Source organism: Pseudomonas xanthosomatis (genome assembly GCF_019139835.1).
In the GTDB taxonomy this organism is placed as follows: domain Bacteria; phylum Pseudomonadota; class Gammaproteobacteria; order Pseudomonadales; family Pseudomonadaceae; genus Aquipseudomonas; species Aquipseudomonas fakonensis.
Window position 1 is genome coordinate 4,100,325 of the sequence record NZ_CP077075.1, and the last position, 57,671, is coordinate 4,157,995.

At 67.0% G+C, this 57,671-nt stretch carries 36 protein-coding genes, 2 pseudogenes and 1 riboswitch (2 of these 39 cut by a window edge); of the genes and pseudogenes, 17 read left to right on the forward strand and 21 right to left on the reverse strand.

Features of this window, described 5'->3' with window-relative positions; all coding sequences use genetic code 11:
- On the reverse strand, positions 1-1,656 hold the 5' portion of the coding sequence (locus KSS93_RS18125; protein ID WP_217885342.1) for a S8 family serine peptidase. The gene continues 264 nt to the left of window position 1, outside the view; 1,656 of the gene's 1,920 nt are visible here — the first part of the coding sequence; the start codon lies at positions 1,654-1,656; the stop codon falls past the left edge of the window.
- A gap of 130 nt (positions 1,657-1,786) precedes the next feature.
- On the opposite strand from KSS93_RS18125, the gene KSS93_RS18130 reads away from it, so the two are divergent.
- From KSS93_RS18130 to KSS93_RS18145, 4 genes are all read left to right on the forward strand, one after another.
- Positions 1,787-2,803 (forward strand): ABC transporter substrate-binding protein, encoded by a 1,017-nt coding sequence (locus KSS93_RS18130; protein ID WP_217885343.1) that lies wholly within the window; start codon positions 1,787-1,789, stop codon positions 2,801-2,803.
- A 61-nt stretch (positions 2,804-2,864) separates the two neighbouring features.
- A complete protein-coding gene (locus KSS93_RS18135; RefSeq protein WP_217885344.1) occupies positions 2,865-3,728 on the forward strand; it encodes a LysR family transcriptional regulator in 864 nt (287 codons plus the stop codon).
- A gap of 269 nt (positions 3,729-3,997) precedes the next feature.
- Positions 3,998-4,915 carry an AEC family transporter gene (locus KSS93_RS18140; protein ID WP_217885345.1) on the forward strand — a complete coding sequence of 306 codons (918 nt, stop codon included), beginning with the start codon at positions 3,998-4,000 and terminating at the stop codon, positions 4,913-4,915.
- Positions 4,916-4,963: 48 nt separating this feature from the next.
- Positions 4,964-5,575 (forward strand): cell wall hydrolase, encoded by a 612-nt coding sequence (locus KSS93_RS18145; RefSeq protein ID WP_217885346.1) that lies wholly within the window; start codon positions 4,964-4,966, stop codon positions 5,573-5,575.
- 142 nt (positions 5,576-5,717) lie between these two features.
- Here the strand turns inward: KSS93_RS18145 and mntP are convergent, their stop codons facing one another.
- Positions 5,718-6,284, reverse strand: coding sequence for a manganese efflux pump MntP (gene mntP, locus KSS93_RS18150; protein WP_217885347.1), 567 nt, complete (start codon positions 6,282-6,284; stop codon positions 5,718-5,720).
- A gap of 8 nt (positions 6,285-6,292) precedes the next feature.
- Positions 6,293-6,465: riboswitch (yybP-ykoY riboswitch) on the reverse strand.
- A gap of 626 nt (positions 6,466-7,091) precedes the next feature.
- Between mntP and KSS93_RS18155 the strand changes: the two genes are divergently transcribed.
- From KSS93_RS18155 to eco, 7 genes are all read left to right on the forward strand, one after another.
- The gene (locus tag KSS93_RS18155; RefSeq protein ID WP_217885348.1) at positions 7,092-8,147 is read left to right on the forward strand and encodes a 3-deoxy-7-phosphoheptulonate synthase; all 1,056 of its coding nucleotides are present in this window, start codon (positions 7,092-7,094) and stop codon (positions 8,145-8,147) included.
- Between the two features lie 81 nt (positions 8,148-8,228).
- A complete protein-coding gene (locus KSS93_RS18160; protein WP_217885349.1) occupies positions 8,229-8,510 on the forward strand; it encodes a peptidylprolyl isomerase in 282 nt (93 codons plus the stop codon).
- A gap of 13 nt (positions 8,511-8,523) precedes the next feature.
- Positions 8,524-10,449: an extracellular solute-binding protein gene (locus KSS93_RS18165; protein WP_217885350.1), complete on the forward strand. Its 1,926-nt coding sequence runs from the start codon at positions 8,524-8,526 to the stop codon at positions 10,447-10,449.
- Positions 10,446-11,504 (forward strand): microcin C ABC transporter permease YejB, encoded by a 1,059-nt coding sequence (locus tag KSS93_RS18170; protein WP_217885351.1) that lies wholly within the window; start codon positions 10,446-10,448, stop codon positions 11,502-11,504. Before KSS93_RS18165 ends, KSS93_RS18170 begins: the two co-directional genes overlap by 4 nt.
- Positions 11,504-12,520, forward strand: a complete 1,017-nt coding sequence (locus KSS93_RS18175; RefSeq protein ID WP_217885352.1) for an ABC transporter permease — start codon at positions 11,504-11,506, stop codon at positions 12,518-12,520. The genes KSS93_RS18170 and KSS93_RS18175 overlap by 1 nt, the downstream gene beginning before the upstream one ends.
- A 281-nt stretch (positions 12,521-12,801) precedes the next feature.
- The gene (gene hbdH / locus KSS93_RS18180) at positions 12,802-13,572 is read left to right on the forward strand and encodes a 3-hydroxybutyrate dehydrogenase (protein ID WP_217885353.1); all 771 of its coding nucleotides are present in this window, start codon (positions 12,802-12,804) and stop codon (positions 13,570-13,572) included.
- Positions 13,573-13,625: 53 nt separating this feature from the next.
- Positions 13,626-14,105 carry a serine protease inhibitor ecotin gene (eco, locus tag KSS93_RS18185; RefSeq protein WP_217885354.1) on the forward strand — a complete coding sequence of 160 codons (480 nt, stop codon included), beginning with the start codon at positions 13,626-13,628 and terminating at the stop codon, positions 14,103-14,105.
- A 138-nt stretch (positions 14,106-14,243) separates the two neighbouring features.
- On the opposite strand, the gene KSS93_RS18190 is transcribed toward eco, so the two are convergent.
- Genes KSS93_RS18190 through KSS93_RS18210 form a run of 5 tightly spaced genes read right to left on the reverse strand, consistent with a single transcriptional unit; the run spans position 14,244 to position 18,675 of the window.
- Positions 14,244-14,999: an ABC transporter permease gene (locus KSS93_RS18190; RefSeq protein WP_217885355.1), complete on the reverse strand. Its 756-nt coding sequence runs from the start codon at positions 14,997-14,999 to the stop codon at positions 14,244-14,246.
- Complete coding sequence (locus KSS93_RS18195) at positions 14,999-16,204, reverse strand: ABC transporter substrate-binding protein (protein ID WP_217885356.1); 1,206 nt, start codon at positions 16,202-16,204, stop codon at positions 14,999-15,001. Before KSS93_RS18195 ends, KSS93_RS18190 begins: the two co-directional genes overlap by 1 nt.
- Complete coding sequence (locus tag KSS93_RS18200) at positions 16,191-17,009, reverse strand: ABC transporter ATP-binding protein (protein WP_217885357.1); 819 nt, start codon at positions 17,007-17,009, stop codon at positions 16,191-16,193. The genes KSS93_RS18195 and KSS93_RS18200 overlap by 14 nt, the downstream gene beginning before the upstream one ends.
- Positions 17,006-18,070: an acyl-CoA dehydrogenase family protein gene (locus tag KSS93_RS18205; protein WP_217885358.1), complete on the reverse strand. Its 1,065-nt coding sequence runs from the start codon at positions 18,068-18,070 to the stop codon at positions 17,006-17,008. Before KSS93_RS18205 ends, KSS93_RS18200 begins: the two co-directional genes overlap by 4 nt.
- 44 nt (positions 18,071-18,114) lie before the next feature.
- Entirely contained in the window at positions 18,115-18,675 is a 561-nt protein-coding gene (locus KSS93_RS18210; protein ID WP_046855060.1) for a carboxymuconolactone decarboxylase family protein, read from the reverse strand.
- Between the two features lie 102 nt (positions 18,676-18,777).
- On the opposite strand from KSS93_RS18210, the gene KSS93_RS18215 reads away from it, so the two are divergent.
- Both KSS93_RS18215 and KSS93_RS18220 read left to right on the forward strand, forming a co-directional pair.
- Positions 18,778-19,752: an AraC family transcriptional regulator gene (locus KSS93_RS18215; protein ID WP_217885359.1), complete on the forward strand. Its 975-nt coding sequence runs from the start codon at positions 18,778-18,780 to the stop codon at positions 19,750-19,752.
- A 957-nt stretch (positions 19,753-20,709) separates the two neighbouring features.
- Positions 20,710-22,614, forward strand: coding sequence for a sigma-54-dependent Fis family transcriptional regulator (locus KSS93_RS18220; protein WP_217885360.1), 1,905 nt, complete (start codon positions 20,710-20,712; stop codon positions 22,612-22,614).
- A 368-nt stretch (positions 22,615-22,982) separates the two neighbouring features.
- On the opposite strand, the gene aldA is transcribed toward KSS93_RS18220, so the two are convergent.
- Positions 22,983-24,416 carry an aldehyde dehydrogenase gene (aldA, locus tag KSS93_RS18225; RefSeq protein WP_217885361.1) on the reverse strand — a complete coding sequence of 478 codons (1,434 nt, stop codon included), beginning with the start codon at positions 24,414-24,416 and terminating at the stop codon, positions 22,983-22,985.
- 7 nt (positions 24,417-24,423) lie between these two features.
- A complete protein-coding gene (locus tag KSS93_RS18230) occupies positions 24,424-26,601 on the reverse strand; it encodes a PQQ-dependent dehydrogenase, methanol/ethanol family (protein ID WP_217885362.1) in 2,178 nt (725 codons plus the stop codon).
- Positions 26,602-26,993: 392 nt separating this feature from the next.
- Here KSS93_RS18230 and KSS93_RS18235 point away from each other — a divergent pair, with 392 nt between their 5' ends.
- Both KSS93_RS18235 and KSS93_RS18240 read left to right on the forward strand, forming a co-directional pair.
- Entirely contained in the window at positions 26,994-28,004 is a 1,011-nt protein-coding gene (locus KSS93_RS18235) for an aldo/keto reductase (RefSeq protein WP_217885363.1), read from the forward strand.
- A gap of 198 nt (positions 28,005-28,202) precedes the next feature.
- Positions 28,203-29,300 (forward strand): alkene reductase, encoded by a 1,098-nt coding sequence (locus KSS93_RS18240; protein ID WP_217885364.1) that lies wholly within the window; start codon positions 28,203-28,205, stop codon positions 29,298-29,300.
- A gap of 72 nt (positions 29,301-29,372) precedes the next feature.
- Here KSS93_RS18240 and KSS93_RS18245 read toward each other — a convergent pair whose 3' ends face one another.
- The 10 genes and pseudogenes from KSS93_RS18245 to KSS93_RS18285 form a co-directional block, all read right to left on the reverse strand.
- Positions 29,373-30,350 (reverse strand): LLM class flavin-dependent oxidoreductase, encoded by a 978-nt coding sequence (locus KSS93_RS18245; RefSeq protein ID WP_217885365.1) that lies wholly within the window; start codon positions 30,348-30,350, stop codon positions 29,373-29,375.
- Positions 30,351-30,711: 361 nt separating this feature from the next.
- Complete coding sequence (locus KSS93_RS18250) at positions 30,712-31,623, reverse strand: LysR family transcriptional regulator (RefSeq protein WP_217885366.1); 912 nt, start codon at positions 31,621-31,623, stop codon at positions 30,712-30,714.
- A 59-nt stretch (positions 31,624-31,682) separates the two neighbouring features.
- On the reverse strand, positions 31,683-32,078 hold the full coding sequence (locus KSS93_RS18255; protein WP_217885367.1) for a hypothetical protein: 396 nt from the start codon (positions 32,076-32,078) through the stop codon (positions 31,683-31,685).
- A 10-nt stretch (positions 32,079-32,088) separates the two neighbouring features.
- Positions 32,089-32,790: a TraX family protein gene (locus KSS93_RS18260; protein WP_217885368.1), complete on the reverse strand. Its 702-nt coding sequence runs from the start codon at positions 32,788-32,790 to the stop codon at positions 32,089-32,091.
- 2 nt (positions 32,791-32,792) lie between these two features.
- Entirely contained in the window at positions 32,793-33,866 is a 1,074-nt protein-coding gene (locus KSS93_RS18265) for a metal-dependent hydrolase (RefSeq protein WP_217885369.1), read from the reverse strand.
- A gap of 177 nt (positions 33,867-34,043) precedes the next feature.
- Positions 34,044-34,267: pseudogene (locus KSS93_RS26550) on the reverse strand (AAA family ATPase); the annotation flags it as partial.
- 258 nt (positions 34,268-34,525) lie between these two features.
- Positions 34,526-36,904 (reverse strand): TonB-dependent siderophore receptor, encoded by a 2,379-nt coding sequence (locus KSS93_RS18270; RefSeq protein ID WP_217885370.1) that lies wholly within the window; start codon positions 36,902-36,904, stop codon positions 34,526-34,528.
- A 20-nt stretch (positions 36,905-36,924) separates the two neighbouring features.
- A complete protein-coding gene (gene fhuF / locus KSS93_RS18275; RefSeq protein ID WP_217885371.1) occupies positions 36,925-37,632 on the reverse strand; it encodes a siderophore-iron reductase FhuF in 708 nt (235 codons plus the stop codon).
- On the reverse strand, positions 37,629-39,296 hold the full coding sequence (locus KSS93_RS18280; protein WP_217885372.1) for a cyclic peptide export ABC transporter: 1,668 nt from the start codon (positions 39,294-39,296) through the stop codon (positions 37,629-37,631). Before KSS93_RS18280 ends, fhuF begins: the two co-directional genes overlap by 4 nt.
- Before the next feature lie 429 nt (positions 39,297-39,725).
- Complete coding sequence (locus KSS93_RS18285; protein ID WP_217885373.1) at positions 39,726-40,658, reverse strand: FecR family protein; 933 nt, start codon at positions 40,656-40,658, stop codon at positions 39,726-39,728.
- 251 nt (positions 40,659-40,909) lie between these two features.
- Between KSS93_RS18285 and KSS93_RS18290 the strand changes: the two genes are divergently transcribed.
- Positions 40,910-42,238, forward strand: a complete 1,329-nt coding sequence (locus tag KSS93_RS18290; protein ID WP_217885374.1) for a lysine N(6)-hydroxylase/L-ornithine N(5)-oxygenase family protein — start codon at positions 40,910-40,912, stop codon at positions 42,236-42,238.
- A pseudogene (locus tag KSS93_RS18295) lies at positions 42,232-42,852 on the forward strand (GNAT family N-acetyltransferase); the annotation flags it as partial. The gene KSS93_RS18290 and the pseudogene KSS93_RS18295, both read left to right, overlap by 7 nt.
- A 285-nt stretch (positions 42,853-43,137) precedes the next feature.
- On the opposite strand, the gene KSS93_RS18300 reads toward KSS93_RS18295, so the two are convergent.
- Together KSS93_RS18300 and KSS93_RS18305 are read right to left on the reverse strand one after the other, a co-directional pair.
- Entirely contained in the window at positions 43,138-44,085 is a 948-nt protein-coding gene (locus KSS93_RS18300) for an alpha/beta hydrolase (RefSeq protein WP_217885376.1), read from the reverse strand.
- A 32-nt stretch (positions 44,086-44,117) separates the two neighbouring features.
- Positions 44,118-57,671, reverse strand: partial view of a non-ribosomal peptide synthase/polyketide synthase gene (locus KSS93_RS18305; protein ID WP_217885377.1) — the 3' portion only. The gene runs 552 nt beyond the window's last position; 13,554 of the gene's 14,106 nt are visible here — the last part of the coding sequence; its start codon lies off the right edge, out of view; its stop codon occupies positions 44,118-44,120.

The following is a 57,671-nucleotide window of genomic DNA, read 5'->3' on the forward strand; positions in this document are numbered from 1 at the left end:
GCGATCATCCCCAGTTTTGTCCTGCAAGTCTCCACCCGATAACGTTGCCACGCTGTCGCCCCAGGCATTGAGCATGCGGTAACGGTAGGAGTAGTTGGAATACTGGTGGGGCTTGCCATCCCAAGAGTGACAGGCACCGACCAAAATGGCATCGGCATCGCCATGGTCGCTGAAGTACCGCCACCGCGCGAGGTCGACCCCGTGGTTCTGCACCGTGCCCTTGGAGCTGTCAGCCTGGGCCGTGCCGTTGGCAGCTGCCACCACCACCACTGCACCGCGCTTGCCGAGCTCGCTGATAACATCCCACCAGGCCCAGTCGTGCACGGCCGGCAGGAAGGTGCCCAGTACCTGCGGGTTGGCGGTCTGCCGGTTGATGCCAACGATGTCGCCCGGCAGTACCTGGCGCAAGAGGTCCTTGAGTACCTGGGACTCGCCGGTGCCGGCCTTGGCCCGGTTGTCGTAGAGAAACAGTTCGCTGTCATGGCTGATTCCGGTCATGCCAATGTCGTTCTTCACGGCCAGCAGAACGCCGGCCGACTTGGTGGCATGGCTGGGGTCGTCATTGGGTTTGTCGTGGACCAGAATCAGGTTGGGGTTGCCGCGCAAGTCCTCGTGGCCAGGGAACAAGCCACCGTCGGTGAAGTGCATGCGCCCCCCCTTTCCAGTCACTTGCTGTTGCCAGGCGGCTCTTACGTTCAAACCCTGCGAGCGGATGCCGGGCGGGTCCAGATAGGTTTGCAGCGCCTCGAAATCAGGCGTGGGCCTGGCGTTTTCTTCCGCGCTGTTACCCGCGCGCACGGCAGCGCCGGTCAGCAGCGTTGCCAGCACCCCGGCGACGCCCAGCAACAGCAGGTTGGGCCCATCGCTTGGGCCGATGAACTGCAGCGACCGTACATACTCCAGCGCGGCGAGGGTCTTGATCAGCGCGACGAAGGTGTCGTTGCTCATGCTTGCTGGTTGTTCGAGCGTGCAATACCGGCCAAGCACCGCCAACGCCGAATCCTCGCGCTCATTTGCAGCGAGCAAGGGTCGCAGTTCGAGCACCTGGCCCAGCAAAGGCCAGAGGCGCAGCAGCACCGAGTCGGAGCCGGGCTCAAGATCATCGAGCAAGCTTTGGTACCCGCCCTCGCTGAAACCTATTTGCAACAGCGGGTAACGCTCGCCGTCAGGCAAGGCCGGGAACGGCGCCAACAGCCGGCCATAGGGGTCGTCCGGCCCTTGCCCGGCATCAGGCACCGCGCGGCGATTTCGCGGGTTCGAAGACAGCGGCACCTTGTCCAGCACACTCCTGTCCAGCTCAGATTCCTCTACCTGCAGCACCAGGGGCTCGAAGTCGAAGAGCCCGGCCGCCCCGGTCTCTCGGCCCAAGGCAATGGCGTATTCATCGAGTAACACCACCTTGGGCCGGATAGCATAGTGCCCGGCGACTTCCCGGGTGACGAAACTGACCGGGCAGCCATGGTCGGCGAGCCTGCCACTGCTGGCATGCCCAAGCGCCGAGAGCCCTTGCAGCAGTACCGGGTCACCCGGCCCCAGGCGTTCGAGCTGGTAACGGATACGTGCCACCTTGTGCAGGTCGGGCCCGGTACAACGCACGTGGAATTTCCCGTCGAAACGGAAATTGCGGTAATAGATGAAACTCAAGGAGGGGGTCATGGCAAACACCAGTCAGTGAAAAGAGCAGATTGTTCGCGCAGCCCACGCCACCCGGCAGCCAGAAGCCCTTCCCACGGTCGCCCAAACTGCGTCGTCTACACTTGCCCCGACCGCAACCCGCGAGGCATCGATGAAGAAAACCCCTACCCTTCTGGCCGGGCTGCTGCTGGCCCTGGGCCTGGCCAGCGCCGACTCCGCCGCTGCGGCCGAACAACCGGCTCCCATCCATTTCGGCGCCATCACCTGGGAGAGCGGCGCGCTGACTACCGAAATCCTGCGGCTGATCGTCGAACATGGCTATGACCTGCCCACCGACACCCTGCCCGGCAGCACCGTGAGCATGGAGGTGGCGCTGGCGCGCAACGACCTGCAGGTGATCGCCGAAGAATGGGCCGGGCGCAGCCCCGCCTGGGTCAAGGCCGAGCAGGCCGGTGCAGTGTTCGCCTTGGGCGATACGGTGAAAAATGCCGAAGAAGGCTGGTGGGTGCCGGCCTACGTGATCAAGGGCGACCCTGCGCGCAAGCTGGCGCCATTGGCCCCGGACCTGCGCAGCGTCGACGACCTCAAGCGCCATGCCAAGCTGTTCGATGACCCCGAAGCGCCTGGCAAGGGGCGCTTTCTCAACAGCCCCAGCGGCTGGACCTCGGAAATCGTCAACACGCAAAAACTCAAGGCCTATGGCCTGGACGCGCTGTACAACAACTTCCGTACCGGCTCCGGCGCAGCCCTGGACGCCGAGATCGCTGCGCAGATCAAACGCGGCAAGCCGGTGCTGTTCTACTACTGGAGCCCTACCCCGCTGATGGGCCGCTACGACCTGGTGCGGCTTGAGGAACCTGCGTTCGACAACGCGGCCTGGGCGACCCTGACTGACCCTGCCAACCCCAACCCCAAAGGCAGCCGCTCGCTGCCGGCCAAGCTGTCGATCGGCGTGTCGAAGGCGTTTCGCGATGCCAACCCTGAGCTGGTGGCAGTATTCGAGCAGGTCGACCTGCCCATCGGCCTGTTGAACAAGACCTTGGCCCACATGGCCGAAACCCGTCAGGCACCCCGGCAGGCGGCGCAAGCCTTCCTGCGCGAGCACCCCGAGGTGTGGCAGGCCTGGCTACCGGCCGAGCGTGCCGCCAAGGTCAAGGCCGGCCTGTGAGCAACGCCGGCACTATTGGCGTATCGTGTCGGCCTGTGCCGCCCCTGCCTTCGGAGCCCCCGTGTCCCTCAAAGCCCTGCGTACCCTGGTGACCATCGCCCGCCACGGCACCTTCGCCCGCGCCGCCGACCTGCTCAGCCTCACCCCTTCTGCGGTGAGCCTGCACATCAAGACGCTGGAAGAAGAACTGCAGGTCAACCTGTTCGACCGCAGCCGCCGGCAAGTGGTGCTGACCGAAGCCGGCCAGCTGGCGGTGGCCCGTGCCGAAAGCATCCTGGCCGCCTATGACGAACTGGCCGATACCCTGACCAGCGGCCCGGCCCTGCGCGGTCGGCTGCGCATCGGCGCGATCCATACCGTGCTGGCCCGGCGCCTGCCGCGAGCGCTGGTATGGATCAAGGCGCACCACCCGCAGTTGCATGTGAGCGTGGTGTCGGGCATGTCGGCCGAGCTTGCCCGGCGTGTCGAGGATGGCGAACTGGACGCGGCCATCACCACCGAGCCGGTCAGCCCCTACCCGCAGAGCCTGCAGTACACGCCGTTGTTCGAGGACCGCTTCTGGGCCATCGCCAGCCCGGAACTGGCAGGCTTGAGCGTGCCGGAGCTACTGACCAGCCAGCCCTTCTTGCGTTTTGACAAGCGTGCCTGGGCCGGGCGGCAGATCGAACAGGAACTGCGCCGCCAGCGCCTGCAGGTCAGCGAGCAGATGGAGCTGGACAGCCAGGAAGCGCTGGCGCGCATGGCGGCCATGGGCCTGGGCGTGGCAGTCATCCCCATGAGCGACGAGGACCTTGAGCGCCTGCCGGCGGCTACCGTGCTGCCCTTTGGCGAACCGCAACTGACCCGGCGCATGGTGTTGCTGGAGCATGAAAAGAGCCAGCGCCGGCACCTGAGCGCAGTGCTGGGGACGGCGCTGGAGGCCTGATGGTTGGGCAATCTCTGTAGGAGCGGCCTTGTGTCGCGAAAGGGTTGCGCAGCGGCCCCAGGATCTCGGATTCATGCAAGATCGCCGGGGCCGCTATGCGGCGCTTTCGCGGCACAAGGCCGCTCCTGCAGGCATCGCGTCAAATTTGAAGGTTGAGCATGGCAGCGGGACCATGCAGTTTTCCTCAATATTCACTGCAGAAAACACCGTTTTTTCTGTAGGCCGCCCTTCGCTACCCTGTGCCGGTACCCGACCACGGACCGCCAACCATGCTCCACCTGCTGCTCACCACCCTTGTCCCGATCATCTTGCTCATCGCCCTGGGCACCTGGCTGCGGGTACGCGGGTTTCTTGCCGAAAGCTTCTGGGCCGGCGCCGAGCGCCTGAGCTACTACGTGCTGCTGCCCTCGTTGTTCCTGCACGGCCTGGCCACCGCCAACCTGGACGGCGTGCCGGTGCTGGGCATGGTCGGCGTGCTGATGCTCTCGACCCTGCTGGGCGCCCTGCTGCTGGTGCTTTACCAGGGGGCGGCCAGCTTTGACGGCGCCGACTTCACCTCGGTGTTCCAGGGCGGGGTGCGCTTCAACAACTACATCGGTGCCACCCTCGCCTCGGGCATTTATGGCAGCGCCGGTATTGCCCTGGCCGCGGTGGCCAATGCCTCCATCGTGCCTTTGGTGAACTTGCTGTGCGTGCTGGTATTCGCCCGTTTCAGCGCCCGCCACAGCTCACCGGCCACGGTACTGCGGGCGATCTTCGCCAACCCGCTGATCGTCGGTTGTGCCGGTGGCCTGCTGTTGCGGGCCACTGGCCTGGGCCTGCCGGCCGGGCTGGAGCCGACGGTCAAGGCCCTCGGCCAGGCGGCATTGCCCCTGGGGCTGCTGTGCGTGGGTGCGGCATTGGGTAGCGCACGCCTGGGGCAGCAGGTAAAGCCACTGGTGGCCGCCTCGCTGTTCAAGTTTCTGGTCATGCCGCTGACCACCTGGGGGCTGTGCCGGTTGCTGGGGCTGGGGGGCCAGGCTGCGGTGGTGGCGGTACTGTTCCAGGCCCTGCCGACTGCGTCGTCGTCCTATGTAATGGCTCGGCAGATGGGCGGCAACGCACCCTTGATGGCCACCATCATCGCCCTGCAAACCGTGGCCGCCGCCGTGACGCTACCGCTGGTGCTGAGCCTGACCCTGGGTTGAAGCGGTACGACTAGACTCACAGGCAGCCCACCTTGCGGATAACTGACCATGCGCCTTTCGATGATGCTGTCCGTCCTTGCCCTGAGCCTGCTCGCAGCCCCCCTCTTCGCGGCCGATAGTCCAAAGGCCGCAGTCGCCGAAGACAAGGCGCAGGTGCTGGAGGAAAAGGTCTTGCAAGATGCCCCGCCGCCCAAAAAAGCCGAAACCATCACCCCCACCGAGGTACAGGCCGTGGACCCGGCCGGCCAGGCGCCGATGGACGACAGCATCACGTGCCTGGCACGCACCATTTACTGGGAGGCCAAAGGTGCCGATGAAAAGGACATGAGTGCCGTGGCCAGCGTGGTACTCAACCGCCTGGGCCATGACGGTTTTCCCGACAGCATCTGCGCAGTGGTCAAGCAGGGAGTGGAAAGCAAGAGCTGCCAGTTCTCCTGGTGGTGTGACGGGCGCCCTGACCAGGTCGAGGAGCCGGAACGTTACGGGGTGGCCAAGGAAATCGCGCGCAAGGCACTCAACCAGCAGCTCAAGGACCCTACCGGAGGAGCCTTGTACTTTCATGATCGCAATGTGAAGCCGGATTGGGCCAAGGCTTACCGCAGAACGGCGCAGACCCGGCACTTTCTGTTCTACAAGCCCAATCAGGCATTGGCGCGCTGATTGGGCTTGGGGTTGAGAGTCATGTCTTTTAATGCCTGCGCCGGCCTCATGGCCCGCAAGCCGGCTCTCATAGAACTGCACATAACTCATTGATTTAGCAGGGCCCTGTGGGAGCGGGCTTGCCCGCGATAGGGCCTCAGGCTCAAACGGCGCTCAGGTGCTCATACAAAATGGTCGCACCCACCAGCATCAGCACCACACCACCCACGATCTCGGCACGCTTGCCGACAACCGAGCCCAGCGCGCGGCCGAGCATGGTGCCGATGGTGACCATGGTCATGGTGGCCAACCCGATGGCGGCAGCCGCCACCCAGATGTTCACATCGACAAAGGCCAGGCCAACCCCCACGGCAAGGGCGTCGATACTGGTGGCAAAGGCCGTCACGGCGAGGATCCAGAACGAATGCTGGCTTTGTTTTTCTTCTTCCTCGTCATCGGCCTTGAGGCCGGCATGGACCATGTGCGCGCCCAACGCCACCAGCAAGGTGAAGGCAATCCAGTGGTCCCACTGTTCGACATACTGGCTGGCCGCCTGGCCCAGCAACCAGCCGACCACTGGGGTGATGGCTTCGATAACGCCGAAGATCAGGCCGGTGCGCAGGGCTTCGAGCAGGCGTGGCTTGTGCAGGCTCGAGCCTTTGCCGATGGCGGCCGCGAAGGCATCGGTGGACATGGCGAAAGCGAGGAAGACAAGAGAGATGGGATTCAACGGTTCGGACTCCAGCCGGGCAACGAGTCAACGACAGCCACCTGCACGCCCGGCACGGGTACAGGAAGGTCGTTGGTCTCGCCAATCCGGGTGGACGCGCTGGCCATGGCAGGTTGCCAAATGTGTTGACCAGGGCACCTTCACAGGGTGTGAAGGCAGGCTACTCCCCAAAGAGTGGCGCGATGATACCAGTGCCCTGTGAAAAAAGTGTGAGTTTCAAAGCTTGGCCGCCTGCCGTGGAAGCGGAGCTTGCCCCGCGATGGGGGTATCACAAATCGCTCCGATAGCGAAAACCCATTGAATGCTCTCGCCCAGGTGCAGTAAGCTCGGGCTCATTCACTGGAGAGCAACATGCCGAAACACACCCGCAACCCCGCCATCAACACCGGTCGCCCTGCGCACCGCGTGCTGGCCGTTGCCGGTCGTAACGTCGTTGCACCCTTTTATTTTGGTTATTGGTTTAGCTGACAGGCGCCGATAACCCACCCGGCGCCCACTTTCGAGGGGCCGCCGAACACGAGAATACTCAAACCCCCGGTCGGCTCCCCGACCGGGGGTTTTGTTTTTCCGGCCCATCAATTTCAACGCTTCATCTTGAGGACAGATTCATGAACTACGCCACTTACGCCTACCCAAGCACCTATGCCTGGCGATTTAGCCAATCCCGTTCGGGCCAGCCTGCCGCCTCCGTTCGGTCGATTTTCGGTGGCAATGCCGCACAACAACTTAATTTGACGACCTGTCGAACACCTCGATAGGGCCGACCACGCGGGCCACAACCCGCCGTCCGCCCAGGGAAAACACGCCATGCAAGCCTCGAACCTCGCCCTGACCCAACCGCAAGCTGCCAACACCACCGTCAGCAAGCGCCTGCCCAGCCCGCACCTGCTCAAGCAGCAGATGCCGCTGCCCACCGAACTCGCCCAGCAAGTCCACGCCCAGCGCCAGGCCATCCGCGCCATCCTCGAAGGCCGCGACGAACGCCTGCTGGTGGTGGTCGGCCCATGCTCGATCCATGACCCACGCTCGGCCCTGGAATACGCCGACCGCCTGGCCGCCCTCAGCCGTGATGTCAGCGACAAGCTGCTGCTGGTGATGCGCGCCTACGTGGAAAAACCCCGCACCACGGTCGGCTGGAAAGGCCTGGCCTACGACCCGCACCTGGATGGCAGCGACGACATGCATTCGGGCATCGCCCTGTCCCGCGGGCTGATGCTGAGCATGATCGAGCGCGGCCTGCCGGTTGCCACCGAACTGCTGCAGCCCGTGGCTGCCGGCTACTTCGACGACCTGCTGGGCTGGGCCGCCATCGGCGCACGCACCACCGAGTCGCAGATCCACCGCGAAATGGTCAGCGGCCTGGAGCTGCCGGTGGGCTTCAAGAACGGCACCGACGGCGGCATCGGCATCGCCTGCGATGCCATGCGCAGCGCCGCCCACCCGCACCGCCACTTCGGCATGGACGCCCAGGGCTACCCGGCGATCATCGAAAGCCTGGGTAACCCGGACACCCACCTGGTACTGCGCGGTGGCCACAAGGGCCCCAACTACGACGCCCACAGCGTGGCCCAGGCGCGCCTGGGGCTGGCCAAGGCGGGGTTGGCGGCGCGGATCATGGTCGACTGCAGCCACGCCAACAGCGGCAAGGACCCGGCGCGCCAGCCTGCGGTGTTCGAGGATGTGCTGCAGCAGCGCCTGGCCGGTGACCGCTCGCTGGTGGGGGTGATGATCGAGGGGCACTTGTTCGAAGGCTGCCAGGCACTGGGCAAGGGCGCGCTGAAGTACGGCGTGTCGATCACCGATGGCTGCCTGGGCTGGGAGTCGACCGAGGCCATGCTGCGCGAGGCCGCCGCTCGCTTGTAGGAACAATGCGCAAGCCTTGCGAGACATGCCCCGGATAAGTGCGCTAGGCTTGCGTTTTTTTACCCCCAAGGAGTAGTCCCCATGGCCCGAGCCACCGCCCGCCACATCCTCGTCAGCAGCGAAGAGAAGTGCAACGAACTCAAAGCCCAGATTGAAGCCGGTGCCGACTTCGCCGAAGTGGCCAAGGCCAACTCCACCTGCCCGTCCAGCCGCCAGGGCGGTGACCTGGGCTCGTTCGGCCCGGGTCAGATGGTCAAAGAGTTCGACACCGTGGTGTTCAGCGCCCCGGTCAACACCGTGCAAGGCCCGGTGAAAACCCAGTTCGGCTACCACCTGCTGGAAGTGACCAGCCGTCAGGACTAAGTCATCGCAGCCGATGAAAATCCCTGTGGGAGCGGGCTTGCCCGCGAATGCGCCCGTACCGACGACACTGTCGCCTGAACGGACGCTTTCGCGGGCAAGCCCGCTCCCACAGTTCCTGTACGGCATCGCATTGCTGTGCATGGCGCCCAACGCCCATGCCGCCCCCAGCCACGCCCTCACCGTCTACGGCGAAGCCCCGCGCTACGGCGAACGCTTCCAGCACTTCGACTACGTCAACCCAGACGCCCCCAAGGGCGGCAGCCTGCGCCGCTCGGCCAACGACATTGGCCAGTTCGACCATATCCTGCCCTACATCGACAAAGGCACCGGCGTCAGCGAAGTCGACGGCCTGCTGTATGCCCCGCTGGCGGTGCGCTCGTTCGACGAGCCCTACACGGTTTATGGCTTGATCGCCCGCAGCCTGGAGCGCGGCCCCGACGACGCCTGGCTGCGTTTGGACATCGACCCGCGCGCCACCTTCGCCGACGGCAAGCCGGTGCGTGCAGAAGACGTGCGCTTTACCTTCGAGCTGCTGATGAGCAAAGGCAGCCTCAAGTACCGCACCCTGTTCGCCGATGTCAGCGGCGTCACCGTCGAAGGCCCGCGCCGGGTGCGCTTCGATTTTCGCAAACCCCACGGGCGCACCCTGCCCCTGGACCTGGCCACCCTGCCGGTGCTGCCCGAGCACGACTGGCAGCAACGCGACTTCGCCAACGGCGCCGGCTTCGACAAGCCGGTGGGCAGCGGCCCGTACCGCATCAGCCGCATCGACAACGGGCGCAGCATCACCTTCGAACGCGACCCGCAGTGGTGGGCCCGCGACCTGCCAGCAAGCCGCGGGCGCTACAACTTCCAGCGCGTGCGCATCGAGTACTTCGGCGACACCGAGGTGGCGCGCCAGGTGCTCAAGGGCGGCGGCTACGACTACAACCGCGAGTATTCGGCCACCGCCTACACCCTGGGCTACAACGGCGCGCAACTGGACGACGGGCGCCTGCAGCGCGCCCACCTGGGCCCGGCCAAGCCGCAGGTGGCCCAGGGTTTCGTGTTCAACCTCGACAAACCGCAGTTCAAGGACCGCCGGGTGCGCCAGGCGCTGGGCCTGCTGTGGGACTTCGAGTGGAGCAACCGGCAGATGATGCGCAATATGTACATCCGCCAGCAGAGCCTGTTTTCCAACACCCCGCTGGCCGCCCGTGCGCTGCCCGACGCCGAGGAGCTCAAACTGCTCGAGCCGCTGCGCGGCCAGGTACCTGACGAGGTCTTCGACCAGGTGTTCAGCGCACCAGTCACCGATGGCTCCGGGATCATCCGCAAACAGCAGTTGCAGGCCCTGCAATTGCTGCAGGCCGCAGGCTGGCACCCCGAGGGCGACCGCCTGGTGAACGCCGACGGCGAGCCGCTGAGCTTCACCTTCCTCAACGGCCAGGCCGGCATGGAGCGCCTGCTGCTGCCGTGGAAGCGCAACCTGGCGCAGATCGGCGTGGAGCTGAACATCCGCAACGTCGACCCGGCCCAGTACATCAACCGGGTGATGGCCCGCGACTACGACATGATCGTCACCGGCTACAGCGTCACCCTGTCGCCGGGCAGCGAGCAGTACAACTATTTTGGTTCGGCCGCCGCCCACGACCCCGGCTCGAACAACCTGATGGTGCTGCAGGACCCGGCGGTGGACCGGCTGCTCGACGGCCTGGTACGCGCCGCCACCCAGGCCGACATGCTGCGCCACGCCCATGCCCTGGACCGGGTGCTGCAATGGAACTACTACTGGATCCCCAACTACTACCCGCCGGGCAGCTCCACGGTGTGGTGGAACCGCTTCGGCCTGCCCAAGGTGCAGGCCGCCTATGACGAAGGCCTGGACACCTGGTGGGAGCTCAGCCCGACGCCGCTGAGCAACCGGCAGATGGACGCACTGAAGGGCCGCGCGCCATGACCACGTACATCCTGCGGCGCCTGCTGCTGATCATCCCCACCCTGCTGGCGATCCTGCTGGTCAACTTCGCCATCGTCCAGGCCGCCCCCGGCGGGCCGGTTGAGCAGGCGGTGGCGCGCCTGCAAGGTATCGGTGGCAGCGCCCCGGGCGCACGGGCCGAAGTGGTGCACGGCGAGTCTCGCGCCACCCGCGGGCTCGATCCCAAGCTGATCGACGAAATCAAGCGCCAGTACGGCTTCGACAAGTCCGCCCCCGAGCGCCTGTGGCTGATGCTCGGGCAGTACGCACGGCTGGACTTCGGCAACAGTTTCTTCCGTGGCGCCAAGGTCACCGACCTGATCCTCGACAAGCTGCCGGTCACCCTGTCGCTGGGCTTCTGGGCCACGCTGATCACCTACCTGGTGTCGATCCCGCTGGGCATCCGCAAGGCGGTACGCCACGGCAGCCGCTTCGATGCCTGGAGCAGCGCGCTGATCGTGGTCGGCTATGCCCTGCCCTCTTTCCTGTTCGCCCTGCTGCTGATCGTGCTGTTTGCCGGCGGCACCTCGCTGAACTGGTTCCCGGTGCGCGGGCTGGTGTCGGACGACTTCGACCAGCTCAGCCTGCTGGGTAAAATCGCGGACTACTTCTGGCACCTGGTGCTGCCGGTCGGCGCCCTGGTGATCGGCGGCTTCGCCACCTTGACGCTGTTGACCAAGAACGCCTTCCTCGACGAGATCACCCGCCAGTACGTGGTCACCGCCCGGGCCAAGGGCCTGAGCGAGCGCCGGGTGTTGTACGGGCATGTGCTGCGCAACGCCATGCTGCTGGTGGTGGCCGGTTTGCCCCAGGCGCTGATCACGGTGTTCTTCGCCGGCTCCCTGCTGATCGAGGTGATCTTCTCCCTCGACGGCCTGGGGCGCATGAGCTATGAGGCGGCGGTATCACGGGATTACCCGGTGGTATTCGGCACGCTGTTCATCTTCACCCTGGCCGGGCTGTTGATCCGCCTGGTCGGCGACTTGTGCTACACCGCGCTGGACCCGCGCATCGACTTCGACACGAGGGCGCACTGATGCTCTCGCCCATTGCCCGCCGGCGCCTGCAGCGCTTTCGCGACAACCGCCGCGGCTGGGTTTCGCTGTGGCTGTTCGCCGCCTTGCTGCTGCTGAGCCTGGGTGCGGAGCTGGTGGCCAACGACAAGCCGCTGCTGCTGTCGCACCAGGGCCAGCTGTACACCCCGGCACTCAAGCGCTACACCGAGCAGCAGTTCGGCGGGCAGCTGCCGTTTCAGCCCGACTACCGCAGCCAGTACGTGCGCCAGCTGATCGAGGGCCAGGGCGGCTGGATGCTGTTCGCGCCCATCCCGTTCAGCGCCGACACGCCCAACTACGATTTGCAGGTACCCACCCCCAGCCCGCCAAGCACGAGCAACTGGCTGGGCACTGACGATCAGGGCCGCGACGTGCTGGCGCGGGTGCTGTACGGCACCCGCACCTCGTTGCTGTTCGCCTTTGCCCTGACGGCGCTCAGTGTGCTCATCGGCCTGGCCGCCGGCGCCCTGCAGGGTTACCACGGCGGCTGGGTCGACCTGCTCGGCCAGCGCCTGCTGGAGGTGTGGTCGGGGCTGCCGGTGCTGTACCTTTTGATCATCCTGTCCGGCTTCGTCGAGCCGAGCTTCTGGTGGCTGCTGGGGATCATGGCGCTGTTCTCGTGGCTGACCCTGGTGGATGTGGTGCGCGCCGAGTTCTTGCGCGGGCGCAACCTGGAATACGTCAAGGCCGCCCGGGCGCTGGGGCTTACCGATGCGCAGGTGATGCTGCGGCACATTCTGCCCAACGCCATGAATGCCACGCTGACCTTCGTACCCTTCATGCTCACCGGCGCCATCACCACCCTGACGGCCCTGGACTTTCTCGGTTTCGGCATGCCGGCGGGCAGCGCCTCGCTGGGCGAACTGGTGACCCAGGGCAAGCAGCACCTGGAGGCGCCATGGCTGGGCTTTACTGCATTCTTTGCCCTGGCGCTGATCCTGTCGCTGCTGGTGTTCATCGGCGAGGCGCTGCGCGAGGCGTTCGACCCACGGCGCTGACGCCAGGGTTGGCCATTTTGTGGGAGCAACTGTCTTGTGCTGCCTGTACCGGCCTCATCGCCGGCAAGCCGGCTCCTACAGGTACAGCGTAGGCCTGAGGCTAATGCAATCCCTGTGGGAAGCGGCCTTGTGTCGCGATGGGCTGCGTAGCAGCCCCGACAATTTTGCATGAGGTCGAGATCCTGGGGCTGCCATGCAGCCCATCGCGACTCAAGGCCGCTTCCCACAGGAATCGCGCCGTTTTTTGCAAACTGCACCCCGACAAAACCAAGGAGAACCGCATGACGCTCACAGGCAAGACTGCACTGGTCACAGGCTCCACCAGCGGTATCGGCTTAGGCATTGCCCAGGTACTGGCCAAGGCCGGGGCGAACATCCTGCTCAACGGTTTCGGCGACCCCGCGCCTGCAATTGCCGCGATCAAACAGCATGGCGTGCAGGTAGCCCACCACCTGGCCGACCTGTCCGACGTGGCCCAGATCGAACAGATGTTCGCCGCCGCCGAACGCGCCTTCGGCCGCGTCGACATCCTCGTCAACAACGCCGGCATCCAGCATGTGGCACCGGTGGAGCAGTTCCCGACAGAGGCCTGGAACAAGATCATCGCCCTCAACCTGTCGGCGGTGTTCCACGCCAGCCGCCTGGTGTTGCCAGGCATGCGCGAACGCGGCTGGGGGCGCATCGTCAATATCGCCTCGGTGCATGGGCTGGTCGGCTCCACCGGCAAGGCCGCCTACGTGGCTGCCAAGCACGGCGTGGTGGGCCTGACCAAGGTGATCGGCCTGGAAACCGCCACCAGCAACGTCACCTGCAACGCCATCTGCCCCGGCTGGGTACTGACCCCGCTGGTGCAAAAACAGATCGACGACCGCGCAGCCTTGGGTGGCGATGCCCGCCAGGCGCAACACGACCTGCTGGCTGAAAAGCAGCCTTCGTTGGCCTTCGTCACCCCCGAACACCTGGGTGAGCTGGTATTGTTCCTGTGCAGCGAGGCTGGCAGCCAGGTCCGCGGCGCCGCCTGGAACGTCGATGGCGGCTGGCTCGCCCAGTGACGGGGAGCCGGGCCTGGCGCCGCCTCGCATTCGATCATCCGCAAGGAGGCCCTATGCGCCAAGCCCGTATCACCGCGATGCTCTCCCTCACCCTGGCCGCCGCCACACCGGCACTGGCGGCCAGCCTGAAAGACGTCGCCCCCTACCCCGACGCCGAAAAAGGCTTCAGCCGCCAGGTCATCCACCTGCCGGCCCAGGCTGACGAGTCGGCGTTCAAGCTTCAGATCCTCGCCGGCAAGACCCTGCAGGTGGACTGCAACCGCCAGCGCCTGGCCGGCAACCTCGAAGAACACACCCTGCAAGGCTGGGGCTACAGCTACTACCGCCTGGAAAAAGTCGGCGGCCCCGCCAGCACCCTGATGGCCTGCCCGGACGGCAAGAAGACCGACGCCTTCGTGCCGGTAGTGGGCGAGGGCTTCATGCTGCGCTACAACAGCAAGCTGCCGGTGGTGCTGTACGTGCCGCAGGACGTGCAGGTGCGCTACCGGGTGTGGTCGGCCTCGAACGACGTGCAAACGGCAAAAGTGGAGTAATCACAGGCCGCTGTGCTGCCTGCCGGGGATTACCCAGCCCTGCGGGCTGCGCAATCGCCCAGGGAACCAGCGTGGGAGCGGGCTTGCCGGCGATGAGGCCGGTTCAGGCAGCACAAGACAGTTGCTCCCACGGCAATCTCAGCCATGCACCCAGCGCCGGTGCAAGCCACGGGCCAGCGCATCGAGCATGAAGCCCAGCACGCCAATCAGCAGCACCATGGCCATCAGTTCGGAGTACGCCAGCCGGTCACGGGTATCGAGAATGAAATACCCCAGCCCCGCACTCACACCCAGCATCTCGCACGGCACCAGCACGATCCACAAAATGCCGATGGCCAGGCGCACGCCGGTCAGCACATGGCCGATCACCCCAGGCACTATCACCTTGCACAGCGTCTCCCAGCGGGTGGCGCTGAGGCTGCGGCTCAGTTGCAGCCAGCGCGGGTCGAGCTGGCGCACGCCGGCGGCGGTGTTGAGCAAGATCGGCCACAGCGCGGCAAAGGCCAGCAAGAAGTAGATCGGCTGGTCGCCGACCCCCATCAGCATCACCACCACCGGCATCCACGACAGCGGCGAGATCATCCGCAAAAACTGGAACGCCGGGGTGGTTGCCGCCTCCAGGTGCCGGTAGCTGCCCACCAGCAGGCCCAGCGGCACGCCGATCAGCAACGCCAGCAGCAGGCCGATGAGGATGCGCTTGAGGCTCACCCAGATATGCCCGTACACCTCGCCCTGGCCCAGCAGCTCCAGCAGGCTGTGTAACGTGGCCTGGGGCGAGAAGCGCGCCGACAAGCCATCGGCGGCACCGAACAGCTGCACCCCGGCCCACCACAGCAACAACAGCGCCGCCAGGCCCGCCAGGCCCAGGGCGCCATGCACGATGTGCCCACGCATCAGACCGCGAACTCCTCGCTGCGCTGGAAGTTTTCGGCAATGCCGAAGGTCGCCGGGCCGCCCACTGCGGCGATGGCGTTACGCACGAAGCGGTCATCCACCAGGTCGCGCGCCGCGTGCGCCGGGTCGAGGCTGGCAAGGAAGCCGCTTTCGCCCTCGATCAAGGTGTTCTTCAGGCGCTTGACCAGCTCCTCGGTGTAGCTGGGGAACGGGTAAGGCTGGAAGTCGATGCGCTTTTCATCCCACTGCTGGTGCTGGATGGCGCCGCTGGCGATATAGCCGGCGCGGTCTTCGGCGGCGGGCGCCAGCACCTTGGTGAGCACCGCCGGCTCATGCGGGGTGTACTTGTTGGGGCCGGCCTTGGACAGCAAGGCGGCCGCCTCGGCACGGTGCTCGCGGGTCCATTGCTGGGCCTTGACGATGGCGTTGACCACCTTTTGCGACCACTCAGGGCGGTTGTTCAGGTCGTGTTCGTGCATGAACACCACGCAGCAGGCATGGTTGCGCCAAACATCGCCGGTGAAGCGCTGTATGCGGCCAACCTTGAGGTTCTCGGCCAGGGCGTTGAACGGCTCGGCGACAATGTAGCCGGCGATGCGCTTGCTGGCCAGGGCCGGCGGCATGTCCGACGGCGGCAGCACCAGCAGGTTGACCTCGTTGGCCGCCAGTTGCGCGTTGGCAGGCTTGGACACAGCCTTCAGGCCGTTGTCGTTGAGCATCTGCTGCAGCACCACGTTATGGATCGAATACCAGAACGGAATGGCCACGGTCTTGCCGCCAAGCTGCTGCATGTCGGTGATGTCCGGGGCCACGGTCAGGCCCGAACCACCAACGTGGTTCCACGCCACTACCTTGGCCGGCACCTTGCTGCCATAGCGCGCCCACACGGTCATCGGCGACAGCAGGTGAATCACGTTGACCTGCCCGGAAATGAACGCCTCGATCACCTGGGCCCAGCTGCGCAGCAGCACCGGGCGCTCGGCCTTGATGCCCTCGGCCTCGAACAGGCCGTTGTTGTGGGCCACCAGCAGCGGCGTGGCGTCGGTGATCGGCAGGTAGCCGATGCGCACCGGCGCATCCGGCTCGGCGGCGGCGCGCGCCTGCAGGCTCGACAGCAGCGGCACGGCGCCGGCGGCGGTGAGCATGGCGCTCAGTTTCAGAAAGTCGCGACGGGACGTCGAAGAACAGCAGTCATCCATGCACATGGACAGCCTCCGAGGGCAAGGGGGTTGGGGTGGGTTCGGTGCGGCTTGCCCGCCGTAGGGTCTTGAGGATTTCGATACGCAGCGCGCCCAGTTCCTCGACCCGCTGCGCACGCGGCTGCGGCAGGTCGATGTGCCACTGGCCAAGGGTGCGCGCCGGGTGGTTGCCCAGTAGCAGCACGCGATCGGACAGCAGCAGGGCTTCGTCGATGTCGTGGGTGATCAGCACCGCAGCGGTGTTGTGGGTGGCGATCAATTGCAGCAGCAGTTGCTGCATGTCGGCGCGGGTCACCTCGTCCAGCGCACCGAACGGCTCGTCCAGCAGCAGCACTTCGGGCTGACGCGCCAGGCAGCGGGCCAGCGCGGTGCGCTGGGCCATGCCACCAGACAACTGCGCCGGGTACTGGTTGCGGGCGTGGGCCAAACCCACGGCAGCGATGGCGTGGTCGATACGCGCGCGCCGCTGGCTGGCGGCAAGCTTGGGCTGGCGGGCGAAGTCCAGGCCGAAGGCGACGTTCTTTTCAAGGCTGAGCCAGGGCAAAAGGCTCGGGTCCTGGAACGCCACCGCAAGGCGCGGGTGCGGGCCCTGCAGCGGCTCGCCGTGCAGCACCACCGAACCGCTACGGGGCTGCTGCAGGCCGGCCAGCACCCGCAGCAGGCTCGACTTGCCCACGCCGCTGGGGCCCAGGATGGTCACCACCTCGCCCGGCGCCAGGGCCAGGTCGAACTGTTCCAGCACAGCCTGCCAGCCGCCCTCGCGGGGGTAGCCCAGGCTGATGTCGCAGGCTTCGAGCAGCACTTCGGTCATGCCGCAGACGCCTGACGTTGCAGTTCGGCGCGCAATTGCACCAGGCTCGGGGTGACGATGGGCACGAAGGCCGATTCGCGCCAGCGGCGGGCAAAACCTTCGCCGTAGGCTGTGAGGTAGGCCTTGCCGCCACTGGCCTGCAGCTCCAGTTGCACGGCGTCGGCGGCGCTTTCAGCCAGGGTGATGCGCAGCTTGAACAGCGCCGCCGGCTGCTCGAGGAACCGGCCGTCACGCAGGCCCTGCTTGAGCTCGGCGATGGTGTTTTCCAGGCGCTCGGCCAGTACCTGGCGGGCCTCTTCAAGGAACGAGGCGCGGCCGTTCAAGTGCTCCTGCACTTCGTCCAGGGCGCGGCGGGCAAGGCCGATGGCCAAGCCGCACTGCAGGGCGAGGAACGCCGGGCGCACCTTGGGCAGGAACTCGCGGGCATTCTCGTGCAGCAGCCAGTCGCGGCCCAGCTCCACCTGGTGGAAGGCCAGCGCAGCGGTGTTGCTCGATTGCAGGCCCATCAGTTGCAGGTCGTCGGAGCGCTCAAGCCCTTGAGCGTCGGACGGGATGGCGAGCACGAACGGCGCGCCACCAGCATCGTCCTCAATGGCCGCAGCCACCACGAAGCCGCTTTTGCGCAGGTTGGTCACCCAGTGCAGGCGGCCTTCGAGGGTCCAGCCGGCATCGCCCGGGCGGCCACGCACTTGCAGGGCCTCGATGCCAGACAGGAACTTCATGGCGTTGGACAACCCCGTTGCGCCGGCCAGCTCGCCCTTGAGCAGGCTCGGGATCAGCCGCTCGCGCAGCGCCTGATTAGGGCTTTGCAGCAGGTATTCGATAAAGGCGCGCTGGCCCCAGCAAACGAACGCGGCAGCCAGTGAACGGCTGGCAATGGCGGCGATGGCCTCGACCGCGTCGCTGACCTCGCCCCCCGAGCCGCCCAGTTCGGCAGTTACGCCGACGCGCAGCAACTGCGATTCGGCGATATGTGCCAGCACCCGGTGCGGGTCGCACTGGCCCTGGTCGATGGCCTCGGCGTTGGCATCCAGCCATTGACAAAATGCGGTATCAAGCATGTCCCTACTCCTTTGAAACGCCGGACCCGCCGGCATCGGACGGTTTACGCCGAAGGCTGCCAACGGTACTTGCCGAGCTCGTCATTGAGCGGCGTCTGGGCGAACACATTAGCAAAGTTGCACAGGGTTGCGAGACTCACGCCAAGAATCACTTCCAGGGCGTTGCCTTCGCTGAAACCGGCCTCGCGAAACGCCTGGTAAGTGGCATCGCTGACGTTGCCGCGGGTGGCGATCACTTCGCGGGCGAAGGCGGCCAGGGTTTCGTAGCGGGCGTCGGGCAGCTCGCCACGGGCACGCAGGGCGTCGACCACCTCTTGCGGCAACTTGGCCTTGTTCAGCGCCACGGCGGTGTGGCCGGCCACGCAGAAGTCGCAGCCGTGCTGGGTGGCGGCGATCAACTGCACCACTTCGCGCTCGGCCAGGGTCAGTTCCGACTTGCCGTTCAAGGCCGAGACGGTGACGTAGGTTTCCAGTGCTGCCGGGGCGTTGGCCAGGATGCCGAGCAGGTTGGGGATGAAGCCCGAATTCTTCTGGGCGTTCTCAAGGAACGGACGTGCGGCTTCCGGAGCGGTCTGCAGGCTGTGTAGAGTAATGCGCGCGGACATGGAGCGGTCTCCTTTGATGTAGGTTGCTACAGTCTGTTGGTTATAAGAAGCAGCATCCATATTCATCAGTCGCCTTTCCTTGCTCCTGAGTCCTTGCATTAGATGATTTCATCCAGCCATCTCGTCGATTGGTTATTAGAAGGCCTGGAGCTCGACGCCAGCCTGTTTCACGTGGGCCGCTACTGCGGTGGTTGGCATGCCAGCACCCAGGGCATGGGCCGGGCCAGCTTCCATTTGGTGGTGCAGGGGCACTGCTGGCTGCATGTCGATGGCCACGCCGACCCTGTAAGGCTGGAGAGTGGCGATGCGGTGTTTCTGTTGCGTGACCTGGGCTACCGGTTGTCTGGCGCCGGTGACGCGCAAGATGCCTGCGCCCAGCCGCGCCGGGCCATGGCGCCGCTGGAGCTTGAGGCCGACGACGGTGTGGGGCTGGTGTGTGGCTTCTTCGACTTTCGCTCGGGGTTGTCGTCGCTGATCGTCGAGGGCTTGGCCGACTGGATCGTGCTGCGTGCCGAAGACCCGGCTGGCACTGCTGCCCGGGCGTTGTTCGGCTTGATTCTGGAGGAGTGCCGGCGCTTGCCGCAGCCTTCGCAAACGCTGCTTGAACGGCTTACGCACTTGTTGTTCCTGTATGTGCTGCGCCAGCAGGTGCACGGCGGGCAGTCCCTCGGCGGGCTGGTCGCCCTCGCCCGCCAGCCGGCCTTCGCCGGGCTACTGGAGCAGTTGATCGAAGCGCCGGGGCTGGCCTGGACGCTTCAGAGCATGGCGGCTTGCACGGGGCTTTCACGGTCGGCGTTCTTCAAGCGCTTCAGTGAATTGGCCGGGGAATCACCCGGGCAGGTGCTGCTGGCGTTGCGCATGCGCCATGGGTGTCAGTTGCTCAGGGCTGGGAGTACTGTTGAGCAGGTGGCGGTGCAGGTGGGGTATCAGTCGGTGGCGGCGTTTACCCGGGCGTTTGCCAAGGCGGTGGGGGTGCAGCCGGGGGCTTATCGGAAGGGGTTGGGGGTAGGGTTCGGGTTCGGGTTCGGGTTCGGGTTCGGGTTCGGGTTCGGGTTCGGGTTCGGGTTCGGGATTTGATGGTGATTGCTTTTGGAGATGTATGCACATTCATTGACGATGAGCGCTTTTCGTCACCTTTCCGCCCTTACGGCGGGTTACTTTGGTCGCGGCCAAAGTAACCAAAGCCGCCCTGCTCCCATCATCCGGCCCCCTACGCTGCGCTTCGGGGGTTCCCTCGCTCCGGGCTTGCTCCGGAGGTACGCGCCGACGGGCCGTCCCTGGCCCGATCGGCGCTCGACCGGCATCCATGCCGGTCGCCCTCCTACGCAATCCCTACGCTCGGCCTCCTGAAGTCGCGATTTGTGTTGCCTGAACTATTGCGCGCTTAGAAGCAAGATCAACAGCAAGATCAACAGCCAGATCAGGAGCCAGATCAAGAGCCAGATCAAGAGCCAGATCAAGAGCCAGATCAAGAGCCAGATCAAGAGCCAGATCAAGAGCAGAGATATTGGTTTAATTATTATTGATGTGTTGTTTGTTCGGGCCCTATCGCCGGCTTGCCGGCGATTGCAATCCTGAGTTCCCACAAATGCAACTAGCGGTTAGCTGCGCCAGCCCAGGCGCCGCCCCTAACTTCGCGACTTCAGGAGGCCGAACGCAGGGATTGCGTAGGGGGGCGACCGGCATGGATGCCGGTCGAGCGCCGATCGGGCCAGGGACGGCCCGTCGGCGCGTACCCCCGGAGCAAGCCCGGAGTGAGGGAACCCCGGAGCGCAGCGCAGGGGCCGGATGATGGGAGCGAGCGGTTTTGCTTACTTTTGCCAAGACAAAAGTAAGCCGCCGTAAGGGCGGAAAGGTGAATAAGCGTCACTACAAATAATGAATGCGCATACAACTTCCAATACCAACTAAAACAGCAATTCAGCAATTCAGCAGGCAATAGCATAACCCCCAAGCCAGCTCCCGCAGGGATCCCCCCCCCCACACCACACCTGCTATGGTTTACCACAAAACAACAAAACCACAGGATCCCCCATGTCCGCGCCCGTCGCCCCACCCCGGCCCAGCGACCTGGCCGCCATCATCGACTGCCATTTCGCCAACCGCGGCCTCACCCCGGAACCGGTGATCGCCCAATCCTGGTACCGCAGCATCACCCAACACAACCTCGACCCCGCCCAGCGCCATGTCGACAACCTGCTCAGCGCCAGCGAAGTGCGCCAGCACCAGGCCCGCCACGAAGCCTGGCTGAACCTCGCCGGCCAAGGCCTCAATGGCCTGGCGCAACGGGTCGCACCCGCAGGCTTCGCCGTGCTGCTCAGCGACCGCAACGGCATCACCCTGGACGCCCGCCTGCCCATCGACACCCAGCGCTACACCCGCGCAGGCCTGATGGCCGGAGCCTGCTGGGACGAGTCCATCGCCGGCACCAACGGCATCGGCACCGCGCTGGCCGCAGGGGTTGCCCTGACCATCCACCGCCAGGAACATTTTCTCAGCAGCAACGCCCGGCTCAGTTGCTCGGTGGCACCGCTGTTCGATGCGCAAAACCAGTTGCTTGGCTGCCTGAACGCCACCAGCCTGCACGACGAAGGCCCCAAGCAGGCCCAGCACCTCACCCTGCAACTGGTGAGCCTGTACGCCCGCATGATCGAAGACGCACACTTTCGCCAGCATTACCGCGACCGCCTCACCTTGGCCCTCAACCCCGAAGGCCAGGCCGGTGACCTGGCGGCGCGGCAGCTGCTGGCCCTGGACGAAAGCGGCCGGGTGATCGGCGCCAACCGCGCGGCATTCCTCAACCACCCCCAGGCCCTGCTCGGCCAGCGCATCGACCAGTTGCTGCCCGCCGATATCGACCAGTTGCTCGAGCTCACCCGCGGCGGTGCCCGCGGTGTGACCCTGCGCGAGCATGCCGAACAGCAACCGCTGGACATCGGCCTGCGGGTACCGGCCGGCTACCGGCCGCGCAGCCTGCCAGCCGGCAAACGCGCCAACAGCCCTCACCCGGGGCTGGACAACCTGGCCGGCGAAGACCCTCACCTGCAACAAGCCGTGAGCCGCCTGCGCAAGGTGCTGAACAAGGACATCGCCATCCTGCTGGGCGGCGAAACCGGCACCGGCAAGGAGGCCTTCGCCCGCGCCCTGCACCAGGCCAGCCAGCGCCATGCCGGGCCGTTCGTGGCCCTCAACTGCGCGGCCATCCCCGAATCGCTGATCGAAAGCGAACTTTTCGGCTACCGCGGCGGCAGCTTCACCGGGGCCAACCGCAAGGGCATGAAGGGCAAGCTGGAGCTGGCCGACGGCGGTACCTTGTTTCTCGACGAAATCGGCGACATGCCCGCCCACCTGCAAACCCGCCTGTTACGGGTGCTGGCCGAGCGCGAACTGCTGCCGCTGGGCGCCGAAGTACCTGTGGCGCTGGATATCCAGGTGATCAGCGCCACCCACCAGGACCTGGCTGCGCTGATTGCCAGCAAGGGCTTTCGTGAAGACCTGTACTACCGCCTGAGCGGCATGCGCGTGCAGTTGCCGGCGCTGCGTGAACGCAGTGACCGGGGCATGCTGATCGAGCGCTTGCTGGCGGGGCTGCCCGGTGCCGCAGGCTTGCGCCTGGATGATCAAGCCCGGCGTTGCCTGCTGAGCCATCCGTGGCCCGGCAACATACGGCAGTTGCTGAACGTACTGCGCTACGCCGTGGCGTTGGCTGAAGGCGGGGTGATCGGGCTGGACTGCCTGCCGGAGGAAATGCTGGCAAGCCCTGCGCCGCCGCCATTGCTGGAGCGGCAGGTGGAAGCTGCTGAAGCCCGCCACCTGCTGGAACTGCTGCAGCGTCAGCGCTGGAACATGAGCGCGGCCGCCGAAGTTGCAGGTATTTCCCGCTCGACGCTGTACCGAAAGATGAAGCTGTACGGCATCGTGCAGCCAAACCAGCGGTAACCCCCCTGTAGGAGCCGGCCGGCGATGAGGCCTGGCCTGAAAACCCTGATTCAGGCCTTGCGCCCAGGCTGATGGCTCTATCGCCGGCAAGCCGGCTCTCATATAACAAACTACAACTCATTGATTTAACACGCTTCCCGTGGGAAGCGGCCTCGTGTCGCGATGGGGCGCGAAGCGGCCCCAAGGCCTCAGCCTCATGCAAATTGCCGGGGCTGCTGCGCAGCCCATCTCGACCGGACGGCGCCCCGGCAAGGCCGCTTCCCACAGGGGCCGCGGTACATCTGCGAGACTAGTTCTCTGCGCGACAGCGCAGCCCGGAAGGGCTGGGGGATCTCCTACAGAGGTGGCGTAAAGCCCAGACGGTGGGATTACCCCTGGATGTACACCACCTGCGTACGGGTGTACTCATACAACCCATGCTTGCCATCCGCCCCGCCGATCCCCGACTTGCGGGCCCCGGCGTGGAAGCCCTGCATGGCCTCGAAGTTCTCCCGGTTGATGTAGGTCTCGCCAAAGTCGATCTCGCGGCTGGCCTTCAATGCCGCGTTCAAGTCGCGGGTGTACAACGACGAGGTCAACCCGTATTCGCTGTCGTTGGCCAGCGCAATGGCCTCGTCCAGGTCATCCACCACCTGGACCGGCAATACAGGCCCGAAAATCTCCTTGCGCATGATCTCCATGCCCGCCTTGCACCCGGCCAGCACGGTGGGCTGGTAGTGAAAGCCCGCGCCCAGGTCGGCCACCTGGCCGCCGGTGACCACCTGGGCACCCTGCCCGGCCGCCGTGCGCACCATCTGCGCCACCTTGTCCAAACCGGCCTGGTTGATCAGCGGGCCCATGTCCAGGTCGGCCTGCAGCGACGGGTCGCCGTAACGGGTGGCGGCCATGGCGTGGGCCACCCGGTCGATGAAGGCATCCGCCACCTGGCGCTGCACATACACCCGTTCGGCGCAGTTGCACACCTGCCCGGTGTTGATTACCCGCGAGGCGACGATGGCCTTCACCGCAAGGTCCAGGTCGGCATCGGCCAGCACGATGGCCGGGGCCTTGCCGCCCAGTTCCAGGTTGAGCTTGGTGATGTTCGGGGCGGCCGCGGCCATGATCCGCGCGCCGGTGGCCACGCTGCCGGTGAAGCTCACCAGGTCCACCCCGGCATGGCTCGACAACCCATGGCCGACGCTGGCACCGCGCCCGCCGACCACGTTGAACACCCCCGCCGGCAGGTCGGTCTGGGCCACCAGCTTGGCGAACTCGTAGCAGTTGATCGGGGTTTCTTCGCTGGGCTTGACCACGATGGTGTTGCCGGTCAGCAGCGCCGGGGCCATCTTGCGAGCGATCAAGAAGAACGGGAAGTTCCACGGCAAAATGCCCGCCACCACCCCCAGCGGCTTGCGCAACAGAAAGATATGCTCACCGGCGCGGTCGCTGCTCAGCACCTCGCCTTCCAGGCGCCGCGCCCACTCGGCCATGTAGTCCAGGTAGTCGGCGGTGAACGCCACCTCTACCTGGGCCAGGGCCGGCACCTTGCCGCCTTCGCGGGTGATGATGCGCGCCAAAGGCTCGGCGTTGGCGCGGATCTTCGCCGCGATCTGGCGCAGGTAGCCGGCGCGCTCGATGGCCGGGCGCGCGGCCCAGGCCGGTTGCGCCTGGCGGGCGGCGGCGATGGCCTGCTCCACCTGGTGGACCGGCGACTCCGGCACATGCGCCAGCAGCTCGCCGTTGGCCGGGTTGTACACCTCGATCAACTGCTCGCTGGCAATGAAGGCGTTGGCGATGAAGTTCTGGTAAGTGGTGTCGGTCATGCTCGTGTCACTCCTGGGTGTCGTTGTCGGCAAGCGGGGTATGGGCGGCGGGCTTGGCACTGAACTGCTGCCACACCGTCCCCTCCTGCTGCAGGTCGTGGGCGCGCTTGATCAGGTAGGCATGCACCTGCGCCACTTCGTCGGGCTTGAGGCGCTCGGCGAACGACGGCATGCCATCGGGCACGCGGCCGCCATAAAGGATGCCGAGGAACATCTGGTGTTTTTCTGCGGTGAGCTTGCGCAGGTCGGGCAGCACCCCGCCGCTGACCGCGTGGATGCCATGGCACTGCGAGCAGTTGCCGTCGTACAGCGCAGCGCCGGCGGCCACGGTCTTGGCGTCGGCAGTCAACGGCGGCGGTTTTGGCGCATCGGCCGGTGGCGCCGGCTCACGCAACTGCGCCGTGCCGCCAAGCTTGTAGGTGAGCACCTGGGCAAACGGCTGCACCCCGGCGCGCAGGCTCAGGGCGCCGGCGAAGGTGCTGAACGCCCCGCCCCAGCCGGCCATGAAGGTCACGTACTGCTCGCCGTCCACCGAATAGCTGATGGGCGCGGCCATCACCCCGCTGGCGGCGGGCGACTCCCACAGCTTCTTGCCAGTGTCGGCGGCGTAGGCGATCACCCGGCCGTCGGCGCTGCCCTCGAACACCAGGTTGCCGGCGGTGCTCAGGGTGCCGCCGTTGAAGATGGTCACATAGGGCACCTCCCAGGCCGGCGCCTGCTTCACCGGGTCCCAGGCGATCAGCTTGCCCGACCAGGTCTTGGCCATCTGCAGCAGGCCGTCGGCGCCTTCGGGCATCATGCCGGTGCGCAGGCCCAGCTGGTACACGCTCTTGAACGGGTGACGCCTGGGCGCCTCGGGAATGTGCTCGTAGTAGGCCGACATGATGTGCGCCGGGATGTACACCAGCCCGGTCTGCGGGTTGTAGGACATCGGGTGCCAGTCGTGGGCGCCCCAGAACGCCGGGGTCACCAGCTTGCGCTTGCCGTCCTTCCAGTAGGCGGCGGCCTCGTCGTTGAAGATCGGCCGGCCGGTCTTCAGGTCGACGCCCTTGGCCCAGTTCACCGGCACGATGTTCTTGGCCGACAGCAGCTCGCCGGTCTGCCGGTCGATCACGTAGAAAAAGCCGTTTTTCGGTGCCTGCATCAGCACCTTGCGCTGGCGGCCGTCGATCGGCAGTTCGGCGAGGATCATGTGCTGGGTGGCGGTGAAGTCCCAGGCATCGCCCGGGGTGGTCTGGTAGTGCCAGGCGTATTCACCGGTGTCGGCGTTCACCGCCACGATCGACGACAGGAACAGGTTGTCGCCCTTGGCCTGGCTACGCCATTTCGGGTCCCACATCGAGCCGTTGCCGACGCCGATGTACAACAGGTTCAGCTCGGGGTCGTAGGCGAACGAGTCCCACGCCGTGCCGCCACCGCCCTGTTCGACGAAGGCATCGCCGTGCCAGGTCTTGGCGGCGATTTGCATGGCTTTGTTTTCCGGCGGCAGCTTCGGGTCGCCGGGCACGGTGAAAAAGCGCCACACCTGTTTGCCGGTTTCGGCGTCATAGGCGGTGACATAGCCGCGCACGCCGAACTCGGCGCCGCCATTGCCGATAACCACCTTGCCGTTGACCACCCGCGGGGCGCCGGTGATGGTGTAGCTGCGGGTGTCGTCGCTGCGGGTGTCCACCGACCACACGCGCTTGCCGGTCTTGGCGTCGATGGCCTCCAGGCGCCCGTCCAGCACGCCGACGTAGACCTTGCCCTGCCACACCGCAACGCCGCGGTTGACCGCATCGCAGCAGGCTTCGCCGGCGCGGTGGCGGTCCGATTGCGGGTCGTACTTCCACAGCAATTTGCCGTTGCGCGCATCCAGCGCATACACCACCGAGAAGGGCCCGGTGGTGTACATCACCCCGTCCACCACGATGGGCGTGGCTTCCACGCCACGGTCCAGGTCGAGCTTGTAACTCCAGGCCAGGCCCAGCTGGTTGACGTTGCCCTGGTCGATGGCCTTGAGCGGGCTGAAGCGTTGTTCGTCGTAGGTACGGCCGTGGCTCATCCAGTTGCCGGGCTCCTGATCGGCGGCAATGATGCGCGCGCCATCCACTTCGGCGGCGTGGGCGGGCAGCAGGCAGGTCAGGCTGAGGGTGACGGCAAGGGCGCTCGGCAGGAGCCGGCGGTGCGGGCCGGTTGGGGTCATGGCTGGTTCTCCGTTCTTGTTATGGCGACAGCGCGAGGGTGTCGGCAAGAGGCGGAGCAATGGTTGTGCCAGGGGGTGCGGAAGCCCGTAGTAGACAGGCTACAGGGCTCGCTTGCGGGGTCACCAGGCTGGGCTGGTGAAGCATTGGCGCTACAGTTGATGCAGCGCTGGCACAGGTGTGTCAGAGGTCGAAGGCTTGCAAAGATCCCTGTGGGAGCGGGCTTGCCCGCGAAGAATGCAACCCGGTATATGGCACCGGCTTCGCCGGTGTTCGCGGTGGTTCGGCACCCCGACAAGCCCGCTCCCACAATATTGCGGCCTGCCCTTTCAAACCGTGCAGGTTGTGTGTAAAAACACCAGACACCCCCCTCGCACGAAAAGGATTCCCGGCAATGAAATACCGCCCCCTCGGCACCTCTGGCCTGCAGGTTTCGGCCCTGACCCTCGGCAGCATGATGTTCGGTGAGCAAACCAGCACCGAGGATTCGCTGCGCATCATCGACAAGGCCTGGGACCAGGGCATCAACTTCGTCGACACCGCCGATGTGTACAACGGCGGGCGCTCCGAGGAAATCGTCGGCGAGGCGGTGGCGCGCAACCGCCACGACTGGATCGTCGCCTCCAAGGCCGGCTACGGCCCGGTGGACGGCGTGCCCAACCGCAGCGGGCTGTCGCGCAAGCACCTGTTCAATGCGCTGGAAGCCAGCCTCACGCGCATGGGCACCGACTACCTGGACATCTACTACCTGCACCGCGAAGACCACACGGTGCCGCTTGAAGAAACCGTGCGCGCCATCGGCGACCTGCTGGCCCAAGGCAAGATCCGCTACTGGGGCGTGAGCAACTTCCGCGGCTGGCGCATCGCCGAGATCTGCCACGTCGCCAACCAGCTGGGCGTGGCCAAACCTGTGGTCAGCCAGCCGCTGTACAACATCGTCAACCGCCAGGCCGAGCCCGAGCAACTGACCGCCGCCGGCTACCACGGCCTGGGCGTGGTACCGTTCAGCCCGCTGGCCCGTGGCGTGCTCAGCGGCAAGTACGCCCCCGGCTCCACCCCGGACGCCGGCAGCCGCGCCGGGCGCCAGGACAAGCGCATCATGGAAGTGGAATGGCGCCAGGAGTCGCTGAGCATCGCCCAGAAGATCCACGCCTACACCGAGGCCAAGGGCGTGGGCATCGTCGAGTTCGCCATTGCCTGGGTGCTCAACAACCAGCTGGTCAGCTCGGCCATCGTCGGCCCGCGCACCGAGGCGCAGTGGGACACCTACGCCGGGGCGCTGCAGATCAGGGTCAGCGCCGAAGACGAAGCCTTCATCGATTCGCTGGTGACCCCGGGGCATGCCTCGACGCCAGGCTTCAACGATGTGGCGCACTTTGTCAGCGGGCGCTTGCCGCGTCATTGAGTGCGGCCCATCGCGGGGCAAGCCCGCTCCCACGCAGCGCTCACGACCCGGCGTGGGAGCGGGCTTGCCCCGCGATGGGGCCTGAAATACGCAACATGATCCCCATTGGGGACCCAACCGCCGGTATGCCGGTCCCCCTATTCCCCAATCACCTCGGTATCTTGCGCGCCATCGATTTCATTTTGCGATGGAGCCTTCATGAAACTGTTCGAACCCCTCAAGCTCGGCCCTCTGACCCTGCCCAACCGCGCCTTCATGGCACCGCTGACGCGCCTGCGCAGCCTGGAGCCGGGCGATGTGCCGACGCCGATGATGGCCGAGTACTACACCCAGCGCGCCAGCGCCGGGCTGATCATCACCGAAGCCACGCAGATCTCCTTCCAGGCCAAGGGCTACTCCGGCTCGCCGGGCATCCACAGCGCCGAGCAGATCGCCGCCTGGCGCCAGGTCAATGAAGGCATCCATGGCGCTGGCGGCCACAGCGCTGTGCAGGTGTGGCACACCGGCCGGGTCTCGCACACCTCGCTGCAACCTGGCGGCGAAGCGCCGGTGGCGCCTTCGGCACTGGCTGCCAACGCCCGCACCACGCTGCGCGATGAAAACAACCAGCTGATCCGCGTCGAAACCTCGACCCCGCGTGAGCTGAGCGAGGCCGAAATTGCCGGCATCGTCGCCGACTTTGGCCAGGCCGCGGTCAATGCCCGCGAGGCCGGCTTCGACTTCATCGAGCTGCACGCAGCCCACGGCTACCTGCTGCACCAGTTCCTCACCCCCAGCGCCAACGTGCGAGAAGACCGCTACGGCGGCAGCGTCGAGAACCGCGCACGCATCGTGCTCGAGGCGGTGGACGCCGCCATCGCCCAGTGGAGTGCCGACCGCGTGGGCATTCGCATCTTCCCGCTGGGCGGCTTCAATGGCGTGGACAACGGCGAAGACCAGGAGGCCGCCGGCCTGTACCTGATCGGCGAGCTGGCCAAGCGCAACCTGGCCTACCTGCACCTGTCCGAGCCGGACTGGTCGGGCGGCAAGCCGCTGCGTGACGAGTTTCGCCAGGCAATCCGGGCCATCTACCCGGGCGTGATCGTGGCAGCCGGCGCCTACACCGCCGAAAAGGCCGAGGACTTGCTGGGCCGCGGGCTGATCGACGCCGTGGCCTTTGGCCGCGCCTTCATCGCCAACCCGGACCTGGTGGAGCGCCTGAAGCAACAGGCGCCGCTGAACGAGCACCGCGCGCAGTTCGACTATGCCAACGGGCCTGAGGGGTACACCGATTACCCGTTTCTCAAGCAAGCGTGAATGAAAAAGGGGCCAATCAATGGCCCCTTTTTCTGGTCCCGGCACGGCTCCTACAGGGGAATAAACAAGCGCTTAGAGCTCTGCAATTGCCTGCGCCACCAAGGCATGCGAGCGCTGGCGTGCCAGCGGGTCATGGATACGGCAATCGATCATCAGCTCATCCGCCCCCGTCTGGCCAATCAACGCCTGCAGCCCCTCCCTCACCCGCTGCGGCCCACCGGCAATGGTGCAAGCCATCACCTGCTCGAGCACTGCCCGCTCATGGGCAGGCAAGCCTTGCACATAGCCTTCCTGCGGCTTGGGCAGCAGGCCGAAACGCCCCACATGCAGGTCGAGCATCCACTGCCGGTGCGAACTGGCCAGGTAGTCGGCCTCGGCATCGCTGGCGGCAGCGAAAATGTTCACCCCCACCATCACGTACGGTTTGGCCAGCTGCGCCGAAGGCTGGAAGTTGGCCCGGTAATGGGCGATGGCCTGCAACAGGTAACGCGGCGCAAAGTGCGAGGCGAAGGCGTAAGGCAAGCCGAGCCGCGCCGCCAGGTCGGCGCCGAACAAGCTGGAGCCGAGTATCCACACCGGCACCTGGTGCTGGCCTGGGACGCCGCGCACCTGGCGCTTGCCGTTGTCGGCCAGGTAGTCGCGCAGCTCGGCGATGTCGGTTTCGAAATCACGCTCTGGCGCAACACCACGCAACGCCCGCACGGTCGGGCCCGAAGTGCCAGGCGCGCGGCCCAGACCCAGGTCGATGCGCCCGGGGTGCAGGGTGTCGAGGGTGCCGAACTGCTCGGCCACCACCAGCGGCGCATGGTTGGGCAGCATGATGCCGCCGGCACCGACGCGAATCTGTCGGGTGGCGTTGGCGACTTCGTTGATCACAAGCGACGTGGCGGCCGAACCGATGCCGGGCATGTCGTGGTGCTCGGCGATCCAGTAGCGCCGGTAGCCGTGCTGCTCGACATGGCGGGCCAACTGGCGGGTTTCTTCGATGGCGTCGGCGTAGGTCTTGCCTTCGCCGATCATCACCAGGTCCAGGACGGACAGGGCTGTCATGGGGACTCCTGTGGGATTTTGAGTGACAGCACAGTGTCCGGGGTCGCGGCCAGGGGATAAACCGCGCTGCAGGCGCAGGACTGGGGACCTGTTTTCCCGTATCCCTCTGTAGGAGCCGGCTTGCCGGCTCTCATAGAACTGCACATAACTCATTGATTTAGCATGGACTGTGGGAGCGGGCTTGTCGGGGTGCCGAACCACCGCGAAGCAGGCGTCGCGGTGTATGGCACCGGCTTCGCCGGTGTTCGCGGGCAAGCCCGCTCCCACAGGGTCCGCGGCGGGCTCGTGCCCAGTTCTCTGCGCGACAGCGCAGCCCGAAAGGGCTGGGTCATCTCCTACAGGGATTGCGCAGGCAATGGGGTCAATCCTCCCAAGGCACTCCGTCTTCCCAGCTGGCCACCAGCAAATCGATGAACCCGCGAACCCGCGGCGACAGGTGCCGCTTGCTCGGGTAGACGATGCGGATCGGGTCGGCCGGTGGCCGATACTTGTGCAACACCTCCACCAGCGTACCGGCACGCAGGTCGTCGCCGGTGATGTAGGTGGGCAGGTGAATCAGCCCGAAGCCCGCCCGCGCGCCGTCGAGCATGGCCTCGGAGCTGTCGATGTTGAGCCGGCCCGGCTCCTCGCACAGGTGCAGCCCGGCCTCGGTGCGAAAGCGCCAGGGGCTGGACTTTTCGCCCACCAGGAAGGCGATCTTGTCGTGCCCGTACAGGTCGGCCGGCACCTGCGGCGTGCCATGGGCGGCCAGGTACGCGGGCGCGGCGCAGGTGACGAACTGCTGCCAGGCCACGGTGCGGGTCAGCAGTTGCGAGTCCTCTTTCGGCGCGCCGATGCGCACGGCCACGTCGACGCCCTCTTCCACCAGGTCGACATAGCGGTCGGTAAAGCGAATGTCGGCGCGCAGCTCCGGCCACTGCTTGAGGTAGCGGTCGAGAATCGGCAGCACATGGCGCTGGCCGAACGACAACGGCGCGGTCAGGCGCAGGGTGCCGGTGGGCTTGCCCCGGCGTTGGGCCATGGTGGTGTCGACCTCGTCGAGATCATCGAGAATCTGCTGCCAGCGCTCGAACGCCACAAGGCCCTCGTCGGTCAGGCTCAACTTGCGCGTGGTGCGGTTGAGCAGGCGCACCGCCATGCGCGCCTCCAGCCGGGCGATGCTTTTGCCCACCGCCGAGCGGGTCAGACCCAGGCTTGCGCCGGCGGCGGTGAAGCTGCCGGCCTTCACGGCACTGACGAAGGCGGCGATATCGCCGAAGCGGTTGGGTTCCATGCTGTGTTTCCGAAAAAGTCAGGCCAGCTAAATGGGTGCAGATCGGCGTATTGCAAGGCTTACTGGATGATCAGCCGGTAAGCCACGGCACGTTTTTCAACGCCATTGGGGAACGCGGCAAACACCACATCTTCCTCACCTGCCTGTTGGCCTGCGGTGTACACGTAGCGGTTGACCTGGCTGGTCGTATTGACCTGGTATTCGCGGCGCAGGCGGCCGAGCTTGTCGGGGTGCACGGCGCCGAGCTTTTCCAGCGGTGCCCACAGCTCGCTCCAGGTCTTGCGCCCCTCGGCGCTGGTGTAGTCGTGGATCACGCAGCGCTCGCCGCGCTTGAGCTGTACCGGGATGACCCAGTTGCCGAAGTGCGGGTCTTTATAGGCTTTGTCGGCCTGCACCTGGCAGGCCAGGGTCGGGCCGGCCAACAGTGCCAGCAGCAACAGTAGGTGACGGTTCATCATGCCCTCGTCAGTTGAGCCCCTGCAGGCCCTTGATCGCCAGCAGGTGCAATGGATAGAAAGCGTAACCCCAGCGCCCCACCGGCCGAATGCGCCGGTTGTCCTGGCGCAGCAACCAGCAGCCCAGCGCAATCGCCAGTGCGGCCATGCCAGCAACCTGCAAGGCAATGGGTGCCAGAGGGTGACCGCGCAGCCAGCTATTGGTGAAGTTGCCCGCCACCGCCAGCAGACAGGCCAGCGCCCAGCACCACCCTCCCCGGCTTCTGGCCAGCAACAGCGCCGCCGGCAGCAACACCCCCGGCAAGCCGTACATGATCTGCGCACTGAACAAGGTTGCCAGCAGCACCGCCAGCAGCGCGCCTACGCGGGCCAACGGCCCGGTGTGGTGCACACCCCAGGCTACCAGCAGGCCAAGGGCCAGGGTGGGGATCACGTTGAGCGTGCTCGAGCCATTATCCAGCCAGCGGTATGGCGCTTCGGACAGCACTGCGAACAACAGCAGCCACCCCAGGTAGCGGGCATTGCCCGGGGTGGCGAACTGGCCGGGCAAGCCACGACCGACATTCACCGCTATCGCCAGGCAGAACAATGGAAATGCCAACCGCCCGAGCACGAACAACCCGTCGGCAGCCGGCCACAAGTAACGCAAATGGTCGGCGACCATGGTCAGGATCGCCGTCCATTTCACCAGGTCCAGCCCGGCCGAACGCATGCTCAGTGCCGGGCCTCGGCAGCATGCCCTTCAGGCTGGGCCGCCCAGGCTGCCAGGGGCAGTGGCGGTTGCTGAGTGAATACGCGCTGCCAGATCAGCGACAGCTTGTCGCCATCGAACAGCGACGCCGCCCCGCCCCCCACCCAGCCACGGGGCTGGATGGCCTGCCACTGCCCGGCGCCATCGCGCTGGGCCATCTGGAAGCGGAAGGTGTAGTTGCCGGGGATGCCCATACGCAGGTCGGTGACCACCAGCGCATCGCCCACCACGTCGTAACGCAGCCAGTCGCCGGTGAACCAGCGCAGGCGCTCGTGCAGCGGCACGCCGTCGAGCACCTTGCCGGCGGCCAGGTTGCGCGGCTGGCGCAGCAGTTCGGGCGGGTCGCGGTCGAACCAGCTGCTGACGCCTTCGTAGTAATCGCCATCCGGGGTCTTGGCAAGCACGCGCCACACCAGGGTATTGAAGGCGATGGGCACGGCGCGCACCTCGCTGGCGGCGATGCCCTGCTGCTGCAGTGCCAGTTCGAAACGCTGTTCGGCGGCCATGCGCCCGGCCAGGCCGAAGCCCAGGTAAGCGGTACTGAAGGCCAGCGCCAGGCTCATCAACATCACCGCCCGGCCCTTGAGGCCCTTGATCGCGGCATACAGCACGGTCAGCAGCAACGGCACGGTGTAAACCGGGTCGATGATGAACACTGCGGCCCAGCTTTCTGGTGTGCTGTGCAGTGGCCAGAACAGTTGTGTGCCGTACACGGTGAAGGCATCGAGCACCGGGTGGGTGATCAGCACCAGCCAGAACGCCAGGAACAGGCGTGGCAGGGTGTAGCCTTTGTTCGGCCAACAGCGGTTGACCAGCCAGGCCAGCAGCAGGGCCAGGGCAGTGAGCACGAAAACCGAGTGGGAGAAGCCACGGTGGTAGGTCATCTGCGATACGGGGTCGGCGTAGCGGATGACCACATCGAGGTCGGGCAAGGTGCCCAGGGCAGCGCCGTAGAGCAGCGAGCGGCGGCCTTGCAGGCGGCCCAGCACGCTGCCCTGCAGGGCGGCGCCGAGGACGGCTTGGGTCAGTGAGTCCATTGCGGGTTCCGGCGACGGGGTTGTGGGAACGTAACGGTTTCGGGGTGGGGAGTGCAAATTTTCGGGGGTGGGTGGGGGTACGCCGAGGGGTTGCGTCAGGGCTGACAGGTGAATAAGCGTCACTATAAATAATGAATGCGCATAAAACTTTTAAAACCAACCAGCCAGACCACACGGCAGGTCGGCGCGGGCCAGCCGGTTACCCCAAGTGGCGCAGTGGCCGCCCTCGAAGACCCACTGTTCACAGGCCTCGACCTCGTGGCACAGGCGGGTGTTCTCGGCCGGGCTGCCAGTGGATGGTGTCGATGTGTACCACACGGCATGCCGGTGCGTTGGCCCAGCTGGCGAGCCAGGGTGCTTTTGCCAGAGCCTGGCTGGCCGACGATCATTACCCGCTGCATTGGAACTCCCTTTCGCCATGCATCCTGATTTTTCGGGCGGCGGGAGTGTTCGGGAATGCTTGCGCGGTTGCTCGCAAATCATGGCACCGGCTTGCAGGTGATCGCCAGCAAGCCGGCTCCTACAGGGTGCTCAGCCCTACGAGCTCACCGCCTTCGTGCCCGAAGACATGGGCGGTGCCCCGTACGAATGCACGATCAAGGGCGGCCTGAACGTCATCATGTGATGGCCGCGCAGCCGCCCCCTGCCAGCGCGCCGGCTTACCAGTTGTAAGTCACAGTGCCGTACATCGTGCGCTGCTGGCCATACTGGCAACCCACGTTGCTGAAGCAGCCGGCCACATAGTCCTCGTCGAACAGGTTGGTGGCGTTCAGCGATACCTCCAGCCCGTCCAGCGACTTGTCCACCTTGCCCAGGTTGTAGGCCACCAGCGCGTCGACCACGGTGTAGCTGTCGACCTTGAAGCTGTTGGCCGAGTCACCGTAGGTGCTGCCCACGTAACGGGCGCCGGCGCCAATGCGCAGGCCTTCGAGCAGGCCGCCCTGGAAGTTGTAGTCACCCCAGATCGAAGCCATGTGCTCGGGGATGCGGAAGGGCGTATTGCCCTTGGTGCCCAGGTCCGACTTGGTCACCTCGACATCGTTCCAGGTGTAGCTGCCGATCACGTTGAAGCCCTTGCTGATCTCGGTCTTGGCTTCCAGCTCGACGCCCTGGGAGCGTACTTCGCCTTCCTGGCGGGATGCATTGTTGACGGTCTCGGTGGCGTTCTGCTTGGTCAGGTCGAACACAGCCACGGTGTACAGGCTGTTGCCGCCCGGCGGCTCGTACTTCACACCCACTTCGTACTGTTTGCCGACCTCGGGTTCGAGCTGCGAGTTGTTGGCGGTCACGCCCATCACCGGCAGGAACGACTCGCTGTAGCTGGCGTACGGGGCAATGCCGTTGTCGAACAGGTAGACGATGCCGGCACGGCCGCTGAACTTCTCGTCCTTCTGGGTCTGCGGGTCGCGGTCGTCCTTCTGGTTGCTGGCCCAGTCGTAGCGGCCGCCGAGCAGAAACACCCACTTGTCGATCTTCAGCTGGTCCTGCAGGTACACGCCGGTCTGCGACAGCTTCTGCTCATAACTGGCACGGCTGAACGGGCTGAAGCTGAGCGGCTGGCCATACACCGGGTTGTAAACATCAAACAGGCCGTTGATCAAATTCAGCGACTGGTCCTGGTCGAACTTGCCGTTGTTGTAGTCCACACCGGTCAACAGGGTGTGCTCCACCGGGCCGGTGGCGAAGTTGGCCTGCACCTGGTTGTCCATGGTGAACAGGCGCCCGTCGCCCTTGCGCGCATCGGCGTAGCGCATGTACTGGTCGCCGATCGGCATGAGGATGGCAATCTCTGCGCTGGACTGGCGGTAGTCGCTGTAGCGCACGTTCTGGCGCAGGGTCCAGATTTCGTCCAGGTGGTGCTCGAACACATAACCCAGCGAGGTCTTCTCGTTGGTCATGTAGTCGTAGGCGCTGTCGCCGACATAGGTGTCACGGTCCAGGCGCCCGCGCGGGTCATGGAACACCGTGCCCTGGGCCGGCAGCGGGTTGGCGAAGTTGCCGGTCTGCTTCTGGTATTCGGCCAGCACGGTCAGCTCGGTGTCGGCGTTGGGCCGGAAGCTCACCGCCGGGGCCAGGTACTCGCGGCGGTTGGTGATGTGGTCGGCCTGGGCATCGGCTTCACGGAACAGGCCGGTCAAGCGGTAGCTCCACACGCCCTCCTCGTCCAGCTTGTCGCCCAGGTCGAAGGCCGCCTGCTTGTAGTCATGGTTGCCTGCCTGCAACTGCACCTGGCGCAGCGGCTCGGTGGTCGGGCGCTTGCTCACCAGGTTGATCTGGCCACCCGGGTCGGAGGCACCGTACAGCACCGAGCTGGCCCCGCGCAGCACTTCGATGCGCTCAAGGCCATAGGGCTCAGGGGCGTCCCACCCTAAAAAATCCGGCAGAAAGGTGCGGGTGCCATCGCGCAGCATGCGCCCGGTGCCCTGCTGGAAGCCGCGAATGGTCAGCTGGTCGGTGACGAACTGCGGGCCGGCAAGCTCCGAGTTGATGCCCGGGGTATAACGCAGGGCCTGGGCCACGGTCTTGGGTTGCTGGGCCTGGATCTGCTCTCGGGTCACCACCGACACCGAGTACGGGGTTTCCAGAATCGGCGTGTCGGTTTTGGTACCGGCCGACGCGCGCTTGGCCACGTAGCCGTCGTCCGGGGCCACCGAGCTGTAGGCCTGGCCAGAGATGCTGGTGCTCGGCAGCATCAAGGCCGCCTCGTCACTGCTGCCCTGCAGGGTGACGTGGTTGCCTTCGATGCGGTAGGCGATCGAGGTGCCCAGCAGCAACTGGCGCAGCGCCTCTTCCGGCTCCATCTGCCCGGACACGCCGCGGCTGCGCAGGCCCGAGACGGTGTCCTGGTTGTAGATGATCTGCAGGTTGGCCTGGTTGCCCAGGTCGGACAGCGCCGAGGCCAGCGGTTTGGCCGGGATGTCGATGCGCACCGGCTCGGCCTGGGCCGGCAGAGCGGCGGCGATGGCCAGGCCCAGGGTGGCGGCAGCGATGCAGCGGCGCAGCCGGACGGCCGGTTGATTCAACGAAAACGCGCTCATGATGCTCCTGACAATTATGGTTATGTTGGCGTATTGATGAGGTTCTGGCGCCTGGCCAGCGGGCAGACCACGCAGCGCTGCAACGGCAGACGCTCGCGCAGGCAACAGACCCGCCGCGTCACCCCGGCGGCATCGCGCCGCAGGGCTGCACGCAAGGCACCGCAGGCATCCTGCCGACGGGTATCGCGAAAATGCGCGCGTGCTTCCCCCAGCGCGCGGTCGGGCAGCCAGCCCTGGGCCATGTCCAGCACCCAGTCGATGCACAGCGCCACGTTGCCCCACAGCAGCCGCGGCGCCAGCCCGGTGTGGGCGGCGAAGCGGCTGACCAAAGGTTGCAGCAGTTGTTCGTGCAGCAGCTCCAGCAGGCGCGCGCCATCGCGCTCGCCAAGTACCGCGCCTGTGGGCTGCGGCAGGTGCAGCTCGGCCGGCGCGCCTTGGGCATCGACAGTCATGCGCAGGCGGGCCGGGTCCAGGCTCGGCGGCTCGGCCTCCAGCAGCCCGCCCAGCAACAGCGGCGGCAGCAGCAGCGCGCAGCTTTCCTGGTGCCACTGCGACGCCACCGCCCGCGGGTCGGCCTGCGGCCAGGTGCGTGCATAACGTGCCAGGGCAACGCCCAGCAGCTTGGGCTCCAGCCAGCGGCTTAGCGACGGCGCATCGCTGTGCGGCAACTGCCGCCAGCGTGCGGCCAGCGGCTGCAGGTCCGCCGGCAGGCGCTCGGCCAGGGTCACGTCAGGTCGGCCTCGGTGGCGCCGGCGTGTTGGCGTACCAGGCGGCCCTGCTCGATGCGCAGCAAGGTGTCGGCGGCGTCGAAGTAACGGTCGTCGTGGGAAATCACCACGATGGTCTTGCCCAGGCGCTGCAGGTCAGGCAGCAGCTCGGTGTAGAAGATGCGGCGGAAGGTCGGGTCCTGGTCGGCGGCCCATTCGTCGAACACCAGCACCGGGCGGCCTTCGGTCCAGGCCTGCAGCAGCGCCAGGCGTTTGCGCTGGCCGGTGGACAGGTCGAGGGTGGAGAAACGGCCATCGTCGAGGCTGACCTTGTGGGCGATCTCCAGGCGTTCCAGGTAGGCCATGGCATCGGCCGGCACATCGCCGCCGGCCTGTACCAGGTCTTCGAACAGGAAGAAGTCCGACAGCACCGTGGTGAACAGCTGGCGGTAATCGTCACGCTGCTGTTCGCCCACCGGCACGCCGTCCAGCAGCACGCTGCCGCTCTGCGGCACGTACAGGCCCAGCAGCAGCTTGATCAGGGTGGTCTTGCCGCCGCCGTTCTCGCCGACGATGAACACGATCTCGCCCTTGCGCAGCGACAGGTTCACCGGGCCAATGGCAAAGCCCGGGGCACCCTCTTCGGTGGTGTACTGGTAGTGCACGTCGCGCAGTTCGATGCTGTCGATGGCGGTGCGGGCCGGGGCGTCCTTCGCCTCACGCAGGCAGGGCTCGGGCGAGGTGAACAGCTCGGAAAGCTCGGCCACCCGGCGGAACGCCACCTGGGCGCGGCCGATGTTCGGCAAGGTGCTCAGCAGGTGTTCCAGTGGGCCTTTCATGTACAGCAGCACCAGGATGAAACCGCTGAGGGTGGCGGTGCTGGTGCTCGGCCACATGGCCTGGAAGCCGAGCGCCACGCCGATGACGATGAAGAACAGGGTCGAGCCCACGCCCTTGGCCACGACGAACTGGTTGATCGAGTTGACCTGCTTCTGGCAGATCGCATCGGCAGTGCCTTCGATGCTCTCGCCAAGCAGACGCAAGCGGCGCGGGCGGTTGATGCGCAGCTCCTTGGCGCCTTCGGCGATGGAGCGGTAGTGCTTTTGCAGGTCGTCTTCCAGGTCGCGGGCCTCGAAGAAGCCCTTGATCCCCCGTGAGCGGGCATAAAATTGCGCCACCGAGCCCAGCAGAATGGCCACGGTGGTGGTGATGAACATCGCCGGCGACAGCTGCACCAGGTACACCAGGCAGCCGAGGGTGACGCTGGCCGACACCGCCAGCGGTGCGAAGGCGAAGGCAAAATCGCTGATGGTGTCGACGTCGTGGGTCAGCACCGGGATCAGCCGGTGGCTGCGGTAGCGCTCCAGCTGGTCGATCGGCGCGCTGAGAATCTTCAGCCCCAGCGATTTGCGCAGCCGGGCAATCACATGCTGGCCAACGTAGTTGGTGCCGATGTCCGAAACCACCGACCCCAGCAGCGCCAGCAGGCACAGGCCGGCAAAGCCCAGCAGCAGGCCGCGGCTGGCGCCACCTTCGGCGTGCAGGGCATGGTTGATGGTGGCCAGCAGGCCGGTGATGCTCAGGCCGCCGAGAATACCCAGCACGGTGGAGACCAGCAGCAGCGGCCAGAACGGGCGCAGAATCTGGGTCAGTTCACGCAGGTTGGTTTTTGGGAGAGGGCTCATCGTCGGGGGTTCCAGGCGGGTCTTGCCTGAACGACGAATGAGGTTGGTTTTTGTTCAGCGAATTTTCTGAGGGCGACTGCCTTGAGTTGCCTGTACCTGCCCTATCGCCGGCAAGCCGGCGCCTACAGGTACCGCAAAGCCGTCGCGGTCATTGCAGAAGATCACCCAGCCCTGTGGGCTGCGCTGTCGCGCAGAGAACTGATCTCGCAGATGCACTGCGGTCTCTGTGGGAAGCGGCCTTGTGTCGCGATGGGCTGCACAGCAGCCCCGGCAATGTTGCATGAGGCCGAGGCCTTGGGGCCGCTTCGCGCCCCATCGCGACACAAGGCCGCTTCCCACAGGGACCGCGTTAAATCAATACGTTGTAGTTTGTTCCATGAGAACCAGCTTGCCGGCGATAGGGCCATCAGCCCTGCGTGCGCCTGCGCCTCAGCGCGACGAAATCATGATCACGCCATCACCCTGGCGCAGTTGCACCGGCAACACCCGTGGCAGGGCCTTGACCAGTTGGCTCAGGTCGTGCGTGTCGTAGATTCCGCCAAAGCGCAACTCGCCGGCCGTACTGCTGGCGTCCAGCTGCAGCGGCACCTCGAGGTAGCGGTTGATCTGCGGCAGGGCGTCGCGCAGGCTGATGTCATCGAGCATCAGCTTGCCGTTACGCCAGGCCAGGGCCCGCGCAGGGTCGGTGCGCCCCAACTGCAACATGCGCCCATGGCGCACCACTGCCTGCATGCCGGCGGTCAGCTCGGCGCCCTGGTTGCGCCCCTCGCCGCCGTCGTTGCGCGACACCAGCACGGTGCCCTCGGTCACGGTGACGGTGGTCTGCACCTCGGCGGTCCACACATTGAAGTGCGTGCCGGTCACCCGCACCCGCGCATTGTCGGCGCTGATCACGAAGGGTTTGTCGAGGTCGCGGCGCACCGCAAAGTACGCCTCGCCGTCGCGCAGCAGTACCTGGCGCTGGTCGCGAAAACCCAGGTACAGCAGGCTGGTGCGCAGGTTCAGCTCTACTTCGCTGTGGTCGGGCAGTTGCACCTGGCGGCGGCCCTGCTCGGCCATGTAGTAACGCACGCTGCCCGGCAGCACGCCCCACGACCAGCCTGCGGCCCAGGCGCCGCCTACCGCCAGCAGCACTGCCGCAGCGCGCGCCAGCATGGCGCCTGTGCGCCGGCGGCGCACAGGCAGTGCTACAGGTGCTGCAGGGCGCGGCGGCAGCTGTTCGCTGACCTGCCACACCCGGCACATGTTCAGGTACTCCTCGGCATGCACCGGGTCGGCGTCGTACCAGCGCAGGAATTCGATGCGGTCGGCGTCGCTGCACTCATCATCGAAATGCAGGCGCACGCACCAATCGGCGGCCATTTCGCTGGGAGTCTTCGGGGCTTGGGGAGGGGTTGGCATGTGCGGCTGGCGGTGTGGAAATTTCGCCAAGCTTACTCCAAGTCAATGGCTTGTGGTGGCCTGCGGGGCCAATTCTGCGTTTTTAAGAATCAACCCCGTCGCCGGTACAGGTATCGCTGAACATCCCCGCCGCTCATTCGTCACGCTGATGTACGCCCCTGCACCGCCCCCTGTCGGCGACCCAGGGCAGCCCATCAAAGGAGGATCCGCGCATGCCCAGCACCCAGCCCTTCGACGTTATCGGCGTCGGCTTCGGCCCATCCAACCTGGCCCTGGCCATCGCCCTCGAGGAGCAGGCCGAAAACGGCGCCCGCCGCGCGCGCAGCCTGTTCCTCGACCGCCAGACCGACTACCACTGGCACGGCGACACCCTGGTCAGCCAGAGCGAACTGCAGATCTCGTTCCTCAAGGACCTGGTAACCCTGCGCAACGCCACCAGCCGCTACAGCTTCGTCAACTACCTGCAGCAGCACGGCCGGCTGATCGACTTCATCAACCTCGGCACCTTCTACCCCTGCCGCATGGAATACAGCGACTACCTGCGCTGGGTGGCCACCCACTTCAGTGACCAATGCCAGTACGGCGAGCGCGTCGAGCGCATCGAGCCGGTCAACAACGGTGGTGGCGACATCGAGCTGCTGGACGTGATCTCGGTCGACAGCCACGGCCGCGAGCACCGCCGGCGCACCCGTTCGGTGGTGGTTGGCACCGGCGGCACCCCGCGCATCCCCACGGTGTTCCAGGGCCTGCGCGACGACACCCGGGTGTTCCACCACTCGCAGTACCTGAGCCGCATCAACCAGCAGCGCTGCGCCCGGGGCGAGCCGATGCGCATTGCCGTGGTCGGCGGCGGGCAAAGCGCCGCCGAGGCCTTCATCGACCTCAACGACAGCTTCCCCAACGTGCGCGTCGACCTGGTGCTGCGCAGCGAAGTGCTCAAGCCTGCGGACGACAGCCCGTTCGTCAACCAGATCTTCGCCCCGGAAAACACCCACCTGTTCTTCGACCAGCCCGAAACCGAGCGCGAGCGGCTGATCAGCGAGTTCCACAACACCAACTACTCGGTGGTGGACCTGAACCTGATCGAACAGATCTACGGCATCTTCTACCGCCAGAAAGTCTCGGGCAAACAGCGCCACGCCTTCCGCTGCCGCACCCAGGTGCTCAACGCCAGCAGCCAGGAGCACGGCGTGCGCCTGCAGATGCGCGACATCGCCACCGGCCAGGAAGAGGCCCACCACTACGATGCGGTGATTCTTGCCACCGGCTACGAGCGCAAGTCGCACAAGGCCCTGCTGGCGCCGCTGGCCGAGTACCTGGGCGACTTCGACGTGGAGCGCAGCTACCGCGTGCGCGCCACCCCGGCGCTGAAAGCCGGCGTGTTCGTGCAGGGCTTCTCCGAGGCCAACCACGGCCTGAGCGATACCCTGCTGTCGGTGCTGCCGGCGCGCGCCTGGGAAATCTCCGAAGCCCTGCTGGCCAACGCCGAGGCTGCCGAACAACGCGCCGAAAGCCAGGGCCTCAAGGAAACTGCCGCATGAACATGAGCACCGGGCCACTGAGCCCCGCCCTGCCCCGCAGCAAGCCCAATGGCGAGCTGTACCGGCGGTTCGACGAGCGCGTGGGGGCGTGGTTCTCGCTGCGCACCCTGGACATCGAGGCCGACCTTGAGCGTTTCAATCGCTGGCAGAACAGCGCCCGGGTGGCGCACTTCTGGCAGGAGCAAGGCAGCCTCGACGAGCACCGCGAATACCTGCAGAAAGTCGCCGACACCCCGCATATCTTCAGCGTGATCGGCTGCTTCGACGACGAGCCTTTCGCCTACTACGAGGTGTACTGGGCCCAGGACGACCGCATTGCGCCGTTCTACCCGGCCGGCGAGTTCGACCGCGGTATCCACATGCTGGTGGGCGAGGAACACCACCGCGGGCCGGCCAAGGTCGACTGCTGGTTACGCTCGCTGGTGAGCTGGCTGCTGCTGGACGAGCCGCGCACCACCCGCGTGGTGGCCGAGCCGCGGGCCGACAACGCGAAGATGATCGGCTACATGGAGTCGGTGGGGTTCAACAAGGAGAAGGAATTCGACTTCCCCCACAAGCGCGCCGCGCTGATGCTGCTTGAGCGCCGCGATTTCGGGCCGGTGCTGGTTGGTTGAGATTGGTGCGGGGTGAGCCCTGGCAGCGCATTTGGGCTGGCAGGGTTCGCCGGCAAGCCGGCTCCTACAGGTACGGCACTGACCTGAAGCTCATGCAATCCCTGTGGGAAGCGGCCTTGTGTCGCGATGGGCTGCGAAGCAGCCCCGACAATTTTGCATGATGCCAAAATCTTGGGGCCGCTTCGCAGCCCATCTCGACCGGACGGCGCCCCGGCAAGGCCGCTTCCCACAGGATTGCGCCGAGGCCAAGCCCTGCACTGAACCTGTAGGAGCTGAAGATCTACCTCAGGCCCTCAACGCCTCCCCCAGGCTCCCCGCCATCTGCCCATACACCTCATCGATCCCCGGCATGACCGCCGCCATGCGCAACAGGTCGTGCGTCGCGGCATAGCGCTGGCAGTCAACCACCACCCCCGCCTGCTGCAAGCGCTCGGCATAGGCCTGGCCTTCATCCAGCAGCGGGTCGTACTGCGCCAGGGCGACGAAGGCCGGCGCCACACCGCTCAGGTTTTCACACAGCAACGGCGAAAAACGCCAGTCCAGGCGGTCGTCCGCGGTGCGCTGGTACTGCTGGTAGAACCACTCAAGCGTTGCGCTCTCCAGCAAATAACCCTCGTCGAACAAGTCGTTGGACACCGTGGTGCGCGACGCATCGGTGCTGGGGTAGCACAGCAGCTGCAGGCGAATCTGCGGCGTGCCCGCCTGCGCCGCCTGGATCGCCAGCACGGTGGCCAGCGTCGCCCCGGCGCTGTCGCCGCCCACGGCCAGGCGGGCAACGTCCAGGCCATGGGCTGCGCCCTCGGCCAGCAGCCAGGCCAAGGCGTCCTCGGCATCGAACACCGCGGTCGGGAAGCGCTGCTCCGGCGCCCGGCGGTAATCCACCGCCAGCACTGCGCAAGGCGTGCGTGCGGCAAGCTCGGCGCAAATGCCGTCGTGCGAGTCCAGGCTGCCGACCACATAGCCACCGCCATGGAAGTACAGCAACACCGGCAACGGCCCGTCGCCAGCCGGCTGCGGGCGGTACAGGCGCAGGCCCAGTACCGCACCGTCACGGCTTCGGGCACTCAGCGCCTGGCGCTCAACCTGCGGCCAGGCCCAGACCAGCCCGCGCGACGCCTGCTCGAACTCCTCACGCGCCGCCTGCGGGCTCAGGGCGTGCAGCGGCGGGCGGCCGGCGAGCCGGCCCTCCTCCACCAGGTCCAGGAACGCGCTCAATTCAGGGTGCAAAGACATACCGGGTAATCCTTCAAAAACGGGCGAACGGCTCATGCCGCCCGCCCGCACAGGTTGATCAGCTCGTGCAGCTGGGCCTTGAAGGCCTCCATCAGCGCTTGCACGGTTTGCGGGCGGTAGCGCTTGCGGCTGTAGATGCAGCGCATGGCCAGCTCACCGTCCTGCACCTGGCCGATGATCTCCAGCCAGTTGGCCAGCGGCGCCGTCGGGCTGTGGAAGTCGCCCAGGCTTTCGCCGGCAGCGCCAAACAGCCCCTGGCCATCGCTGGCCTGGTCCAGTTGCCCCAGGTAGTTGAAGGTGATGCGCGGCTGCGCCAGGCCCGCCAGGGCTTCACGCACCTGGCTGCGGCCCAGGTAACGCAGCACGCCGTAACCCAACCCGCGCCCGGGCACCTGCGCCAGTTGCTCGCGCACGGCCCGCAGCGACTCGCCCGGCGTGCCGGCACCGGGGTTCAGGTGCAGCGGGAACATGCTGGTGAACCAGCCCACGGTACGGCTCAGGTCCAGTTCGTCGAACAGGTCCTCACGGCCATGGCCCTCCAGCTGTACCAGCATCGAAGCCGCCTGGCTCCAGCCGCACACGGCCCGTGACAGCGCCGTCAGCAACAGGTCGTTGATCTGCGCCTGCAGCGCGGCCGGGGCCACCTTGAGCAGGCGCGCGGTGGCTTCGCTGTCCAGGCGCAGGTGCGCCTCGGCCTTGGTGCCCACCAGGTTGCGCCCGCGCGGGTTGTCCACCGGCAGTTCGGCTGGGGCATCACTGCCCAGTTGCTGCTGCCAGTAACCCAGCCCGGCCTCGCCCTCGGGGCTGCGGGCCAGCTGTTGCAGGCGCTGGGCCCAGTCGCGGTAGCGGCTGGTCGGCGCCGGCAGTTGCGCCACCTGGCCGCGGCTCGCCGCCTGGTAGGCCGCCAGCAGGTCTTCGACCAGCACCTGCCACGACACCCCGTCCACTGCCAGGTGGTGCACCACCAGCAGCAAGCGCTCGCCGCCCTCGGCCAGGCGCGCATGCAGCACGCGCAGCAGCGGCCCCTGGGTCAGGTCGAGGCTGCGCTGGGCACGCTGGATGGCCGCCTCCATGGCGGCGCTGTCGGCCAGTTGCTCCTGCCACAGCACCGGCACCTGGGCCGCCTCCTCAACGCTGGCATAGCGCTGCGACCAGCCCCCTGCCCCCTCGACGAAGCGCAGGCGCAGGGCCTCGTGGCGCACCAGCAACTGCTGCACAGCCTGTTGCAGGGCATCGCCTTGCAAGGGTTGCAGAACATCCAGCAACAGCGCCTGGTTGAAGTGCCCGCGCTCGGCCATGGGCACCTCGAACAACCACTGCTGGATCGGCAGCAGGTTGAACAGCTCGCCATCGGCCAGTTGCACTTCGCCCTGCTGCGCAACCTGCGCCGGCGCATCAGCCAGCAACTGGGCAATGGTCGGCCGGCGCATCAGGTCGCGCAGGCGGATTTCCCGCTGCAGGCCGGGGTGGTTGCGTACCCGCGACACCACCTGCAGGCTGAGGATCGAATCGCCGCCCAGCTCGAAGAAGTTGTCCTCGATGCCAACCCGTTCGACACCCAGCACCGCTTGCCAAATATCAGCCAGCACCTGCTCCTCTTCGTTGCGCGGGGCGACGAAGCGGGTGTCCTGGCCAATGACCGGGGCCGGCAGCGCCAGGCGGTCGACCTTGCCGTTGGCGTTCAGCGGCAGCGCCGGCAGCACCACCACGTGGGCCGGCACCATGTAGTCGGGCAAGCGCGCCCGCAGGCGCTGGCGCAGCGACTCGCCCAGCCCTTCGCTGGCCACGGCGGCCACGTAGGCCACCAGTTGTTTGCCGCCCTGCCCGTCACGGGCCACCACCACGGCGCTGTGCACGTCGGGCTGGTCGCGCAGGCGCGCCTCGATTTCACCCAGCTCGATACGGAAGCCGCGCACCTTCACCTGGTGGTCCAGCCGGCCCAGGTAGTCGAAGGTGCCATTGGCGCGGCGCCGTACCAGGTCGCCGGTGCGGTACAGCCTGCCGCCGGCGCTGAACGGGTCGGCGACGAAGCGTTCGGCGGTCAGCCCCGGGCGGCCGTGGTAACCACGCGCCAGGCCCTGGCCGCCGATGTACAGCTCACCGGCCACGCCTTCGGGCACCGGGTTCAGCTCGGCGTCCAGCACATGCAGGGTGCGTGCGCCCACCCGCTCGCCAATCGGCGCGTAGGCCGCGCCGCAGGTGGTGTCGCCCTCGGCGCGCCACAGCAGCGGGGTGATCACCGTCTCGGTCGGGCCGTAGCCGTTGATGATCGCCCGTGGCCGCAAGGCCGCGCGGGCACGCTCGAAGGCGGCGTCCGGCACGGCGTCGCCACCGAAGCAATACACCCGCACCGGCGGCGCCGTGCCGTCGGCCTCGGCCTGGCTGGCCAGGGCCTGCAGGTAGGCCGGCGGGAACGCCGCCACAGTGACGCCGTGGCGGGCCATGGCGGCCAGGGTTTGCTCGGGGGTCCACAGTTCATCGTCACGCAGCAGCACGCTGCCGCCGAACAGCAGCGGCACCAGCCAACGCTCGTGGGCACCGTCGAAGGCGAACGACATGAAGTGCAGTTCGCGGTCCGACGGGCTCATGCCGTAGCGCTCGCCGATGGCCTCGCAGTGCATGGCCAGCGGCCCGTGGGCCACCGCCACGGCCTTGGGCTGGCCGGTGGAGCCGGAGGTGTAGATCAGGTACGCCAGGCTGTCGGCGTGCAGGGCCACGGCCGGCGCCGTGGCCGGCAGGCTGTCCAGCGCCAGGCGGTCAAGCTCGGCGCGCGGCACGTCGGCAAGCGCAGGCAGCTGCTGCGCAAGGCTCGAATGGGCCAGCAACAGGTGCATACCCGAATCGCGCATGATGAACGCCAGGCGCTCGGCCGGGTGGCTGGTGTCCAGTGGCAGGTAGGCGGCGCCGCACTTGAGTACCGCCAGCAGCGCCACCGGCCAGTCGGTGCTGCGTGGCAGGGCCACTCCGACCACTTTCTCCGGCCCCGCACCTTGCGCCTGCAGCCAGTGGGCGAGGCGGTTAGCGCGCGCTTCCAGCGCGGCGAAGCTCAGGCGCTGCTCGCCGCACAGCACGGCGTCCCAGTCCGGGCTGCGGCGTGCCCATTCGGCAATACCCTCGGTCACCGTCGGCAACGGCCGCGACGTCGGCAGGCGGTTGGCCTCGGCCCGCACCAGCAACTCGCCCTCGGCGAGCATGGCCAACTCGCCCAACGGGCGCTCGGCGCCTGCGCAGAAGCCTTCGAGCAGTTGTTCCAGGTGGCGGCGAATGCCCTCCACTTCGGCCAGGTTGAAGTGCTGGCGCAGGAACATGTACTCGATTTCCAGGCTGTCGCCGAGGGTCACCATCAGGTCCATGGCGTAGTTGGTCACACCATGGCCACGCACGGTCTCGAACTGCAGCTCACCGTCGTCCCACTCGCTGAGCAGGCGGTCCACCGGCTGGTTTTCGAATACCACGATGCTGTCGAACAGCGCCTGGCCACCACGGCCGGCCCAGCGCTGCACCTGGCTGAGCGGCGTGTGCTCGTGCTCGCGGGCCGCCAGGTTGTAGGCCTGCAGGGCCTGCAACCATTCGCCCAGGGGTTGCTCGGGGCGTGGCGCCTGGACGATCGGCAAGGTGTTGATGAACAGCCCCAGGGTGTCCTGGGCACCGGGCAGTTCTGCCGGGCGGCCCGACACGGTGGCGCCAAAGGCCACACAGCGTTGGCCGGTGTAGCGTTGCAGCAGCAACAGCCAGGCCGCCTGCACCAGGGTGTTGAGGGTGACCCGCTGGCTGCGGGCGAACTGCTTCAGGCGCTCGGTACGGGCCTGGTCGAAGTGGCTGTAGATGGCCTGGTGGCCCGCCTCGCCACGCTCGCCAGCCAGGGCCTGGGCGAGGAAGGTGGGTTCTTCCAGCGCTTGCAGGCGCTCGCGCCAGAAGCGCTCGCTGGCCAGCGGGTCGCGGCTTTGCAGCCAGTCCAGGTAGTCGCGGTAGCGGCCCGGGTTGGGCAGCGTCTGGCCCAGGTAGCGGCGCAGCACCTGGCCGATCAGCAGCGACAGGCTCCAGCCGTCGAGCAACAGGTGGTGGTAGGTCCATACCAGCCGGTAGCGGCGCGGGCCCAGTTGCACCAGCAGCAAACGCTGCAGCGGCGCCTGGGCCAGGTCGAAGCCACGCTCGCGCTGTTCGCGGGCCACGGCCTCGGCCTCCTCGACGGTGAAGGTACGGCCCTGCCAGTCGAGCTGCTCCACCGGCAGACTGACGCGCTGCCGGATCACCTGCATGGCGTCGGCAAAGCCCTGCCACACGAAGCTGCCGCGCAGGCTGTCGTGGCGGTTGCTGACTTCGTCCCAGGCGGCGATGAAGCGCGGCGCGTCGAGGCCGTCGATCACAACGTCCAGCTGGTTGATGTACAGGTCGGTGCCGCTGTCCAGGGCGTGGAACAGCATGCCTTGCTGCATTGGCGACAGCGGCACGATGTCTTCCACGGCCTCCAGCGCCACCGGCAGCGCGGCGCGCTCGGCGTCGCTCAGGGTGCTGAGGTCCAGCCGTTCCACAACCTGGGTGACGGCCTGTTGCAGCGGCTGCGCCTGGGCCGCCAGGGCGCGGACGCTCTGGTGCAGGAACAAATCGCGCGGGGTCAGGGCCAAACCGGCTTCACGGGCACGGGCTACCACTTGCACCGAAACGATGGAGTCACCGCCCAGTTCGAAGAAGTTGTCCTCGGCGCCTACCTGCGGCAGGTTCAGCACGCTTTGCCAGATCTGCGCCAGGGTGCATTCCACCTCGCCCTCGGGGGCCACGTGCTCGCGCACTTGCAGCTCCGGCTCGGGCAATGCCTTGCGGTCGAGTTTGCGGTTCGGCGTCAGCGGCATGCGCTCAAGGCGCATCAGGCGTGCCGGCACCATGTAGTCCGGCAGTTGTGCTTGCAGGCGTTCGCGCAGCGGCGCCAGCAGCGCGTCATCGTCGGCCACTACATAGCCGATCAGTTGCCCTTGGCGTGCCACCACAGCGGCCTCGCGCACACCGGGTTCGGCCAGCAGGCAGGCTTCGATTTCGCCAAGCTCGATACGGAAACCGCGAATCTTCACCTGCTGGTCGATCCGCCCCAGGTACTCCAGCGCGCCGTCGGCGCGGCGGCGCACCAGGTCGCCGGTGCGGTACAGGCGCGCACCGCTGCCGAACGGGTCGGCGACAAAGCGCTCGGCGGTGAGGCCGGGCCGGTCGTGGTAACCACGGGCCAGACCTTCGCCGCCGATGTACAGCTCGCCGGCCACGCCCAACGGCAGAGGTTCCAGGTCGTCATCCAGCACGTGCAGTGCGGTGTGGGCCAGGGCCTCGCCGAGCATCACTTGCTGCTGGCCTTGAAGGTGGCAGCGGGCCGACCACACCGAGGTTTCGGTCGGGCCGTAGAGGTTCCACAGGCCGCCGGCCACACCGATAAGGCGTTCGGCCAGGTCTGCCGGCAGTGCTTCGCCGCCACACAGCACCTGGCGCCCGGCCAAAGCCGCCAGGCGTGGGTGGTCGGCGAGCATGCGCCAGGTCGAGGGGGTTGCCTGAATGGCGGTGACTTGCTGCAGCTCGATTTGCGCCCACAGGCGCTCCGGGTCGCGGGCGGTGTCGCGATCCACCAGCACCACGCTGGCACCGCTGACCAAGGGCAAGTACAGCTCCAGCACGGCAATGTCGAACGACAGCGAGGTCAGCGCCAGCATGCGCCCGTCAGCAGCCAGGCCCGGGGCCTGGGCCATGCTCGCCAGGAAGTTGCCCACACCAGCCCGGCGTACGGCCACACCCTTGGGCTTGCCGGTGGAGCCGGAGGTGTAGATGACGTAGGCCAGGTGATCGCCCTTGGCCAGGTTCAACGGATTAGCTTCACTGCCCTGGAAATCAGATTGGTCCAGCCACCAGCATTCGGCCTCGGCGCCCAACGCTTGCAGCGCCGGTTGCAGCGAGCTTTGGCTGAGCAGCAACGGCGCACGGCTGTCGTCGAGCATATGGCGCAGGCGCTCGGCCGGGAATTCCGGGTCCAGCGGCACGTAAGCGCCACCAGCCTTGAGCACTGCCAGCAAGGCCACCAGCAGTTGCGGGGTGCGCTCCAGGCACACGCCCACACGCACGTCCGGGCCAACGCCTGCGGCTTGCAGGCGGTGGGCCAGCTGGTTGGCGCGGCGGTTCAGTTCGGCATAGCTGAGCGAACCCTCACCCTGGCGTACGGCGATCGCTTCGGGCACACGGGCAACCTGCTGCTCGAACTGTTCGACCAGATCGAACACGCCGATGCCATGGCTATCAGCAGCACCGGCCGCCAGCAGCTCGGCACGTTCGCCGGCGGTCAGCGACGACACCTGCACCAATGGCAGCCCCGGCTGCTCCAGCAGGGCCTGCAGCAGGTGCAGGAAGTGCCCGGCCAGGCGCTCGATGCTGGCCCGCTCGAACAGGTCGCTGGCGTAGTTGAAGGTGAAGCTGAACCCGCCCTCGCCCTGTTGGTCGACGAACAGCCCCAGGTCCACCTGGGCGGTACGCCGTTCCTGTTCAAGGCTGGCCATGCGCAGGCCGGCCAACTGTTCGCCCAGCGCCACGTCGTGGCGTTGCAGGCTGAACAGCACCTGGAACAGCGGGTTGTGGCTGAGGCTGCGCTCTGGCTGCAAGGCCTCGACCAGTTGCTCGAACGGCAGGTCCTGGTGGGCCTGGGCCGCCAGCACGGTGTCACGCACCTGCTGCAGCAGCGCAGCGAACGGCTGCGCGGTGTCGATGCGGGTACGCAGCACCTGGGTGTTGACGAACAGGCCGATCAGCCCTTCGCACTCGGCGCGCAGGCGGTTGGCCACCGGCACGCCGACGCACAGGTCGTCCTGGCGGGCGTGGCGCTGCAGCAGCACGTTGAAGGCTGCCAGCAACAGCATGAACGGCGTCACCTGCTGCGCCTGGGCCTGGCGCAGCACGCTGGCGGCGAGCGGCGCCGGCAGTTGCAGGCTGAAGTTGGCACCGCGGTAGCTTTGCTGCGCCGGGCGCGGGTGATCGGCAGGCAGCTCGAGGATGCGCGGTGCATCGCCCAGTTGCGCCTGCCAGTAACCCAGCTGGCGCTCGCCCTCGCCGCCGGCCAGCCACTCGCGCTGCCACAGGGCGTAGTCCAGGTACTGGATCGGCAATGCCGCAAGGGCTGCCGGCTGGCCGCTGCATTCGGCGGCGTACAGCTGGCCCAGTTCGCGCACCAGAATGTCCATCGACCAGCCGTCGCCAACCATGTGGTGCAGGGTCAGCAGCAGGTGGTGGCGCTGGCGCTCCAGGCGCAACAGCTGGCCACGCAGCACCGGGCCGTTGACCAGGTCGAACGGTGCCAGGGCCTGCGCCACACGCAGCGCCTGGGCCTGGGCATAGGGGTCGTCGGCGCCGCGCAGGTCGCTGCAAGGCAGCTCGAAGCCGGCCGCCGGCAGCACCTGCTGGTACACCTCGCCGGCTTCGCTGGGGAAGCAGGTGCGCAAGGCTTCGTGGCGCGCCAGCAGGCCGCTGAAGGCACGCTGCAGCGCCGCACGGTCCAGCTCGCCGTCCAGCTCCAGGGCAACTGGCATGTTGTAGGCGTCGCTGTCTGGCTGCAATTGCCAGAGGAACCACATGCGCTGCTGGGCGAACGACAGCGCCGGGCGCGCCGGCCGCTCGCGGCGCTGCGGGCCTGCCGCCAGCTGGCCGCGGCTGCGCCCCAGGGCCTGGGCCAGGCCCGCCACGGTCGGGGTGTCGAACACGGCGCGCAGGGCCAGCTCTACGCCGAACACCTCGCGCACCTTGGCCACCACCCGCACCGCCAGCAGCGAGTGGCCGCCCAGTTCGAAGAAGTCATCGTCGCGGCCAACCCGCTGCACCCCAAGCAATACCTGCCAGAGCTGCGCCAGGGCGGTTTCGCGCGCGCCTTGCGGGGCGCTGTACTGGCGCGCCTGCCATTGCGGCGCCGGCAGCGCCTTGCGCTCCAGCTTGCCGTTGGGGCTCAGCGGCATCGCCTCCAGGTACACCAGAAGGGCCGGCACCATGTAGTCCGGCAGGTGCTCGCGCACCCCTTCGCGCACCGCATCCAGCAGCGCCTGCGGCTCGGCCCGGGGGCTGTCGCTGGTCAGGTAACCCACCAGCTGCGCGCCACCGGCCTGCTGCCAGGCCACCACCACCGCCTCGCGCACGCCGGGTTGCTCGAGCATGCGTGCCTCGATTTCGCCCAGCTCGATGCGCAGGCCGCGCAGCTTGACCTGGTGGTCGATGCGCCCGGCGTAGTCGATCACCCCGTCCGGGCGCCAGCGCGCCAGGTCACCGGTGCGGTACATGCGCTCGCCAGGTGCGCCGAACGGGTTGGCGACAAAGCGCTCGGCGGTAAGCCCGGCGCGCCCCAGGTAGCCACGGGCCAGGTTGTGCCCGGCGATGTACAGCTCGCCCGCCACACCCACCGGCACCGGCTGCAACTGGCTGTCGAGGATCATCAGCTGGGTGTTGGCGATTGGCCGGCCAATCGGCACGCTGTGCCGGCCCGGCTCGTCGAGGCAGTGCCAGTAGCTGACGTCGATGGCCGCCTCGGTGGGGCCGTACAGGTTGTGCAGCGCGCCGTTGTGCTGCTGCTGGAACTGCTGCTGCAACTCATGGGGCAAAGCTTCGCCGCTGCACATCACCTGGCGCAGGCTGGTGCAGGCGGCCAGCTCGCCGGCGGCGATGAACGCCTGCAGCATCGAGGGCACGAAGTGCAGCGTGGTGACGCCCTGCTCGACGATCACCTGGCGCAGCCGCACCGGGTCGCGGTGGGCGCCGGGGGCGGCCATCACCAGGGTGGCGCCGGTGAACCAGGGCCAGAAGAACTCCCACACCGACACGTCAAAGCTGAACGGGGTCTTTTGCAGCACCCGGTCCGCGCCGCCCAGCTGGTACTGGTCCTGCATCCACTGCAGGCGATTGAGCAGGCCGGCATGGTGGTTGCCCACGCCCTTGGGCCGGCCGGTGGAGCCGGAGGTGTAGATGCAATACGCCAGGCTCTGCGCCGGGTAGTCAATGGCCGGGGCATGCTCAGGCATAGCGTCGGTCTGCGCCCAGTCGCGGTCCAGGCACCATACCGGCGCGCTGCTTGCCGGCAGGCGTGCCAGCAGCGCCTGCTGGGTCAGCAGCAGCGGCACCTGGCTGTCTTCGAGCATGAACGCCAGGCGCTCGGCCGGGTAGTCCGGGTCCAGCGGCAGGTAGGCGCCGCCGGCCTTGACGATGGCCAGCAGGGCAATGGCCAGCTCCGCCGAACGCTCGGCGAACACCCCCACCCGCACATCACAGCCCACCCCCTGGCTGCGCAGCCAGTGGGCCAGGCGGTTGCTGCGTGCTTCAAGCTCGGCGTAAGTAAACCGCCGTTCGCCGTCCACCAGGGCGCAGGCCTGCGGCGTGCGCTCGGCCTGCTGGCGAATCAGTTCGGGCAGCATGGGCTGCCGGCTGTAGTCGCGGGCGGTCTCGTTCCAGCCATGCAGCAGTTGCTCGCGCTCGCCTTCGGCCACCAGCGCCAGGCGCTCCAGGGCCTCGTCCGGGGCTTGGGCGATGGCCGCCAGCAGGCGCTGGAAGTGCCCGGCCAGGCGTTCGATGGTGGCGTGCTCGAACAGGTCGGTGGCATAGCCGAAGCTGCCCGACAGCTGGCCGTCGACGTGCTCGCGGGTATCGAGCACCAGGTCGAACTGGGTGCTGCGCCGGGCGCTGGGCAGCGGCTCGACGCTGAGCCCCGGCAACGCCAGGTTGTCCAGGCCGGTGGTGCGGTCGTGGTTGAACAGCACCTGGAACAGCGGGTTGTGGCTGAGGCTGCGCTGCGGTTGCAGGGCCTCGACCAGTTGTTCGAACGGCAGGTCCTGGTTGGCCTGGGCATCCAGCACGTGGTCGCGGGCCTGGGCCAGCAACTGGTTGAACGAGCCCTCGCCGTCCACCTGCAGGCGCAGCACCTGGGTGTTGACGAAAAAGCCCACCAGGTTTTCGCATTCCTGCTGCTGGCGCCCGCCAATCGGCAGGCCGATGCGCAGGTCGCGCTGGCCGCTGTAGCGCATCAGCAAGGCGCCGAAGGCCGCCAGCAACAGCATCGACAGCGAGCTGCCACGGACTTGCGCCAGTTGTTGCAGCTGGCCGGCCAGCGCCGGCGCCACGGCAAACCCGACGCTGTCGCCGTGCAGGCTTTGCTGCGCCGGGCGCGGGTGGTCCAGGGGCAGTTCCAGCAGCGGGTGTTCATTGCCCAGGTGGGCGCGCCAATGGGCCAGCTGGCGCTCGCACTCGCCGCTGGCCAGCCACTGGCGCTGCCACACGGCAAAGTCGGCGTACTGCACCGCCAGGGCCGGCAGGGCTGCATCGCGCCCGTCGAGGGCGGCCTGGTAGCAAGTGGCGAACTCGTCCAGCAGCACCTTCACCGACACACCGTCGGCGATGATGTGATGCAGGGTCAGCACCAGCACATGTTCTTCGCGGGCCATGCGCAGCAGGTTGATGCGCAGCAACGGGCCGCAGGCCAGGTCGAAGGGCGCAGCGGCCTCCTCGGCCAGGCTTTGCACCAGGCGGGCTTCTCGCTCGCCGGCCGGCAGTTGCTCAAGGCTGGTTTCGCGCAGGGCCAGCGCCGGGTTGGCCAGCACCTGCTGGCGCACCTGCTCGCCGTCGTCGCTGAACACCGTGCGCAGCGAGGCGTGGCGCGCCTGCAATTGCTCGAAGGCGGCGCGCAGTGCAGGCACCACCAGTTGGCCGCGCAGGCGCAGGCCACCGCTGATGTTGTAGGCCGCGCTGTGCGGGGCCAACTGCCAGAGGAACCACAGCCGCTGCTGGTTGAACGACAGCGGCGCACCGCCCTCGTGGGCCAGGGCCTGCAACGCCGGGGCACCGCCCGCGCTGCCTGCGCCGGCCACGGCCAGCGCCAGGTCACACAGGCGCGGGGTGTCGAACAGCTGGCGTACCGGCACCTCGATGCCCAGGCGCTTTTTCAGCCGCGCCACCACCTGCACCGCCAGCAGCGAATGGCCGCCCAGCTCGAAGAAGTGGTCCAGCGCGCCGACCTGCTGCAGGCCCAGCACCTCGCCCCAGACTTCGGCCAGCAGTTGCTCGTGCTCGCCTTGCGGGGCCTGGTAGCCGTCGTTGTCGCTTTGCCACACCGGCTCCGGCAGCTGGTTGCGGTCCAGCTTGCCGTTGGCGTTGCGCGGCAACTGGGCCAGCACCATCACCCGGGCCGGCACCATGTAGTCGGGCAGTTGTTCGCGCAAAAGCTGGCGCAGCTCGCTGCCCAGCTGCGGGTCGTCGGCGGCCACGTAGGCCACCAATTGCTTGCCGCCTACGGTTTCACGGGCCACCACCAGCGCCTCGCGTACCCGGGCGTCGGCGCGCAAGCGCGCCTCGATTTCGCCCGGCTCGATACGAAAACCGCGGACCTTGATCTGGTGGTCGGCGCGGCCGAGGTAGTCGATGATGCCGTCGGCGCGCTGGCGCACCAGGTCACCGGTGCGGTACAGGCGCCCGCCCGGGGCGCCGAACGGGTCGGCGACAAAGCGCTCGGCAGTCAGGCCCGGGCGCTGGAAGTAACCCCGGGCCAGGCCTTCGCCGCCCAGGTACAGCTCGCCGCACACACCGGTGGGCACCGGGTTGAGGTCGCCGTCCAGTACCCATACGCTGCGCGCACCGACACGGTCGCCAATCGGCGCGTAGCCGGCCTGGCAGTGGTCGGCGGGGCCGGCCTTCCAGATCATCGGCGTGACCACGGTTTCGGTGGGGCCGTAGCCGTTGATGATCCAGGCCGGGCGCAGCACCTGGCGCACCTGCTCGAAGCTGGCGTGAGGCACCGCGTCGCCACCAAAGCAATACACTCGTACCGCCGGCACATCGTCGCGGCCTTCGCCATGCTCGGCGATCTGTTGCAGGTAGGCCGGCGGGAAGGCGGCCACGGTCACGCCGTAGCGGCCCATGGCCTGGTAGGTCTGTTCAGGGGTCCACAGGCTGTCGTCACGCAGCACCAGGCTGGCGCCATGGGTCAGGGCGGTGAGCCAGCGCTCGTGGGCACCGTCGAAGGCGAACGACATGAAGTGCAGTTCGCGGTCGGCGGGGGTCATTTCGTAGCGCACGCCGATGGTGCGGCAGTGCATGGCCAGCGGGCCGTGGGCCACGGCCACACCCTTGGGCAGGCCGGTGGAGCCGGAGGTGTAGATCAGGTAGGCCAGGTTGCCGGGGTGCGGCGCCACGGCCGGTGCCTCGGCCGGCCATGCGCCCAGCTCGAGCAGGTCGAGGTCCAGGCGCTGCACGCCGTCGGGCAAGGCGGCCCGGCGCGGGTCGCGGCTGTCGCCGATCAGCCAGGCAAGGCCTGCATCTTGCACCTGGTAGGCCAGGCGCTCCTGCGGGTAGTCCAGGTCCAGCGGCACGTAGGCGGCGCCAGTCTTGAACACCGCCAGCAGCGCTACCAGCAACTGCGGCGAGCGCGGCAGGCCGACGCCCACCCGCTGCTCGGGGCCGACACCCTGGGCGCACAGGTACTGGGCCAGCTGGTTGGCGCGCAGGTTCAGCTCGGCGAAGCTCAACACCTGCTCGCCACAGCGCACCGCCGGGGCGTCCGGCGTGCGCTGCGCCCAGGCGGCGATCAGCTGGTGCACCAGCGGCTCTTCAGCGGTGCTTTCGGGCAGTGCGTTCCAGGCCTGCAACTGCGCCCAGGCGGCAGGTTCGTGCAGCTCGAAGTCGCACACCCGGGCTTCGGGCTGCGCGGCGATCTGCGCCAGCAAGGCCTCGAAGTGCCGGCGCCAGCGCTCGATGCTGGCGGCGCTGAACAGGTCGGTGGCGTAACTGATTTCGCAGCGCAGGCGGCCGGCGGAATCTTCGGCGGTGTCCAGGGCCAGGTCGCAGTCCACCGCGCGCATCAGCGGCGCTAGCGACTCCATGGCCACGCCATCGAGGGTCTGCAGGGCGTCGGTGTCATGCCACTGGTGGTTGTAGATCACCTGGAACAGCGGGTTGTGGCTGAGGCTGCGGTGCGGCGCCAGGGCCTCCACCAGTTGCTCGAACGGCAGCTCCTGGTGGGCCTGGTCGGCCAACGCGCCCTGGCGCACCCGGGCCAGCACGCTGTCGAAGCGCTCGCGGCCATCGAGCTCGGTGCGCATCACCAGGGTGTTGACGAAAAAGCCGATCAGGCGCTGGCTCTCGCCGTTGCCACGCCCGGCCACCGGCACGCCGACACGCAAGTCGGGCTGGCCGGTGTAGCGGTACAGCTGCACCTTGAACGCCGCCAGCAACAGCATGAACAGCGTCGCGCCACGCGCCTGGGCAACCTTGCGCAGGGTGCCGGCCAAGGCTTCGGGGATGTCGAAGCACAGCACCGCGCCCTGCCCGCTGGGGCGTGCCGGGCGCTGGCGGTCAACCGGCAGCTCCAGGGTTGGCGCTTCGCCACCCAGGCGCTTGAGCCAGTATTCCAGCTGGCGCTCGCCCTCCCCGGCGGCCAGCAGCTTGCGCTGCCAGGCGGCGCAGTCGGCGTATTGCGCGGCCAGCGGCGGCAGCTCGCTGGCCTGGCCACGGCAGTGGGCGTTGTAACCGCGGGTGAACTCGTCCACCAGCAGGTTCATCGACCAGCCATCGGCAACGATATGGTGCACGCCCAGCAGCAGGCG

Bases quoted from the DNA above. Each gene is read 5' to 3' on its own strand.
- KSS93_RS18175 (WP_217885352.1), top strand. From the start codon at position 11,504: ATGCTCTCGCCCATTGCCCGCCGGCGCCTGCAGCGCTTTCGCGACAAC.
- KSS93_RS18265 (WP_217885369.1), bottom strand. From the start codon at position 33,866: ATGGACTCACTGACCCAAGCCGTCCTCGGCGCCGCCCTGCAGGGCAGC.
- KSS93_RS18270 (WP_217885370.1), bottom strand. From the start codon at position 36,904: ATGAGCGCGTTTTCGTTGAATCAACCGGCCGTCCGGCTGCGCCGCTGC.
- KSS93_RS18250 (WP_217885366.1), bottom strand. From the start codon at position 31,623: ATGGAACCCAACCGCTTCGGCGATATCGCCGCCTTCGTCAGTGCCGTG.
- KSS93_RS18240 (WP_217885364.1), top strand. From the start codon at position 28,203: ATGAAACTGTTCGAACCCCTCAAGCTCGGCCCTCTGACCCTGCCCAAC.
- KSS93_RS18155 (WP_217885348.1), top strand. From the start codon at position 7,092: ATGCAAGCCTCGAACCTCGCCCTGACCCAACCGCAAGCTGCCAACACC.
- KSS93_RS18215 (WP_217885359.1), top strand. From the start codon at position 18,778: ATGATTTCATCCAGCCATCTCGTCGATTGGTTATTAGAAGGCCTGGAG.
- KSS93_RS18220 (WP_217885360.1), top strand. From the start codon at position 20,710: ATGTCCGCGCCCGTCGCCCCACCCCGGCCCAGCGACCTGGCCGCCATC.
- KSS93_RS18255 (WP_217885367.1), bottom strand. From the start codon at position 32,078: ATGAACCGTCACCTACTGTTGCTGCTGGCACTGTTGGCCGGCCCGACC.
- KSS93_RS18300 (WP_217885376.1), bottom strand. From the start codon at position 44,085: ATGTCTTTGCACCCTGAATTGAGCGCGTTCCTGGACCTGGTGGAGGAG.
- KSS93_RS18285 (WP_217885373.1), bottom strand. From the start codon at position 40,658: ATGGCCGCCGATTGGTGCGTGCGCCTGCATTTCGATGATGAGTGCAGC.
- KSS93_RS18245 (WP_217885365.1), bottom strand. From the start codon at position 30,350: ATGACAGCCCTGTCCGTCCTGGACCTGGTGATGATCGGCGAAGGCAAG.
- KSS93_RS18195 (WP_217885356.1), bottom strand. From the start codon at position 16,204: ATGTGCATGGATGACTGCTGTTCTTCGACGTCCCGTCGCGACTTTCTG.
- KSS93_RS18235 (WP_217885363.1), top strand. From the start codon at position 26,994: ATGAAATACCGCCCCCTCGGCACCTCTGGCCTGCAGGTTTCGGCCCTG.
- KSS93_RS18230 (WP_217885362.1), bottom strand. From the start codon at position 26,601: ATGACCCCAACCGGCCCGCACCGCCGGCTCCTGCCGAGCGCCCTTGCC.
- KSS93_RS18200 (WP_217885357.1), bottom strand. From the start codon at position 17,009: ATGACCGAAGTGCTGCTCGAAGCCTGCGACATCAGCCTGGGCTACCCC.
- KSS93_RS18210 (WP_046855060.1), bottom strand. From the start codon at position 18,675: ATGTCCGCGCGCATTACTCTACACAGCCTGCAGACCGCTCCGGAAGCC.
- KSS93_RS18280 (WP_217885372.1), bottom strand. From the start codon at position 39,296: ATGAGCCCTCTCCCAAAAACCAACCTGCGTGAACTGACCCAGATTCTG.
- KSS93_RS18260 (WP_217885368.1), bottom strand. From the start codon at position 32,790: ATGCGTTCGGCCGGGCTGGACCTGGTGAAATGGACGGCGATCCTGACC.
- KSS93_RS18140 (WP_217885345.1), top strand. From the start codon at position 3,998: ATGCTCCACCTGCTGCTCACCACCCTTGTCCCGATCATCTTGCTCATC.
- eco (WP_217885354.1), top strand. From the start codon at position 13,626: ATGCGCCAAGCCCGTATCACCGCGATGCTCTCCCTCACCCTGGCCGCC.
- KSS93_RS18165 (WP_217885350.1), top strand. From the start codon at position 8,524: ATGAAAATCCCTGTGGGAGCGGGCTTGCCCGCGAATGCGCCCGTACCG.
- aldA (WP_217885361.1), bottom strand. From the start codon at position 24,416: ATGACCGACACCACTTACCAGAACTTCATCGCCAACGCCTTCATTGCC.
- KSS93_RS18145 (WP_217885346.1), top strand. From the start codon at position 4,964: ATGCGCCTTTCGATGATGCTGTCCGTCCTTGCCCTGAGCCTGCTCGCA.
- KSS93_RS18130 (WP_217885343.1), top strand. From the start codon at position 1,787: ATGAAGAAAACCCCTACCCTTCTGGCCGGGCTGCTGCTGGCCCTGGGC.
- KSS93_RS18205 (WP_217885358.1), bottom strand. From the start codon at position 18,070: ATGCTTGATACCGCATTTTGTCAATGGCTGGATGCCAACGCCGAGGCC.
- KSS93_RS18290 (WP_217885374.1), top strand. From the start codon at position 40,910: ATGCCCAGCACCCAGCCCTTCGACGTTATCGGCGTCGGCTTCGGCCCA.
- KSS93_RS18160 (WP_217885349.1), top strand. From the start codon at position 8,229: ATGGCCCGAGCCACCGCCCGCCACATCCTCGTCAGCAGCGAAGAGAAG.
- hbdH (WP_217885353.1), top strand. From the start codon at position 12,802: ATGACGCTCACAGGCAAGACTGCACTGGTCACAGGCTCCACCAGCGGT.
- KSS93_RS18170 (WP_217885351.1), top strand. From the start codon at position 10,446: ATGACCACGTACATCCTGCGGCGCCTGCTGCTGATCATCCCCACCCTG.
- KSS93_RS18190 (WP_217885355.1), bottom strand. From the start codon at position 14,999: ATGCGTGGGCACATCGTGCATGGCGCCCTGGGCCTGGCGGGCCTGGCG.